46 protein-coding genes, 1 other RNA gene and 2 pseudogenes (1 of these 49 cut by a window edge) are annotated in these 57,013 nt (G+C 69.3%); 25 read left to right on the top strand and 24 right to left on the bottom strand.

Annotation, left to right across the window (positions count from 1 at the left end; genetic code table 11):
• Positions 1-221 precede the first annotated feature (221 nt).
• Positions 222-1,358: a hypothetical protein gene (locus MLE43_RS04750; RefSeq protein ID WP_243302332.1), complete on the bottom strand. Its 1,137-nt coding sequence runs from the start codon at positions 1,356-1,358 to the stop codon at positions 222-224.
• Between the two features lie 53 nt (positions 1,359-1,411).
• Between MLE43_RS04750 and galU the strand changes: the two genes are divergently transcribed.
• Positions 1,412-2,284, top strand: a complete 873-nt coding sequence (galU, locus tag MLE43_RS04755) for a UTP--glucose-1-phosphate uridylyltransferase GalU (protein WP_243302333.1) — start codon at positions 1,412-1,414, stop codon at positions 2,282-2,284.
• Here galU and MLE43_RS04760 read toward each other — a convergent pair.
• The 4 genes from MLE43_RS04760 to mnmG form a co-directional block, all read right to left on the bottom strand.
• Positions 2,281-4,395: a heavy metal translocating P-type ATPase gene (locus MLE43_RS04760; protein WP_275976077.1), complete on the bottom strand. Its 2,115-nt coding sequence runs from the start codon at positions 4,393-4,395 to the stop codon at positions 2,281-2,283. The genes galU and MLE43_RS04760 overlap by 4 nt on opposite strands.
• An 18-nt stretch (positions 4,396-4,413) precedes the next feature.
• A complete protein-coding gene (locus MLE43_RS04775; RefSeq protein WP_243302335.1) occupies positions 4,414-4,617 on the bottom strand; it encodes a heavy-metal-associated domain-containing protein in 204 nt (67 codons plus the stop codon).
• Between the two features lie 16 nt (positions 4,618-4,633).
• A complete protein-coding gene (locus MLE43_RS04780; protein ID WP_243302336.1) occupies positions 4,634-5,122 on the bottom strand; it encodes a MerR family transcriptional regulator in 489 nt (162 codons plus the stop codon).
• Between the two features lie 76 nt (positions 5,123-5,198).
• Positions 5,199-7,082 (bottom strand): tRNA uridine-5-carboxymethylaminomethyl(34) synthesis enzyme MnmG, encoded by a 1,884-nt coding sequence (mnmG, locus tag MLE43_RS04785; RefSeq protein ID WP_243302337.1) that lies wholly within the window; start codon positions 7,080-7,082, stop codon positions 5,199-5,201.
• A gap of 233 nt (positions 7,083-7,315) precedes the next feature.
• Between mnmG and pssA the strand changes: the two genes are divergently transcribed.
• Positions 7,316-8,155, top strand: coding sequence for a CDP-diacylglycerol--serine O-phosphatidyltransferase (pssA, locus tag MLE43_RS04790; RefSeq protein ID WP_243302338.1), 840 nt, complete (start codon positions 7,316-7,318; stop codon positions 8,153-8,155).
• A gap of 25 nt (positions 8,156-8,180) precedes the next feature.
• Here pssA and MLE43_RS04795 read toward each other — a convergent pair whose 3' ends face one another.
• The 5 genes from MLE43_RS04795 to MLE43_RS04815 form a co-directional block, all read right to left on the bottom strand.
• Positions 8,181-9,554, bottom strand: a complete 1,374-nt coding sequence (locus MLE43_RS04795; RefSeq protein WP_243302339.1) for a NupC/NupG family nucleoside CNT transporter — start codon at positions 9,552-9,554, stop codon at positions 8,181-8,183.
• 9 nt (positions 9,555-9,563) lie between these two features.
• The gene (locus MLE43_RS04800; protein WP_243302340.1) at positions 9,564-9,920 is read right to left on the bottom strand and encodes a roadblock/LC7 domain-containing protein; all 357 of its coding nucleotides are present in this window, start codon (positions 9,918-9,920) and stop codon (positions 9,564-9,566) included.
• Between the two features lie 78 nt (positions 9,921-9,998).
• A complete protein-coding gene (locus tag MLE43_RS04805) occupies positions 9,999-10,373 on the bottom strand; it encodes a DUF2752 domain-containing protein (RefSeq protein ID WP_243302341.1) in 375 nt (124 codons plus the stop codon).
• Positions 10,370-11,053, bottom strand: coding sequence for a hypothetical protein (locus MLE43_RS04810; protein WP_243302342.1), 684 nt, complete (start codon positions 11,051-11,053; stop codon positions 10,370-10,372). Before MLE43_RS04810 ends, MLE43_RS04805 begins: the two co-directional genes overlap by 4 nt.
• On the bottom strand, positions 11,053-11,733 hold the full coding sequence (locus MLE43_RS04815) for a hypothetical protein (protein ID WP_243302343.1): 681 nt from the start codon (positions 11,731-11,733) through the stop codon (positions 11,053-11,055). The genes MLE43_RS04810 and MLE43_RS04815 overlap by 1 nt, the downstream gene beginning before the upstream one ends.
• Before the next feature lie 114 nt (positions 11,734-11,847).
• Here MLE43_RS04815 and MLE43_RS04820 point away from each other — a divergent pair, with 114 nt between their 5' ends.
• The 5 genes from MLE43_RS04820 to MLE43_RS04840 are packed head-to-tail and all read left to right on the top strand — an operon-like array spanning position 11,848 to position 20,170.
• Positions 11,848-13,329 carry a tetratricopeptide repeat protein gene (locus MLE43_RS04820; RefSeq protein ID WP_243302344.1) on the top strand — a complete coding sequence of 494 codons (1,482 nt, stop codon included), beginning with the start codon at positions 11,848-11,850 and terminating at the stop codon, positions 13,327-13,329.
• Between the two features lies 1 nt (position 13,330).
• On the top strand, positions 13,331-15,364 hold the full coding sequence (locus MLE43_RS04825; protein WP_243302345.1) for a hypothetical protein: 2,034 nt from the start codon (positions 13,331-13,333) through the stop codon (positions 15,362-15,364).
• 15 nt (positions 15,365-15,379) lie between these two features.
• On the top strand, positions 15,380-15,769 hold the full coding sequence (locus tag MLE43_RS04830; RefSeq protein WP_243302346.1) for a hypothetical protein: 390 nt from the start codon (positions 15,380-15,382) through the stop codon (positions 15,767-15,769).
• A 52-nt stretch (positions 15,770-15,821) separates the two neighbouring features.
• On the top strand, positions 15,822-17,093 hold the full coding sequence (locus MLE43_RS04835; protein ID WP_243302347.1) for a 3-phosphoshikimate 1-carboxyvinyltransferase: 1,272 nt from the start codon (positions 15,822-15,824) through the stop codon (positions 17,091-17,093).
• Positions 17,087-20,170, top strand: a complete 3,084-nt coding sequence (locus MLE43_RS04840) for a sigma 54-interacting transcriptional regulator (RefSeq protein ID WP_243302348.1) — start codon at positions 17,087-17,089, stop codon at positions 20,168-20,170. The genes MLE43_RS04835 and MLE43_RS04840 overlap by 7 nt, the downstream gene beginning before the upstream one ends.
• A gap of 78 nt (positions 20,171-20,248) precedes the next feature.
• Here MLE43_RS04840 and mutL read toward each other — a convergent pair whose 3' ends face one another.
• The 5 genes from mutL to MLE43_RS04865 are packed head-to-tail and all read right to left on the bottom strand — an operon-like array spanning position 20,249 to position 25,339.
• Entirely contained in the window at positions 20,249-22,045 is a 1,797-nt protein-coding gene (mutL, locus tag MLE43_RS04845; protein ID WP_243302349.1) for a DNA mismatch repair endonuclease MutL, read from the bottom strand.
• 35 nt (positions 22,046-22,080) lie between these two features.
• The gene (locus MLE43_RS04850; RefSeq protein WP_243302350.1) at positions 22,081-22,533 is read right to left on the bottom strand and encodes a hypothetical protein; all 453 of its coding nucleotides are present in this window, start codon (positions 22,531-22,533) and stop codon (positions 22,081-22,083) included.
• Positions 22,530-23,048 carry an FMN-binding protein gene (locus MLE43_RS04855; protein WP_243302351.1) on the bottom strand — a complete coding sequence of 173 codons (519 nt, stop codon included), beginning with the start codon at positions 23,046-23,048 and terminating at the stop codon, positions 22,530-22,532. The genes MLE43_RS04850 and MLE43_RS04855 overlap by 4 nt, the downstream gene beginning before the upstream one ends.
• Positions 23,049-23,087: 39 nt before the next feature.
• Entirely contained in the window at positions 23,088-24,380 is a 1,293-nt protein-coding gene (locus MLE43_RS04860) for a porin (RefSeq protein WP_243302352.1), read from the bottom strand.
• Entirely contained in the window at positions 24,377-25,339 is a 963-nt protein-coding gene (locus tag MLE43_RS04865; protein WP_243302353.1) for an FAD:protein FMN transferase, read from the bottom strand. The genes MLE43_RS04860 and MLE43_RS04865 overlap by 4 nt, the downstream gene beginning before the upstream one ends.
• An 84-nt stretch (positions 25,340-25,423) precedes the next feature.
• Between MLE43_RS04865 and MLE43_RS04870 the strand changes: the two genes are divergently transcribed.
• The 4 genes from MLE43_RS04870 to MLE43_RS04885 all read left to right on the top strand — a co-directional run bounded on the left by MLE43_RS04870 (position 25,424) and on the right by MLE43_RS04885 (position 31,815).
• Complete coding sequence (locus MLE43_RS04870; RefSeq protein ID WP_243302354.1) at positions 25,424-27,970, top strand: TolB-like translocation protein; 2,547 nt, start codon at positions 25,424-25,426, stop codon at positions 27,968-27,970.
• A 20-nt stretch (positions 27,971-27,990) separates the two neighbouring features.
• On the top strand, positions 27,991-29,169 hold the full coding sequence (locus MLE43_RS04875) for a metallophosphoesterase (protein ID WP_243302355.1): 1,179 nt from the start codon (positions 27,991-27,993) through the stop codon (positions 29,167-29,169).
• Positions 29,170-29,260: 91 nt separating this feature from the next.
• Positions 29,261-29,644 (top strand): BlaI/MecI/CopY family transcriptional regulator, encoded by a 384-nt coding sequence (locus MLE43_RS04880; RefSeq protein WP_243302356.1) that lies wholly within the window; start codon positions 29,261-29,263, stop codon positions 29,642-29,644.
• Entirely contained in the window at positions 29,641-31,815 is a 2,175-nt protein-coding gene (locus MLE43_RS04885) for a M56 family metallopeptidase (RefSeq protein WP_243302357.1), read from the top strand. Before MLE43_RS04880 ends, MLE43_RS04885 begins: the two co-directional genes overlap by 4 nt.
• A gap of 46 nt (positions 31,816-31,861) precedes the next feature.
• Here the strand turns inward: MLE43_RS04885 and MLE43_RS04890 are convergent, their stop codons facing one another.
• Positions 31,862-33,901, bottom strand: a complete 2,040-nt coding sequence (locus MLE43_RS04890) for an ATP-dependent DNA helicase (protein WP_243302358.1) — start codon at positions 33,899-33,901, stop codon at positions 31,862-31,864.
• A 118-nt stretch (positions 33,902-34,019) separates the two neighbouring features.
• Positions 34,020-34,478 (bottom strand): 23S rRNA (pseudouridine(1915)-N(3))-methyltransferase RlmH, encoded by a 459-nt coding sequence (locus tag MLE43_RS04895; protein WP_243302359.1) that lies wholly within the window; start codon positions 34,476-34,478, stop codon positions 34,020-34,022.
• Positions 34,479-34,568: 90 nt separating this feature from the next.
• Here MLE43_RS04895 and MLE43_RS04900 point away from each other — a divergent pair, with 90 nt between their 5' ends.
• From MLE43_RS04900 to MLE43_RS04940, 9 genes are all read left to right on the top strand, one after another.
• Positions 34,569-35,189 (top strand): hypothetical protein, encoded by a 621-nt coding sequence (locus tag MLE43_RS04900; RefSeq protein ID WP_243302360.1) that lies wholly within the window; start codon positions 34,569-34,571, stop codon positions 35,187-35,189.
• Positions 35,190-35,273: 84 nt separating this feature from the next.
• A complete protein-coding gene (locus tag MLE43_RS04905) occupies positions 35,274-36,509 on the top strand; it encodes a Glu/Leu/Phe/Val family dehydrogenase (protein ID WP_420843173.1) in 1,236 nt (411 codons plus the stop codon).
• 117 nt (positions 36,510-36,626) lie between these two features.
• The gene (locus MLE43_RS04910; RefSeq protein WP_243302362.1) at positions 36,627-37,682 is read left to right on the top strand and encodes a hypothetical protein; all 1,056 of its coding nucleotides are present in this window, start codon (positions 36,627-36,629) and stop codon (positions 37,680-37,682) included.
• 118 nt (positions 37,683-37,800) lie between these two features.
• Positions 37,801-38,274, top strand: a complete 474-nt coding sequence (locus MLE43_RS04915) for a YcxB family protein (protein ID WP_243302363.1) — start codon at positions 37,801-37,803, stop codon at positions 38,272-38,274.
• Positions 38,271-38,849, top strand: coding sequence for a DNA-3-methyladenine glycosylase (locus MLE43_RS04920; RefSeq protein ID WP_243302364.1), 579 nt, complete (start codon positions 38,271-38,273; stop codon positions 38,847-38,849). The genes MLE43_RS04915 and MLE43_RS04920 overlap by 4 nt, the downstream gene beginning before the upstream one ends.
• 31 nt (positions 38,850-38,880) lie before the next feature.
• On the top strand, positions 38,881-39,084 hold the full coding sequence (locus tag MLE43_RS04925; protein WP_243302365.1) for a tautomerase family protein: 204 nt from the start codon (positions 38,881-38,883) through the stop codon (positions 39,082-39,084).
• 95 nt (positions 39,085-39,179) lie between these two features.
• Positions 39,180-39,570: a transfer-messenger RNA gene (gene ssrA / locus MLE43_RS04930) on the top strand.
• A 163-nt stretch (positions 39,571-39,733) separates the two neighbouring features.
• A complete protein-coding gene (locus tag MLE43_RS04935; RefSeq protein ID WP_243302366.1) occupies positions 39,734-40,933 on the top strand; it encodes a tyrosine-type recombinase/integrase in 1,200 nt (399 codons plus the stop codon).
• Between the two features lie 387 nt (positions 40,934-41,320).
• Positions 41,321-42,268 carry an SDH family Clp fold serine proteinase gene (locus MLE43_RS04940; protein ID WP_243302367.1) on the top strand — a complete coding sequence of 316 codons (948 nt, stop codon included), beginning with the start codon at positions 41,321-41,323 and terminating at the stop codon, positions 42,266-42,268.
• Between the two features lie 6 nt (positions 42,269-42,274).
• Here MLE43_RS04940 and MLE43_RS04945 read toward each other — a convergent pair whose 3' ends face one another.
• From MLE43_RS04945 to MLE43_RS04955, 3 genes are all read right to left on the bottom strand, one after another.
• On the bottom strand, positions 42,275-42,940 hold the full coding sequence (locus MLE43_RS04945; RefSeq protein ID WP_243302368.1) for a hypothetical protein: 666 nt from the start codon (positions 42,938-42,940) through the stop codon (positions 42,275-42,277).
• 193 nt (positions 42,941-43,133) lie between these two features.
• A complete protein-coding gene (locus MLE43_RS04950) occupies positions 43,134-46,226 on the bottom strand; it encodes a BPTD_3080 family restriction endonuclease (protein WP_243302369.1) in 3,093 nt (1,030 codons plus the stop codon).
• A complete protein-coding gene (locus MLE43_RS04955; RefSeq protein WP_243302370.1) occupies positions 46,223-49,315 on the bottom strand; it encodes a site-specific DNA-methyltransferase in 3,093 nt (1,030 codons plus the stop codon). Before MLE43_RS04955 ends, MLE43_RS04950 begins: the two co-directional genes overlap by 4 nt.
• Positions 49,316-49,494: 179 nt before the next feature.
• Between MLE43_RS04955 and MLE43_RS15070 the strand changes: the two are divergent.
• The 5 genes and pseudogenes from MLE43_RS15070 to MLE43_RS04970 all read left to right on the top strand — a co-directional run.
• Positions 49,495-49,713: pseudogene (locus MLE43_RS15070) on the top strand (helix-turn-helix transcriptional regulator); the annotation flags it as partial.
• 78 nt (positions 49,714-49,791) lie between these two features.
• Positions 49,792-49,944 carry a hypothetical protein gene (locus MLE43_RS04960; RefSeq protein WP_243302371.1) on the top strand — a complete coding sequence of 51 codons (153 nt, stop codon included), beginning with the start codon at positions 49,792-49,794 and terminating at the stop codon, positions 49,942-49,944.
• Positions 49,945-50,214: 270 nt separating this feature from the next.
• Positions 50,215-51,150, top strand: coding sequence for a hypothetical protein (locus MLE43_RS04965; protein ID WP_243302372.1), 936 nt, complete (start codon positions 50,215-50,217; stop codon positions 51,148-51,150).
• A gap of 154 nt (positions 51,151-51,304) precedes the next feature.
• A pseudogene (locus MLE43_RS15075) lies at positions 51,305-51,484 on the top strand (helix-turn-helix transcriptional regulator); the annotation flags it as partial.
• Between the two features lie 1,126 nt (positions 51,485-52,610).
• Positions 52,611-53,165: a hypothetical protein gene (locus tag MLE43_RS04970; protein ID WP_243302373.1), complete on the top strand. Its 555-nt coding sequence runs from the start codon at positions 52,611-52,613 to the stop codon at positions 53,163-53,165.
• A 475-nt stretch (positions 53,166-53,640) separates the two neighbouring features.
• On the opposite strand, the gene MLE43_RS14775 is transcribed toward MLE43_RS04970, so the two are convergent.
• From MLE43_RS14775 to MLE43_RS05000, 4 genes are all read right to left on the bottom strand, one after another.
• Positions 53,641-54,603, bottom strand: a complete 963-nt coding sequence (locus MLE43_RS14775; RefSeq protein WP_275976078.1) for an AraC family transcriptional regulator — start codon at positions 54,601-54,603, stop codon at positions 53,641-53,643.
• A gap of 72 nt (positions 54,604-54,675) precedes the next feature.
• Entirely contained in the window at positions 54,676-55,434 is a 759-nt protein-coding gene (locus tag MLE43_RS04990; RefSeq protein WP_243302374.1) for a carboxymuconolactone decarboxylase family protein, read from the bottom strand.
• Positions 55,435-55,522: 88 nt separating this feature from the next.
• Positions 55,523-56,518, bottom strand: a complete 996-nt coding sequence (locus MLE43_RS04995; RefSeq protein ID WP_243302375.1) for an aldo/keto reductase — start codon at positions 56,516-56,518, stop codon at positions 55,523-55,525.
• A gap of 22 nt (positions 56,519-56,540) precedes the next feature.
• Positions 56,541-57,013, bottom strand: partial view of an NAD(P)-dependent alcohol dehydrogenase gene (locus tag MLE43_RS05000; protein ID WP_243302376.1) — the 3' end only. It continues 583 nt past the right edge of the window; the window shows 473 of its 1,056 coding nt (coding positions 584-1,056); its start codon lies off the right edge, out of view — the gene reads right to left on this strand; its stop codon occupies positions 56,541-56,543.

Genomic DNA, 57,013 nt, shown 5'->3' on the forward strand with positions numbered 1-57,013 from the left:
GCTCCATGGAACCCTCAAAGGCTTCCTATCTTCTATCCGGTTTTCAAAGACGCCCACCGCGCTTCCGCACAGTCCGAAGTCGCCTCTCGGCCCCTTCCAGCACCCCGCAGCCTCAACTGCGCAGGACGTTTAGATTACCAGGGGAGTGTCGCAGCGCAAGCGGAAATTTTTCAGGAGGCACGCGCCAACGTTACATCTATGGAGAAATCCCCTGGCAATCCCTAGGAAATCCCCAGTTTCAGGAGCGTCCGGCGCTTGCCCGACTCCACTGCGGGCTGGTTGAAGGGGTCCACTTCCAACGCCATCCCGGACAGTCCCACCACCAGCTGCCAGGCCATGAGGAAAGCCCCCAGCGACGCTTCATCAAGGGCATCCAGATGCCAATGCACCACCGAAAGGCCCGCGCCTTCCAGCGCTTCGCGCGTGCCCTCCGCCTGCGCCCGCAGAATGTCCTCGCCACCCCAGCGCCCCAATCCTGTGAACGGGCACTGCGGCGGCGGATCAGAGGGTTCCGTCGCGTGATCGTGGCCCACGGTCACCAGCACCACACCCACGTTGCGCGGGCCGTCCAGCCACCGCTGCAGCTGGGCATGCTGGTCCTGCGGGCCGATGGCGCGGATGGGCGTGAGTCCCCGTCGGCTGCCATCCGCCGCTTGTTTGCCCAGGCTCTCCGCAACCAGCTGCACCCACCAGGCGCCCACCGTCTCCAGCCGCGTGGCATAGGGCAGCAGCACCCACTGATCCGTGCCGCGCACGAATCCGCCGGAGAACGCGCGCACCATCTCCCACACGCGCGCGCCCCAGATGCCCCGCTCCTGCTCCGTCTGCGCGACCACCTCACGGGCCCCCGCGAGGAACCGGCAGGGGTCGAGGCCCGCCCAGCGCAGCGGCAGCGCGCCGATGGCCGTGAAAGCCGAATAACGCCCCCCCACCTGCTCGGGAATGGGCAGCAATGTCCAGCCCTCCGCCCGCGCCAGCTGGGCCAGGGGATTCTCATCATCCTGGGTGATGGCGATCGGCGCCTGGCGCCAGCGGCCCCAGCCGTTCTGGGCCCGCAGCCGCCCGATCCAGGTCCAGAGTTCCAGGGTCCGGCCACTCTTGGAGGCGAACACCAGCTGATCCTCGGGTTCCAGCCGCAGCCCGTTGGATTCGGGAGAGGCCAGCGGCTGCCACCGATGGCGCAGCGAGGCCCCGGCGAGGGCGTGGATGAGGGCATCCGCAGGCAGCAGGGAGCCGCCGATTCCGCACCAGAGCAGGCGGCCGGGCGCGAGCGACAGGGGCAGGGCCACATCCTCCGCGAAGCGCCAGCCCGCCATCGGGTGTCCCGTCATCTGCCGCCACAGGTCGTGCGATTCCATCCCGGCCTCTCTTGTTTCAGTCATCTTAGGCCATCATGACCTTTGGAGCCGCCATGAAGACCCTTCGCAAAGCCGTCATTCCCGTCGCCGGCCTGGGCACCCGCTTCCTGCCCGCCACCAAGGCACAGCCCAAGGAGATGCTCCCCCTGGTGGACACGCCGGTGATCCAGTACGTGGTGGAGGAGGCCATCCGGGCTGGCGTGGAGAGCATTGTCCTCGTGACCGGGCGCGGCAAGGGCGCCATCGAGAACCACTTCGACGTCGCCTACGAGCTCGAGGACACCCTCCGCCGCCGCGGGAAGCAGGAGGATCTGGATCTGGTGCGCGACATCACCCACCTCGCGCAGTTCGCCTATGTGCGCCAGGGCGAACCCCTCGGGCTCGGCCACGCGGTGCTGTGCGCCCGCCATGCGGTGGGCGACGAGCCCTTTGCCCTGCTCCTGGGCGACGACGTCTTCGATGAGCGAGACTCGGCCCTGGATGCCCTCATCACGGCCTACCAGACCACCGGAAAGTCCATCGTGGGCGTCCAGGAGGTCCCGCTGGAGCATGTCTCCCGCTACGGCATCGTCAGCGCCCCCGGGAAGAACGAGCCGATCTGGGATGTGACAGCGATTGTCGAGAAACCGAATCCGGTGGACGCCCCCAGCCGCTGGGCCGTCGTGGGGCGCTACGTCCTGGAACCCCGGGTGTTCGAGCACCTCGCCGCCCTGAAGCCCGGCGTCGGCGGCGAGTACCAGCTCACGGATGCTCTGGCGATCCTGGCCCGGGAGGGACGCCTGGTGGCCGCACCCATCCCCGCCAAGCGCTTCGACACCGGGAACAAGCTCGACTACCTGAAGGCCAATGTGGAGTTCGCCCTCAAGCGGGACGACCTGCGCGGCGATTTCACCGCCTACCTGAAGGACCTGGTAAAGGGGCTCTAGCGGCGGAGCCTCAGGGCGTTCAGCACCACGGTGAGCGAGCTCAGGCCCATGGCCAGCCCCGCCAGCATGGGCCCGCCGAACCGCTCCAGCTGGCCGGAGGCGGCCAGCGGCACCAGCACCAGGTTGTAGCCGAAAGCCCACCCCAGATTCTGGCGGATCACGCGGTGGGTCCGCAGGGCGAGGCGGCGGGCGGCCAGGATGGGCTCCAGCCCCGGCCGCAACAGCACCAGCGGCGCCGCCGCCATGGCCGCACCGGTGCCCTGCTCGCCGGCCCCGGACCCCATGGCGATGCCGCAGTCCGCCTGGGCCAAGGCCGGCGCGTCGTTCACGCCATCGCCGACGAAGCCCACCACGGCGCCCTGAGCCTGGAGCTCCCGGATGCGGGTCAGTTTCCCCTCAGGCCGCAACCCCGCGGCCACGGAAGCGATGCCCACGGCCTCGGCCATCCGCGCCGCGGGCTCGGCCCGGTCTCCCGTGAACAGATGGAGGCGGAGGCCCTGCTTCGCCAGCTGCCCCACCACCGCGGGGCTCTCGGCCCGCAGCCGGTCGCCCAGCACGAACACACCCTTCAATCCGGACGCGTCCGCCAACCCCACGGCAGTGCCGTCCTCATCCACCAAGGGGAAGGTCGCCCCCAGGAACGCCGCGCTGCCGAGCCGCCAGGGGGTTCCGTCGATCTCGCCGCTGACGCCCCCGCCCGGATGGGTGCGGAAGGCCGCCACCGGCTTCAGGGCCCCGCCGTGGGCCGCCATCAACCCGCGGGCGATGGGATGTTCGGAATCCCGCTCCAGGCTGGCAGCGAGCTCCAGCAGCTGCGCTTCTGCCAGGTCCGAGATCACCACGACCCGACGGAGTCTCGGCCGTCCTTCCGTGAGGGTCCCGGTCTTATCGAAGGCCAGGTCCGTGGCCTGGCCCAGGGCCTCCAGCGCCGCCGCATCGCGGACCAGCACCCCCTTACGCGCGGCGGAACCCAGGCCCACCATCACCGCCACCGGCGTGGCAAGGCCGAGGGCGCAGGGGCACGCGATCACCAGGAGGGTGACGGCCGGCCGCCAGGCCGAGGCCAGGGTGCCCGTGGCCACCCACCAGCCCGCCAGAGTCAGCACGGCCAGGACCAGGATCGCCGGTACGAAGACGGCGCTGATGCGGTCCGCCAGATCCTGGGCCGGGGCCTTGGAGCCCTGGGCCTGGGCCACGAGCTGGGCCATGCGCGCCAGCTGGGTATCCGCGCCCACGGCCTGGACCTCCATTTCGAGCGCCGAGCCGTGAACCACGGTCCCGGCCACCAGGCCCTCCCCCGGGCCCTTCGGGACCGGCAGGGGCTCGCCCGTGAGCATGGCCTCGTCCACTTCCGCCCGGCCTCCGGTCACCCGGCCATCCGCAGGCACCGCATGGCCCGGCAGCACACGGGCGCGGTCGCCGGGGCGCAGATCGGCCACCGGCACCTCGGTCACGGTTCCGTCCGGCCCGAGGCGCAGGGCGGTGGGCGGGGCCAGAGCCAGCAGCTCCTTCAGGGCATCCGTGGCCCTGGACTTGGCGCGGCTCTCCAGGTACTTGCCGGTGAGCAGGAAGGCCACCAGCGCGGCGGCCGTCTCGAAGCTGAGGTGGTGGACGCCACGGAGCCACTCCGCCACCGCGAAGGACCAGGCCACGCCGGACCCCAGGGCGATGAGGGTGTCCATGGAGGCCTGACCGTGCCGCCCCTGGCGGGCCGCCCGGCGGAAGAAGCCCCAGCCCGCCCAGAAGACCACCGGGGCGGACAGCAGCGCCTGGAGCCAACCCGGCAGGTGGATCCCCAGACCGGGGACCATGGCTACCAGGAAGGGGGCCGTCAGCACCAGGGCGATGACCATCCGGTTCCGGGCCGGGGCCGGGTCATCCTCGGCCCGCGCCACCGCCTGGTCGGGCTGGGGCCGACCGAGGCCGTACCCCGCCGCCTCGACCTGGGCGGCCAGGGTTTCGAAGGTGGCTTCGCCCTCCACCGTGGCGGTGGCCGTGGCGAGGTTGACAGAGGCCGCCCGGACGCCCGGGGTCTCCGCCAAGGCCTTCTCCACATGCCGCACGCAGGAGGCGCAGGTCATGCCGGTGACAGTAAAGGTCTCCGTGCTCATCGCGGTGCCTGGATGGGCCTAGGCCCGGTCCATCTGGTAGCCCGCCTCGGCCACCTTGGCGGACAGTGCCTCGAAGCTGGCGGTGCCGGTCACCTTGGCCGTTCCGCTGGCCAGGTCCACGGCCACTTCCGCGACACCGGGGGTGGTGCGGATCGCCTTGTCGACGTGGCGGACACAGCCGCCGCAGGTCATGCCGGTCACGCGGTAGATTTCGGTAGTCATGGGTTCTCCGGTGGGTTCAGGCCCGCAGTTCCGTGAGCGCGGGCAGGCGTTCGGCTTCGTTGAGCAGGGTCTCCATCAGGTTGCAGCCGAGATCGCTGCTCTGACCGTCCGGCGTCCCCAGGGTGATGCGGAGGATCTCCACCAGCAGCTGGATCTCAGCCAGCCTGCTTTCCAGGACACGGAGCTTGCCACCCAGGGCGTCGCGCACATGGGCGCAGGGGGCGCTGTCCTGACGCAGGGCCCGCAGCAGCTCCTGGATTTCGTCCAGCGTGAAGCCCGCGGCCTGGGAGGCCTTCAGGATCCGCACCCACTGGATGGCCTGCGGGGGGAAGAGGCGATACCCCTTGGGCGACCGGGGCAGGTCGCCGAAGACGCCTGCGTCCGCGTAGAAGCGCAGGTTCCGGGCGGTCAGACCCGAGCGGGCGGCGAGCTGGCCGATCTTCAGCAGACGCTGAGCCGAGGGCGCGGGGGCCGGGGTGGGGCGAAAGTCGGCGACGGTCGACATGGGAACCTCCCAAAGACGAACAGCCCCAGCTTAAGCCTCCAGTTACATGGAAGCTCAAGGATAAAATCACAAAAAACTATATGCGCTCAGAGCGATGAATATGCAGGTGCAGCAGGGTCACGGCCGCCGGGGTGACGCCGGGGATCCGGCTGGCCTGTCCAAGGGTCTCGGGGCGATGCAATGTCAGCTTTTCCAACACTTCTCGAGAAAGCCCATGAAGGTGCTCCAGGCGGAAGTCCGCCGGGATCCGCACATGGTCCCAGGCCCGGTGACCCTCCAGCAGGCGGGCCTCCCGGTCCCGGTAGGGGGCGTAGCGCAGGTCGAAGAGCAGCAGGTCCCGCTCCCAGGCGGGGTTCCAGCCACCCTGCGGCTCGGCCCACCCCTCCAGAAGGGCCAGGCAGACGTCGGCCTCGGCAGGCCCCATCTGCTGGCGGCGCAGCAGGTCCGACAGGGCCAGGCCCGCATCCAACCGGAGACCGGCCCCGGTGGCGATGGGGCCGAAGGGGCTGGTCTGGGTCACCCAGGCGGCGTCGCATTGGGTCCGCAGCCGCTCCCGCCGCTCGACCTTGGCCTCCACCAGGGCCAGCTCCCGCGAGGTCAGCGCCCCGATCTCCCTGGCCACAGCCAGGAGCCGGGCGTCCGCCACGTCGCAAGCCAGGCCCAGGCGGTGTTCCGCCCGGGCCGTCAGCATGCGGTAGGGCTCGTCCGTGCCCTTGGTGACGAGGTCGTCGACCATCACGCCCAGATAGGCCTGGTCCCGCCCAAGGATCACGGGTTCCTGTCCCCGGAGCCAGCGCACGGCGTTGAGGCCGGCGAGGAGCCCCTGGCCCGCGGCCTCCTCGTACCCCGTGGTGCCGTTGATCTGGCCCGCGAACCAGACGCCCTCCACCTCGTCCACGGCCAGGTCCCGCCGCAGCTGCAGAGGGTCGAAGCTGTCGTACTCGATGGCATAGCCGGGGCGCAGGATCTCGGCGACCTCGAACCCGGGCAGGCTGCGGACCATCCGGAGCTGCACCTCCGGCGGCATGGAGGTGGACAGGCCCGCCAGGTAGATCTCCTCGGTCTCCAGGCTTTCCGGCTCGACGAAGATCTGGTGGCGCCCCTTGTCGGGGAACTTCACGAACTTGTCCTCGATGGAAGGGCAGTAGCGGGGGCCGACGCCCTCGATGTGGCCACCGTAGAGGCTGGATTTCGGGAGATTCTCCCGCACGATGGCCTCGGTCTCCGCGGTCGTGTGGACGATGTGGCAGGGCACCTGCGGCTGGGGGATGCCAGGGCTGAAGAAGCTGAAGGGACGGGGCGGGGCGTCGCCAGGCTGGACCTCCAGGCGGTGGAAGTCAATCGAGGCCCGCGCCAGCCGCGGGCTCGTACCGGTCTTCAGCCGGCGGCACCGGAGCCCCAGGCTCTTCAGCTGTTCCGCCAGATGGGTGCTGGCGGGTTCCCCGGCCCGGCCCGCCTCCATTCGGCGTTCGCCAATGAGAATGCGTCCATTGAGGAAGGTTCCGCTGGTGACGACCACGGCATCGCAGGGCAGGACGGAACCATCCAGCAGTTCGACGCCCTTCAGCCCCCGGGTGCCTTCGGTCCAGAGGAGGGCCGCGGCGGTCCCCTGGCGGAGGCGCAGGTTCGGCGCGTGCTCCAGCAGGTGGCGGGCGGCGATGCGGTACTTCACCTTGTCCGCCTGGGCCCGGGGTCCGCGGACGGCCACGCCCCGGCTCTCGTTGAGGATGCGGAAGTGGATGCCCGTGGCGTCGATGAGGCGGCCCATGGCCCCGCCCAGGGCGTCCAGTTCCCGCACCATGTGGCCCTTGCCCACCCCGCCGATGCTGGGGTTGCAGCTCATCTGGCCGATCTGGTCGAGGTTCATGGTGAGCAGCGTCGTGGCCATGCCCATGCGGGCGGCGATGTGCGCCGCCTCGATTCCGGCATGCCCGCCGCCAATGACCACTATCTGCTTCACCGCACCACCTCTAGGTCTGGTCCCATCCAGAGGATCGAGGCCTCCCTCCTATCGCAGGCGACATCTAGTCGCCTGCTCCCGCGTTCCGCTTCGCGGAGCCGCGGAGTCGGGACAATTCCGGCGTGCCCGCCGCCGATCACCACCACCTGCTTCAAGCCGTCCTCCGAAGGGTGTCAGGATACCCTCCCCAATCAGCGGGCACGGGACTCGCCTGGATGTGAGAAAATGGGGCCATGCGACCCCGTTTGAGCCCTGAGGAACGCCGCGACCGCCGGAAGCGCGCCATGCGGCGCTCCATGTTCGTGCTGCCTTCCAGCATCACCATGGCCTCGATCTTCTGCGGGTTTTCCAGCGTGGTCATGTCCATCAACGCCGCCGGGGCCACTCCGGAGCGCTACTTCCTGTGGGCCGCCGGCCTGCTGGTGCTGGCGGGGATCTTCGATGGCCTGGACGGGCGCGTGGCCCGGGCCACCAACACGGCCACGGAATTCGGCGTGCAGCTGGACAGCCTGGCGGACGTGGTCAGCTTCGGCATGGCACCGGCCATCCTCGCCTACCGCTACGGCTTCTTCCACCTGGGCATCCACGACCCCAACCTGCGGGCCGCCGGCTGGGCCGCCTGCTTCGTCTTCACGGCCTGCGGCGCCCTGCGCCTGGCCCGCTTCAACGTGCAGGTGGGGGCCGTGGATCCTCGCTACTTCGTGGGCCTGCCCATCCCCGCCGGCGCCGCCTGCGTGGCCTCGGTGATCATCTGGCGGCCCACGCCGCCGGCCGCCTCTCTCCAGGCCTACGCCCTGGCCGCGGAACTCTTCCTCGTGGGCCTCCTGATGGTGTCCACGATCCGCTTCCCCAGCTTCAAGAAGCGGGCCGGCAGCCCCCGGGCCGCCATGCTGACCAGCCTGAGCATCGTCCTGATCTTCGCGCTGATGATCCTCCTCCGGCAGCGCTTCTTCGTCGGCTTCTTCGCGGCCTACATCACCCTCGGCATCCTCCTCAACCTCGCCTGGAAGGCCGGCTGGCGGGGCATCGAGCCCCCCAGAGACGGGGCGGAGAACCTGGAGACCGTCCACTGAAGGCCGTGGCTTCGGCCCCAAGTTCCTAGCTCAGGATCCCCGCGATGCAGGCGCTGAGGAAATTGGCCAGGGTGCCGGCCAGCATGGCCCGCAGGCCCAGGCGGGCCAGATCGCCCCGACGCTCCGGCACCAGGGCGCCGATGCCGCCCACCTGGATGGCGATGCTGCTGAAGTTGGCGAAGCCGCACAGGGCGAAGGTGGACACCAGCCGCGCCTTGGTGGACAAGTTCGTCATGGCACCCAGGTCGAGGAAGGCCACGAACTCGTTCACCACCATGCGCTTGCCCAGCAGGGAACCCACCTGCCCCGCCTCGATCCAGGGCACGCCCATCAGGTAGGCGAAAGGCTTGAACACCGTGCCCAGCACCAACTCCAGGCTGAACCCCGGATGGATGGCCTTCATCAGGCCGTTGAGCAGGTAGATCAGGGCGATGAAGGCGATCAGCATGACCGCCACGTTGAAGGCCAGCTGGCCGCCTTCGAAGGCCCCGCGGGCGGCCGCATCCAGCACGTTCGCATCATGGTTGGGGATGTCCACCTTCACTTCGCCGGCGGTTTCCGGGGTTTCGGTCTCGGGTTCCAGGAGCTTGGCCATCATCACCGCGCCGGGGGCCGTCATGATCACGGCGGTGAGCAGGTGCACGATGTCCACGTGGGCCACCTGGACGTAGGCCACCATGATGCTGCCGGAGACGTGGGCCATGCCCGCCGTCATGATCAGCATCAGCTCGCTCCGGGTCATGCGGGCCAGGAAGGGGCGGATGGTCAGGGGCGCCTCGGTCTGGCCCATGAGGATGCTGGCGGCCACACTCACGCTCTCGGCGCCCGACACCTTGAGGAAGCGGCCCATGGCCCGGGCCGCCGCGCTCACGACCCACTGCATGACGCCCACGTAGTAGAGCACCGCGAAGATGGAGGCGACGAAGATGATGGTGGGCAGCACGGCGAAGGCGAACACCATGCCCACCTTGCCACCGGGACCGTCGGAGAGCGAGCCGAACACGAAGCTGGCGCCCTCGTGGGCGTAGGCCATGAGGTGTTCCACCACGATGCGCATCTGGTCGAAGGTCGAACCCACCAGGTTCCCCCGGAGCAGGCCCAGGACGATGACCCCGAACAGGCCCCAGTTGAGGGCCTTGTTCTCGTAGGAGGCGAACCTCCGCAGCAGCATGGGGGTGAACATCAGGAGCAGCACCACCCAGCCGGCGCCCTTCGGGAAGGGCAGGAACGCCAGCAGGCCCGCGATCGCCGATCCCTTCAGCACCACCAGGGCGAAGATCCACTGGAGGCAGAGCCCCCAGCCGATGGTGCGCCAGTGGATGGCGCTGCGCTTGTGCGACAGCGCGTACGCAATGGCCATGAAGGCCACGATCCCGGCCAAGCCGATGAAGCGTTCCATCCGAGCTCCCTACAGTTCCTGATTCAGGGCCTGGACGGCCTGCTCCATGTAGAACCGGGCGCGGCCCAGCAGGCCCTCCCGCTGCATCACCAGCACCAGCGTGCACTGCTCCTTGGCGCCCATCATCAGGATCCAGTGCTGATCCGTGGCGAAGACCACCTGCTTGACCTCGCCGCGGTCGAACTCCTCCACCGCCTGCTGGAGGTGCCGCTTCACCACGTGCTGGTAGGCGCCCAGGAGCTGCAGCCCCTCGTTGGAAACCTGGATCGTGCGGGAGCAGATGGGATCCCCGTCGTGATCGTTGAAGGTGGCGGCCAGGGCCTCGGGCACCTGTTCGATCAGCCGATCCAGGAGTTTCTGGAACATGGTGGGACTCCGGTGATGCGTGCTGACAGCATGACCGGACTGGAGGCCCATGGCAAAACCAGGGCCCCATCCCGTGATCTAGATCCCCCTGGCCACCTGGAGCGCCCAGATCCCCGCGAGCAGGAACCAGACCCCGAACCGCGCGCCCCGGGAGGCCGGCAGGGGTGGATAGGGGTCCCCGCGCCAGGCCCGGCCCAGGTCCCAGAGGCCTGCCACCGGCGCCGCGGCAGCCAGGAGCGCCAGGGCCGGATACCAGTGGAGGGCCTCGCGCCAATGGCCCTGGCTCAGGGCGAGGATGCCCCGGGTGAGCCCGCAGGTGGCGCAGGCCACTCCCGTGACCCGCTTGAAGGCGCAGCCCGGCAGCAGGCCCGCAAAGGGGACCAGGGATCCCGCCAGCCAGACTCCCAGGGCCAGGGCCAGGCCGGCCAGGGCGAGCCAGGGCACCCGTCTCATGAGGCCGTCCGCAGCAGCACCACCATCGTCGCCGCCAGCCCCAGGGCGCAGGTGGCCAGCAGGATCGCGTGGAGCACCGTGGCCGCCACCCCCCGCCAGGGCTCGCACCCATGCCGGGCCGCCAGCGCGAAGCCGCGGAAGAGCCACAGGTAACCGTCCAGCAGCCACAGCGGCAACGCCAGCACAACGCCCAGGACCGGCACGAAGCCCAGCAGCCCGGCCAGGGTGCCCAGGGCCGTGATGCGCAGAGCCTCCGCCTCGGCCAGCAGGCTGGTCCGGAAACCGCGCCGTTCTTTCAGGCCGCCGAGCAGCCACAACCCCGTATGGTCCCACACGGCGTGATGGAACCAGGTTCCCAGCACGCCCACGGGCACGATCAGCAGGAGCCAGGGCCAGATCCGGCCGAAGGCGGGCGCGGCCGGCAGGGTCCGGAACAGCTCCCTGAGCACCTCAGGATCGGCACCTGGCAGCCGCTCCAGCCAGTCCGTCGGCCCGCCCCGTCGCAGCTCCCCGTAGGCCACGAGGGCCCTCCAGAGCGCCATCCCGGCATTCGCCAGGGCCAGGGGCGTCCACACGGCCAGCATCCGCACCAGGGCCCGGCCCAGGGGGGGCGGCGCACCCGCAAAGGCCCCGGTGGGCCGGATCAGGGCCCGGAGCGACGCCGCGAAGGGGACTCGCATCACTTCCTCAGGAACAGGGTCTCGAAGTCCCGCAGGGCGATGGCGTCGCCATCCCGCTTGAGGGGCGCGTAGAAGTCCCGGGGGCTCAGCTCGGCGAACTCCCCGAAGGTGGCCACGTTCCCGTTGATGTAGGCGATGAACTCATCCTGGCGGTGCTTGATGTAGGGCCGGAAGGGGCGCGAGATGGCGCCCAGCAGTGCGGAATCCAGGGCCGTCCAGGTCTGGAGGTAGGTCTCGAACCCGTTCTTGCCTTCCCAGTAGCGGTACGAGGTGAGCATCTTGGCCCTCACGGCGAAGGGCGTCTTGAGGCGGCCCTTCTCGGCCACCCCCTCGACCAGGTACACCCGCTGGCCCGGGCGCTGGTAGACGAGGCGCAGGGTGCCCTTCAGGCCGTGGGCATCGTCGATGCTCCAGGATCCGTCCGGATGGATGAAGGCGTAGAAACCGGGCACGAACTGGCAGTGCCGCCACATGGCCGCGCTCAGCCGCGGGTGGTCGAACAGCTTTTCCATCGTGGCCAGGCGGACCTGTTTCGGCTGGGTCCGGGTTTCGAAGGCGAAATCCACCCGGTTCAGGATGTCCAGGGCCTCGGCCCGGGGCCCGGGGGGCAATTGGTCCACGAAGGCCGGAGGCTGGGCCTGGGCGAGGACAGCCAGGAAGGCGAGGACCACGGCGCGCATGCCTAAGACGCTAGCACCGACGGCCCGGAAGGGGGACCCTTGCCCGGGGGCCGCCGCCAGAACCGCCCCGGCACCCGCCTCGCGGCTATGCTTTTCCTCTGCCCCGAGGCTTCCATGTCGCCCGCATCCCCCTGGTCCCGCACCCCGGTCGCCCTGCTCTGCGCCCTGCCAGGGCTGGTCCAGGTCTCCGCCCGGGCCCAGGAGGGCGACCTGGCGGAGCGGCTGTACCAGAGCGGTGAACGCGCCTATGCGACCAAGGCCTACCAGGAGGCCCTGGACACCTGGAGCCAGCTGCTCCAGGCCGCCCCCAAGAGCGAATTCGCCCCCCGGGCCCTCCTGGCGCTGGCCCGCCACCAGGTGGAGGTGGAGCACAAGCCCGAGGCGGCCATGCCCTATCTGGACCGCCTGAAGGGCGACTACCTCCGGGCCCCCGAGGCCGCGGACGGGCTGCTCCTGCGGGGGACGCTGCTGGCGCGGCAGGCCCGGCGGGCCGCGGACCTGAAGGACGCCATGGCGGAGTTCAACCGCGTCATCGACCTGTTCCCCGAGGCCCCCGCGGTGCCGGAGGCCCGCTTCCGGCTGGGCCGGGCCTGGCGGGACCAGGGGCAGTGGGGCCGCGCCCTCCACCAGTTCGTGGAGGCCTTCGTCGTCCGCCCCGATGCCGCCATCGCGCCCCGGGCCATGCTGGAGGCTGCCGAGACCCTGGACCTTCTCGGGGATCTGCCGGGCTGCCTGCGCTTGCTCCAGCAGCTCCGGACCGCGGCACCGCGAAGTCCCGAGGCCCAGGAAGCCGCATGGCGCCTGGCTGTGCGTGTGAAGCACCGCCTCCAGAAACCACCCCTCGCCAACGAGGGGGTCTGGCCCGCGGGCCGCGTGAAGTGGCTCAAGACGCCCACGCTGCTGGCCACCGCGGCGGATGGGGACCTGCTCATCTACCAGAACGGCCTGGATCGAGCCTTCCGGTTCCATCAGGGCGAGCTGACCCCCGCCGGTGCCGGCGCCCCCGGGGCCAAAGCCATGGTCGCCGCGCCTGCGGGCGAGGTCTGGCTCCTGGCCAAGACGGGCCTCCTCCGCGAGCAGGTCGCGGCCCCGATGCCTCTGGGCGGACTCAGCGCCATCTCGGGAGCGGCCCTGGATCGCTGGGGCGCCCTCTGGGTGGCCGATGCGAAAACCCCCGCCCTGACGGTCTTCAGTCCCGATGGGACCTCCCGCCCGGTGGCCTCCCCCACCGCCAATGCCCTGGCGCCCCTGCCCACGGGCGGCCTGGTCATCGCAGCGGACGCGGACCGCAAGCTGCTCTTCCTGGATGCCGACGGCCAGCCCCGCACGGTGGTCCCCTATGGCAAGGACCTTCCGGCCACCTTCCGGTATGTGGTCGCCCTGGCTTCGGACGGCGCCGGACAGGTGGCCGCCCTGGTCGAGGGGGGCGACTTCGGCGAGGGCGTGGTGATCTTCGGCCCCCAGGGCGCCGTGCTCCGCCAGGCCACCTTCAAGAGCCTGGGCATCAGCGGCCGCATCACCTCCCTTGCCATGGATCACGCGGGTGGTCTCATCCTCTGCGACCGCCGCAACGACCTTCTGTACCGGTTGAACTGACATGCGCATCCGCCGATTCCTCCCCTTCCTGTTCCTGTTGGGCCTGGGCCTCGGGGCCCAGGATGCGACCGTCAAGGACACCTTCCTCCAGGCCAAGGCCCTCTGGGCCACCCAGGGCGACCGCGAAGGCGCGACCGCCCGCTTCGAGCAGGTGGTCGGCGTCCTGGCCCCCAGGGCCGCCACGCTGGACCCCGCCTGGTCCCAGGTGCTGTGCGAAAGCTACAACTGGCTGGCGGTGCTGGACGACCGGCATGCGCAGACCAAGCCGAGGGCCCAGGGGCGCCTCCAGGCCCTCATCGATCTGGATCCGGATTTCGAGGTGGACCGCACGCTCACCTCCCAGCGCTTGACGACCCTCTTCGACCGCCTGAAGGCGGAGAAGTACGCCCCGGTGAAGTTCAGCTACTCGCCCGAAGGAGGGACGCTCTCCGTGGACGGCCGCCCCGGTCCGCCCCTGGGCCGCCGGTTCCTTCCCTTCGGTTCGCACAAACTGGCCTACAGCCGCCCGGGCTATGCCTCGGTGGAATTGAGCCTCGACCTGGCCTCCGGAGAGGGCCGGACCGCGGACTTCAAGCTCACGCGCGTGTCCTCCACCGTCACCCTCTATGTGCAACCCAGCGGAGCCGAAGTCCTGGTGGATGGCCGGAGCCTGGGCCGCACCAAGGGTCAGGCGGGAGCCGAGGCGGCGGCCCTGGCCGTGCCCCTGGGGCTGCGCCCGGAGGATCTCTCCGAGGCCTTCGTGATCAGCGAACTGGCCGCGGGGCCCCATCAGCTCGAACTCCGCGCCCCCTGCCATCGCACCAAGGTGCTCGAGATGGAGGCGAACCTGGCCACGCCCTGGGCGGACCACACGCTGGAGCCCATCCGCCTCGACGATTCCAAGGGCACCCTGTCCGTCGGTTCAGCCTGGCCCGGCGGCGAGCTCTTCCTCTCGGGCCAGAGCCAGGGCCCCCTGCCCGTGGCCCAGCTGCCGGTCTGCTCGGGTCCGTACGATCTGCTGGTCCGCTTCCCCGCAGGCGGGTTCTCCAAGCGCATCACCGTGGAGGAGGGCAAGGCCCTGACGGTGGATGCCCGCCCCAAGCCCCGCCTGGCCTTCCTGGGCCTGGAAGGCGAGACCGACTTCACGGGCCGGGCCCGGCTGCTCTCCCTCCTCGAGGGTCTCGGCGACCGGCTCCAGCAGGTGGCCTTCCTGCCCGCCCGCCCCGGTGAGGCGCCCCGAGAGGCCCTCGCGCGGGTGAAGGCCTCCCGGGAGGCAGAGCTCATCCTGCTGGCCACCCCGGTGCCCGCCAAGGTGGTCCACCAGGTCGAACTGCTGGTGGCCACGCTTGAGGGGGAGGAGGAGCGGTTGCTGGTCAAACCCCTGGAAGAGGACCCGCTGGGGGCTCTGGCCGCGCGCCTCAATGCCGTTCCCGCCCTCCACGAACCGGGGCTGGGACTGTCCCTCCTCGAGGTTCCCGGCGAACCCGGCCCGTGGGTGCTCTCCGCCTCCGAGGCCGCCCAGAAGGCCGGCCTCCAGGTCGGCAAGGCGCTCACCCAGGCCGACGGCAAGCCGCTGCCCTCCATTCAGGCCCTCCGCCGCGTGCTCGAAGGTGCCAGGGGATCCGTCGCCCTCAGCCAGGGCGGGGCGGCCGTGACCCTGCCGGTCCAGACCGAGGCCCTGGAGATCCCCCTCGGCGCCTCGAACCTCTGCTATCCCGCCGTCCTGGCCCACCTGCGCCTCCTGTACGCCGGCGCCAAGGGCGACGAGGCCAACCTCATCCGGCTGAACCTGGGCCTCGGGCTCATGCACTTCCGCAAGTACGACAAGGCCATCGAGCAGCTGCGGGACGCCCGGCTCAGCACCGTGAGCGGCGTGAGCCAGGGCACCCTGGACTACCACACGGGCCTCTGTTTCCTGCGCCTGGGGAGCGCCTACCAGGCTGAAGCGACGCAGGCATTCCGGCAGGCACTGAAGTATCCTCAGGCAACCCTGCTCGGCCCAGACGGCCCCCTGGTCGGCCCGCTGGCCCGACAGGCCCTTGAAGACCTGAAGTAGATGGAGGTATCACCCATGAGCCACCAGCGCGGTGAAGGCAAGCTCGGCTGCATCGTCTCTCTGCTCGTCTTCGGCGCTCTGGCCGCCGCGGGCTACAAGGCCATTCCCGTCTACTACGCCGACAGCGAGCTGGTGGACGCCTGCGACTTCATCGCCAGCAGCGCCGCCAAGAAACCCATCGAGACCATCGAGCGGGAAGTCCGGGACAAGGCCCGGGAGCTGCAGATCCCAGAGGTGCTCGCGGACAAGAACGCCATCCGCGTCACCAAGACCGGCACCGGCGAGGCCGGCACCTGCACCATCACTCTGCGCTTCAAGCGCACCATCGACTTCTACGGCACCTACCAGTGGACCAAGGAGACGAACAAGCGCGTCTCCAAGCCCATCTTCGAGAACATCGGCTAGCCCAGGCGCCGGTGGGGCTTGCGGCGGGGCGCCGGGCGCGGCACCCTGCCATATGCTCCTGTCACTTCCCGAAGACAACCGCCTTCCCCGGGGGAGGGCGCTGCATCCGATCCGGGTGCCCGGCTCGAAGTCCGTCACCAACCGGGCCCTCCTGCTGGCCGCCCTGGCGCCCGGAACCAGCCGCTTCCAGGGCGGCCTGGAGGCGGAAGACACCCGCTGGATGCGGAGGGCCCTGACTGACCTGGGACTTGGCCTCCAGGAGCAGGACGGCGTGTGGGTCATCGAAGGGGGCAGGCGCCCGCGGGCCTCGGGTCCGCTCTGGCTTGGCGCCTCCGGCACCACCCTCCGCTTCCTCCTGCCCTGGCTGGCCCTGAAGGCCGAGGGCCCCGTCCGGCTGGAGGGCGATCCCCGGCTCTTCGAGCGGCCTCTGGGACCGCTGCTGGCCCCCCTGGAGGCCCTGGGGGCAGCCTGGGAGCCGGATCGCCAGGGCGCCTGGCTGAGGCCCGCCCCCCAGCTCCCGGAGCGTCTGGATCTGACGGTGGACGCCCGTCTCAGCAGCCAGTTCCTCACGGGCCTGGCCCTGACCGCGGCAGCGCTGCCCGGAGGCGGCACCCTGCGCTGGACCGAGGTGGCGAGCCCCAGCTACCTCGTCCTCACCACCCAGTGGCTCCAGCGGTTCGGCTGTGAGGCCCGCCTGGAACCCGGCCAGTGGAACATCCCCGGCGGCGCCCTGGGCGCGCGGACCCTCGACCTGCCCGGCGATTGGAGCGGCGCCGCCGCCTTCCTCGCCGCCGCCGCCGCCACGGGTCGCAGCCTGCGCCTGGAGCCCCTCGACCCGGCGGACGCCCAGGGCGACCGCGCCATGGTGGCCATCCTGGAGGCGGCGGGCTGCCGCGCCCAGTGGCTCGACTCCCAGGCGTTGGAGCTGTCCGGCCCCCTGGCCCGGGGGCTGGACGCCGACCTCACGGACTGTCCGGATCTGGGTCCGGTGCTGGCGGCCCTGGCCGCGCTGGCCCCGGCGCCGTCCGAGCTGCGGGGCCTCCACACCCTGCCCCTGAAGGAGTGCGATCGGCTCGACGCCTCGGCGGAACTGGTCCGCTGGCTGGGCGGCGCCGCCGAGGTGATCGGCGACCACACGCTGCGCGTGACGCCCGGGCCTCCGCCCGGGCCGCGGCCGGCCTTCGACCCTCGGAACGACCACCGCATGGCCTTCGCCGCCGCCGTGGGCGGCCTGAGGTGCGGAGGCGAGGTCCGCGATCCCCACTGCGTGGCCAAGACCTTCCCCCAGTTCTGGGATGTCTGGCGCGGGATGCTGGGGTGCTGAGGGCCGCCTGGCTCGGCCACTGGAAAGCCCCCTGGGGTCTGGATCGGGGCCGGCGCTGGGGCGACCCCCTCTGGGCCCTACCTGCCATCGCCCAGGCCTGGCTGCTGGGCGGGCGGGAGGGGCATTGGCCGCGTCTGGCCCAGAGCGCCCGGAGGCCGCTGGGCCCCCAGGTGGACGCACCCCCCACGGCCTTCAGCCCCCGTCCCGACCCGGCCTGGGTGGCCCTGCTCCGGCACGGCAGTGCGGCCGTGCCCGCGGCCCAGCGCGGCCCCCGGGAGAGCGAGCTGCTGGCCTGGGCCTGGGAAGCCCTGCTCGAAGGGGATGGCAGGCCCTGGATGGCCGCGGGCTCCGTGGCGCTGGATCTTCCCCGGCGCCAGCGCTGGATCGCCCTGCTGGGGGCCGTCGATGACGGGGGCGCCCTGCACCTGCCGCCCTTCCTGGAAGTGCTGGTGCCTGCCGCCCTCCGCCACCTGCCGCCGGACTGGTGGGCCTTCCTGCTGCGGAGCCAGGATGCGGAGGGCCGCCTCCTGCCCGAAGGCCCCCTGGATCCGGCCCTGCCCTGGCCCCTCCTCCAGGCCCACGCGCAGCCCCTGGTGCTGGAGCGCCTGCCCGAGGCCCTCGCCGCCCACGCGGAAGCGCCCTGGCTGGCGGCCCTGCCGGATGGGCGGTGGATGCTGGACCCCCGCCTGCGGGCCTGGGGGCGGGGCTTCGGAGCCTGCCCGCCGGGCCTGGCCCCGCTCGGGCCCGGCGGCCTGGGGGCCGGCGAGGTCCCCGACCCGCCTTCGGCCGCACTCCTGCGCATGGAGCTGGCCCCGGACCAGCCACCGGGCTGGCGGGACAGCCTGGAGGCCGATTTCCGCGAACGCCTCCACCGGCCTCCCCCGCCGCCGCCCTCGGGCCACCCTACCTGGGACCGGCTCCGCATGCGCTGGGGCGGCGAGGCCGCAGCCGAGGCCGACGGCTACCCACCCAGGGGCGGTGGCGCGCATCCCTGCGCGGATCCCTTCCACTGGATGGCCGAGGGGCTGCGGGCGGACCGGGCCTGCGAGCCCGAGACCTCCCTCCGCGCCTTCACCCTGGCCCACGCCCACTTCACGCGGCTCGGGGCCCCGGCCTGGGCGGAGCGGGCGGCCTCCAACGCCGCCTACCTGGCCCTCAAGTGGGCCGACCTCGCGGCCCATACCCGCTGGTCGGCCCTGCGTGGATCCCTCCCCCAGCCCTGGAAGGACCTGGAGGAGGCCCACCTGAAGGAAGTGATCCTCGAACCGGAGGCTTCCCTGGTCGAGATCCAGCGCCTGGTGGCGGACCACCCGGACTTCCCCCAGGCCTGGGGCCTGCTGGCCATGCACGGCGCGGGCCAGGAGCGCTGGGACCTGGTGCGGGCCGGGCTGGTGCATGTCCGGGAGCATCCCTACGCGCGGTTCCTGGAAGCGGCGCTCGGTCCCCTGACGGAGGACCCCCCGCCCGGCGCGGACCCCGAGACCCGCCTCAGCTGGGAGACCCACCGCCTCTTTCGCGGCACCGGCGACCCCGGGCGCTTCTGGGAGGCCTGGCGGGCCTGCCCCTCCCAGGTCCTGTGCCTCGAATCCGGGCTGCAGGTGCTGGAGCGGAGGCCCGACCTCCGCCGGGCCGAAGCCCTGCTGGCCCTCCAGGCCATTGCCGACCGCGCCTGCTCGCCCCGCCACCAGCGGCGCCTGGCCGCCCTCTGGCCCACAGCGGAAGGCGCCCCGGCCCCGACGCCCACGGCCCTGCTGGAGCGCTGGCTGGCCGGGCGGACGACTCCCACCTGGCTGGTCTGGGGCGAGGGCGGAGGGTTCCGCACCCTGGGCGCTGGGGACCCCGCGCCGGAGGGGGCCCTCAGCCGCCTGGCCCGGGATGGCTCCCTGGCCCCTTTTCCCCACGGCAGCTGGATCTGGCAGGGCCACGCCCTCGCCTGGGAAGGGTGTCCCGTGGGGGCCGCCCTGCTCGCCCAGGCCCCCGACGCCCTGCCCGAGGCCCCCCTCGAGCCCCTGCTGCTGGCCCCCTGGCTGGCCCGGCTCCAGGAGACCCGGCCCCCGCAGCCCATCGAACCCGGGGACCTGCTCCTGACGGACGGCAGCGAGCCGATGGCGTCCGTCCTGCGCGAACTCGACCGCGTGGCCCCCTCGGGCCTGCCCGTGCTGATCCTCGGCGCCACGGGCACCGGCAAGGAGTTGGCGGCGCGGGAACTCCACCGCCGCTCGGGACGGTCCGGCGCCCTGGTGGCGGTGAACTGTTCCGCCTTCGCCGAGGGGCTGCTGGAATCAGAGCTCTTCGGCCACATGAAGGGCGCCTTCACGGGCGCCGACCGCGAGCGCCGCGGAGCCATCGAGGCCGCCCGGGGCGGCACCCTGTTCCTGGACGAGGTGGCGGATCTCTCCCCGCGCCTCCAATCCCTGCTGCTGCGGGTGCTCCAGGAACGGGAGATCCGCCGCGTGGGCTCGGACCAGGCCATCCGGGTGGATGTGCGCTTCGCCGCCGCCACGCACCGGCCCCTGGAGGAGCTGGCTGCGGCCGGAACCTTCCGGCGGGACCTGCTCTTCCGCCTCCAGGGTGCGGTGCTGCGGCTGCCGCCGCTGTCGGCCCGCCGCCACGAATTCCCCTTCCTCGTGCCCCGCCTGGTCGTGAAGGCGGCCGAGGCGGCGAAGCGCCCCGTGCCCGCCCTGGCCCCCGGCCTGCCCCAGGCGCTGGCCCGTCTGGCCTGGCCCGGAAATGTCCGCGAGCTGCTCCATGCCCTGGAGCGGGCCATCCTGCGCTGCGACCACGGCGTCCTGAGGGCCGCCCACCTGCCGGAACTGGAGGCTCCCCTCTTCCAGGCGCGGACCTGGGAGGACGCCACCCGGGTCTTCCAGCGGCGGCTCCTGCTGGAGACCCTCCAGGCCTGCGATTTCCGCATGGCCGAGGCCGCCCAGACCCTCGGCCTCGCGCGACCCGCCCTCTACGCGACCGCCAAGCGGCTGGGCCTCGACCTGATCGCGGAGCGGCACCGGACCGCCGAGGCCGAGGATCCGCCCGCTATAGCCGCCGTCCGGAACTCCGCTCCAGGTCCTCGAGGCTGAGCTTCTTGAGGATGGGGCGGTCGTGGGGACGGGGCCCCGCCCACGAGCGCTTGCGCGAGTGGTAGGCCGCCGATTGGGCTAGAGCCGCCGTCCGAAGCTGCGTTCCAGGTCGTCCAGAGTCAACTTTTTGAGGATGGGGCGGCCGTGGGGACACGTGTTGGGCACCTCGCAGGCCAGCAGGTCCCGGATGAGGCCCAGGGCCAGATCCGGCGGCAGGGCGTGGTGCTTCTTGATGGCGGCGCGGCAGGCCAGCTCCGCATTGAGGTCGCGGCGGAAGGTGTCGAGATCCACCCGGCCCTCGCGCTCGAGCCGGGCCAGCAGGTCCTCCAGCAGGGTCTGGGGATCCCGGTCCGCCAGGAAGTCCGGCAGGCCGCGCACCACCAGGGCGCCCTCTCCGAAGGGGTCCGCCTCCACCCCGGCCGCCTCCAGCTCGGACAGGAAGGGGGACAGCCGCGCCAGGGCCTCGGGCCCGATCTGCACCACCTGGGGCGGCATCAGGGGCTGGATGGCGGGGGCGTGGCGGCGCAGGAAGAGCCGCTCGAAGAGCACCCGCTCGTGGGCCACATGCTGGTCCACGATCCAGAGTTCTGGCCCCCGGTCCCCCTCGATCTCCGCCAGCAGATAGGTCTGCTGGAAGCTCCCCAGGTAGCGGATGACCCCGCCGGGATCCAGCGGCTCCGAGACTCCCGAGGACATGGGCTCGTAGGCGTAGACCGTCTCCAGGGGCCGGGTCGTGAAGGTCTCGTCGAGCGTCCGGTAAGCGCCCAGGGCCCCGCCGGAATGGTCGGACCAGAGGCGGGGGTGCTGGGCCGCGGCACGCCGGGAGGGGTCCAGCTCGAGCTCCGCCTCCAGCGGCTTCGGTGGCAGCTCCAGCACCGAGGCCAGACCCCCGCGGAGCTTCGCCCAGGCCTCCTCGGCCCCGCCCCGCACCCAGGCGAAGATGCGCTGGGGCTCCCGGAAGCGCACCTCGGCCTTCGTCGGATGGACGTTCACGTCCACGGCCTCGGGGGGCAGCTCCAGGAAGAGCACCGCCGCGGGATACGAACCCTTGGCGAAGGTGCCGGACCAGGCCTCGGAGAGTGCCGCCAGCAGCAGGCGGTCCCGCACGGCCCGGCCGTTCACGAAGAGGTAGAGGTGGTTGCGGTCGCGGAAGCTGAGGTCCGGCGGTGAGACGAAGCCCCGCAGGCGCCAGGGGAGCTCCCCGTTCACGAAGGGCACCAGGCGCGTCAGCTTCTCACCGAGCAGCGGCCCCAGCCGCTGGCCCGCGTCCTCCACCGGCGGCAGCACCAGGGGCGCGCCGCGGTCGGGGCGGATGGTCCAGTGCACGCCCGGCGAACTCAGGGCCAGCCGTGCCACGGCCCCCCAGAGCTGGGCGTGTTCGGTGTCGGTGGACTTCAGGAAGCGCCGCCGCGCCGGGAGCTGGGCGAAGAGGTCCCGCACCGTGACCGTGGTGCCCCGGCTGCGCGGCGCGGGCGTGACCTCCCGGATGATGCCGAACTCGCAGCGCAGACGGTGGCCCGCGCCCTCGGTTTCCGCACTGGTCAGGTCGAAGCGGCTCACGCTGGCGATGCTGGGCAGAGCCTCCCCCCGGAAGCCGAAGGAGGCCAGACGTCCCAGGTCCTCCGCCGTCCGCACCTTGCTGGTGGCGTGGCGCTCCAGGGCCAGGTAGAGGTCATCCCGGGCCATGCCGGAGCCGTCATCCGCGACCTCCAGCAGGCGCTTGCCGCCCTCTTCCCAGGCCACTTCGATGCGGCGGGCACCGGCGTCGAGGGCGTTCTCCACCAGCTCCTTGAGCACCGAGCTGGGCCGCTCGACGACCTCCCCCGCCGCGATCTGGTTCGCGACCTGGTCGGGGAGCACGCGGATCTTGGCCATGGCCTAGAAAGCTATCAGCTATCGGCTGCCAGCTGTCAGCTCTGCCGCGACTCGGCCAGGGTCCGGGGCACCGGCTGGGCGTGGGGGATGAAGAGGTGCCCCAGGTAGGCCAGCAGGAACAGCCCGGCGCCGAGGCCGTGGGCCCAGCTGAAGGCCGTGCGCCAGGCGGGGCTGGTGACCACCTGCACGCCATAACCCGACAGCACCATGGGGGCGATGAGGAAGGCGGCGCCCAGGCCGGTCCGGCGGCCTTCGGGCCCCTTCTTCAGCTTGACCTGGAGGTGGCCGCGCACGGCCATGCCCAGGGCGAAGAGGAGCAGGGGCGCCGTGAGCACATGGAGGTGCTGGGCCGCCGGCAGCCAGGGGTGGGGCTCGGGACCGAACTCGCCGGCCCGCACGCCGAACCAGCGCAGGAGGCCATCCATCAACCCGGTGCCGGCGGTGAGCAGGGCCGCCAGGTGCAGACTCCAGCGTTCGAGGGGGCTCATTTCGCCTCCCGGTACAGCACCTGGTGCAGGGCCAGGCAGCGGCGAGCCGCGTCCGTCATGGCGTTCGCGGTGAGCGTGGCACCCGAGAGGGGCCGGATGGCGCCCTTGAGGGTGAGCTGGGGGTCGAGGACCTTCCCCTCGAACTGCTTCACCCAGGCCTCCTTCGCCATGTACTCGGCCGGCTCGTGGAAGGCCACGGCCTCCACGCGGAGAACGCGGCCGCCGGGCGAGAGGGCCACCAGCAGGGTCTCGTTCAGGGTGCGGACCCGGTGGGTGTCGAAGAAGCCGACACCCACGAGGGTTCCGCTCTTCCGCGCCTCGTAGGCCACCAGCCAGCGCCCTGGCACCTCCACCTGGGCCAGCGCCTTCGCCCGCCCGGCCTGGGCCTCGCTGAGCACGAACTCCCGGCGGGTGAACTGGGCCCCCGGGAAGGCCAGGGCCAGGGCCTCCTGCGTGGTGGGCAGGGCCGCGAAGAGCGGCAGGGAGAAGGCGAGGGGGGCGAGGACGCGGATCATGGGAGCCTCCGGGCGGTGGGATGGCGCGGGGACCAGGGTCTAGAAGTAGAACCCGAGGCCGACATTGAACTGGTCGCGGCCGGTCTCGGCGCGGTTCTCGATCTGGTTCCAGTCCGCCTTCACGGCGACGTTGGGGATGGGCTTGTAACTCACGCCCACGGTCTTCACCGTCACGTCGTTGGCGAGGTCGGGGGTCACGCCCGGCACCACCCGCTGCTGGGAGTTCAGGCGCTCGTAGCGGACGAAGGGGATGAGGGCCTGCCGCCCGGATCCGCGAAGCACGTCGTAGCCAGCCTCCAGGTAGCCGCCGAACTGGCGCGTGCCGGTCTGGAATCCCTCGCCGGTGATCGGCAGGGCTGCCACGCCCGCCTCGGAGTTGGTGATGCGGGAGAAGAGACCCCGCAGCTGCAGGCCGCCGGCGCGGTACTCGGCGTGGATGTCCCACAGGGCCGTGATGAGCGGCTCGGCCCCATCCTCGGGGTTGGAGTTGCCGCGGTAGAAGCTGAAGCCGAGGGTGGTGCCGGGGATGGGCGCCCAGTCCAGGCGGCCGGTCCAGGCCAGGCTGTTGGCCTTGGTCTCCTTGCCGAACTGGCGCCCGCCCTTGATGCTCGCGCCGGTGAAGCCCTCATGGCCGTTGCCGGCATCGGGGTTGGCGTCCATGCCGTTCACCAGGTACAGGCGGTAGCTGAGGTTCCCGGCCAGCTCGCCGTGGAGACCGACCCCGTTCTCGTGCCAGGTGCTGGGGATGATGCGGCGCTCCACCAGGGGGCGCTGGGAACCCAGGAAGGCCGGGGGCTCGTGCAGCTCGTTGATGAAGCCCACGGGCAGGAGCATCATGCCGGCCCGCACATTGAAGGCCTTGTTGATCAGGAAGTCCAGGTAGGCGAACTCGACCTTGGCCTCGCCGCCGGTGGACTCGTCCGAGTAGCCGCCATGTTCGAACTCGATCTCGGAGTTGAAGACGATGTGCTCGTTGAACTTGTAGCCCGTGTAGAGGACGAGGCGCAGCGCGTCGAGGCTGTTCTCCCGGGGGGCCTTCGACCCGTCCTGCAGCTTGGAATCGAGCGACTGATAGAGGAACTCGCCGTAGCCGCCGATGCTGAGGCCCGAGGACACCGCGTAGACCTTGCTGGCGCTGGGGGCCAGGCCGAAGCGGCCTTCTTCGGTGGCGGCAGGCATGGTGGCCCCCGCCTTCTGGGTCTCCAGCTCCCGGGACATGGCGTCCAGGCGGCGCTCGAGATCGGCGATCCGCTTGTCCGTGTCCGGCTTCTCCTGGGCGAAGGCAGGTGCGGCCAGCAGGGCGCACATGAGGGGGGTGAGGAGGGACTTCATCGGGACTCCCGAGGGATCAGGGTGGGGTGGAGGGAGCGGAAGGCCGGACTCATCCGGACCGTTCCGTCGTGGAGAAGGAAGGCGGCGGCCACGCCCTGGCGCTCGGCCCAGGCGGGACCCGCGTCAGGGCCCAGCACATAGAGGGCCGTGGAAAGCACGTCGGCGGTGAGGGCGTCCGCGGCCACCACGGCCGTGCTGCCCCAGGCCGGGCAGGGTTCGCCCGTGCGGGGATCGAGGATGTGGCGCCCCCGCTCGGAGGTGCCGCTGCCGGAGAGGGAGGCGTCACGCAAGACGACGGTGATCCGGGGGCGCTCGCGATCCAGGGGATCCGCCACCGAGGCGGATACCGGGCGGCCCCAGGCCAGCAGCTGGCCGCCGAAGTCGAGGATCCCCGCCGGCACCGCGGCCGCCCGGCGCATGCGGTCCAGGGCATAGCCCTTGAGGAAGCCGCCCTCCTCCACCCCCGCGTCGGGCTGGGTCAGGCGGGCGGTGCCTGCGGCCGCGTCCGTGATCAGCAATCGGGCTCCCGAGGACCGGCGGGCTGCCGCCAGGGCCTGGGGATCGGGGAGCTTCCCTCCTTCCCGGATGCCCCAGGCCCGCATCAGGGCCATGAGGGCCGGATCGAAGGCCCCGTCCGTCCTGAATTGCCAGGCCTTCATCTGGTCCAGGAGGTCGAGCCACTCGCGGTCGAGGGCCACGGGGCGCCCCTGGGCGGCGTTCAGGCGGCTCCAGGACGAGACCGGATTCCAGGTCGAGCAGGCCGCTTCGATGCGGGTGGCTTCGGCCAGGGCCGCTTCGGAGGCCCGGACCAGGTCACCGGGACCCTCGAGATGTACCCGCAGCTCCGTTCCCATGGCCAGCACCCGCCGGTCCTGGGTGGGCACGGCGACCTGGACCATTGCCACGGCGGGGACCAGGAGGAAGGGGAGGCCACTCACAAACATGAGAATGAGTCTCATATTTATAACCATGAATTTCAAGACCCTTTTTGAGATGGGTTCTCAAAAAATGATTTCCGTCACCGCCTGGGTTCACACTGGGGCATGCGCTCCCGATCCCTGTTGCCCGTCCTGGCCTTCCTCCCAGCCCTGGTCCAGGCGGCTCCGCCGCGAGTCCAGGCCCCGGACGCGCCCTGGCTCACCTTCACCACGGCCCACTACCGCATCCACTGCCCGGCGGCCTTCGAGGCTTTCGGGCGCGAGGTGGCGGGGCGCGTCGAGGGCATCCACGCCCAGTACCTCGGGCTGGTCGGCTATGCCTACGAGAAACCCGGCAAGCCCATCGACATCCTGATCCTGGACCCCGTCATGGAGTCCAACGGCCAGGCCCTCCCCATCCTTCAGCGGCCCCATGTGGTGCTGTGGAAGACGGAACCCGAGCCCGATTCCGTCATCGGCCACCACCACGGCTGGGCCGAGCTGCTGGTGGCCCACGAGCTGGGCCACATGCACCACCTGCTGCGCCCCGCCCGGAAACCGAGCCTGTGGCGCCGCTGGACCGCGGCGCTGGGGCCCCTCGCGGAGAAGTCGCCCCGCTGGGTCACGGAGGGCTACGCCACGGTCATCGAGGGCCGGCTCACAGGCAGCGGCCGCCCGCACAGCGCCTTCCGCGCGGCCGTGCTGCGCCAGTGGGCCCTCGAAGGCAAGCTGCCCACCTACGAGGCCCTGAATGGCACGGGCGGCTTCCTCGGCGGCAGCATGGCCTACCTGGGCGGCAGCGCCTACCTGGAGTGGCTGGAGGCCAGGTCCGGTGATCCGAAGATCCTCCAGACCCTATGGCTCCGCCTTGCGGGCAAGCGCAAGTTCAACGACGCCTTCAAGGCCACCTTCGGCTTCGGCCCCAAAGACGGCTACCAGCGCTACTGCGCGGAGCTGACCCACACGGCCCTGGAACTGGAGCGCCGCGCGCGCACCGAGGGGCTCCGTGAGGGCGATCTGGTCACCCAGCTCCCGGGCTGGGCCTCGGATCTGGCCCTGAGCCCGGATGGCACGCAGCTCCTGGCCAATGTGCAAGGTCCCCGGAAGCCTGGCCTCTACGTCTGGGACCTGAACGCGGCCCCCAAGCCGGCCAAGGCCGAACCCGGGGAGCCCGCCGACCACACTCCCCTCGCCCCCGTCCTGCCGCCGGCCCACCGCCTGGGATCGATCGACGGGGCCCTGCCCTGGAAGCCGCGGTGGACGGCTCCCGGCCACATCGCCTTCCAACTGCGCCTGCCCGACGGCGAAGGCGTCCTGAAACCGCGGCCGCGGGAGTGGGCCGTCGGGCCCGGCCCGGCTCCGGTGCCTCCGCCCGCCCGGTCCGAGGCACCGGGCCGACCCACCTGGAAGGAGGTGGACGGCATCTGGAACCTGCTCGATGGTCAGGGCCGGCCCCTCACCCGCACCCTGGCCGCCGCCTGGAACCCCGTCATCACGCCCGACGGCAAGTGGATCTACTACACCCAGCTCAGCGCCTCGGGCGTCCAGATCCGCCGCCTCGACACCGCGCAACCGCCCCTCGAGACCAGGCCCCTGCCGAGCGATCCCGCCCCCCTCGTGAAGGACCAGATCCTTCCGAAACCCGACGAACCCAGCCCCCTGCCGGCACCGGTGGCCGTGGAACCCCACCCGTATCGGATCGGGGACAGCCATGACACCTTCACCCTGGCCGGGTACAGCGCCACGCCCTCGGGCCTCAGCGCCCAGCTCGGCGCCGGCGGCAACGACATCCTCGGCCGCCTGAACTGGCAGGTCCTGGCGGGCCTCGGCGACGGCGCGGGGCCGCGCGGCGGCATGGCCGGCGCCACCTGGCGGGGCTGGCGCTGGGCGCCTTCCCTGCAGGCCTTCTCCATCCTGGAGCGCCCCTCGAGCCAGCGCTTCGCCCCGGTGGCCGGCTTCGACCGGGAGCGGCGCGGCCTGGAGTGGGCCTTCGCATGGGCGGACCTGGGCCGCCCCTGGTCGCACCTCCGGCCGGTCGTGGCCTTCGAGCGGGTGGAACCCGTGGACGGGGCCGCGCTCCACCGCGCGCTCTGGGGGGCGGTGGCCGACCTCGGCAGCTTCTGGAGCCGCGACGGGCAGGGCCTCCGCGCCGACCTGGCCGCCCGGGGGCAGCAGGGCCGCACCGACGGCCACGCCTGGAGCCTGGCCCGCGCCTCGCTGACTCTGGGGTGGATCAATCCCTGGTCCCCGCTCACGATCCGGCTGGAGGAAGGCCGCATCGGAGGCGAACCCACCGCCCTGGATCACTTCCACCAGGGAGGCGTGGCCACCTCCCTGCTGCCCGCCTCGCTGGACGCCAACCGGGTGGTCCAGGCGGCCCTCCCCGCCTACACCGCCACGGGCAACCGCCTCCAGCGCCTGCGGGGCGACTGGCGCCTGGGCCTCCTCCAGGCCTATGTCGAGCACACGGCGGTCTGGCAGGATCCCGCGCCCCGGCCCACGGCGCAGCGGGTGGCGGGCCTCGAACTGGACAGCCGCAACCTGGGCCTGCCTCAGGATGTGCTGCGGCGCCTGGCGGGAAACCTCTCCTTCACCCTGGGCCTCCACCGGCCCTTGGACGGCGCCATGAAGGGCCGTACTGTGGGAACCCTCAGCGTGATCGTGCGGCCGTGATCCCTTCCCTGGAACCTTGAATGCTCTTCCTCATCGGCCTCGTCCTCATCTTCCTGGTCCAGTGGCTGCACCTGCGCCTCCTGCGCCTGGAGCTGCCGGGGCGGTACTACCGCATGCTGCCCTGGGTCCTCGTCCTCCTCCACGTCCCCCTGATCCTCTTCGCGGGACTCCGGATCCTGGGACTCGGAGGTCCGGGCGCCCTGCCGCTGCTGCGCGCCATGGCCCGGGGCGGGTTCTACTTCCAGGCCTTCACGGTGCTGCACCTGCTGGCCGGCATGACGGCCGAAGGGCTCTGGCATCTCTGGCAGCGGAACGAGCCTGAGCCGGTCGGCGAGGCCGTGGACCCCGGGCGCCGGACCTTCCTGAGAACCGCCGCCCTCGCCAGCACCGGCGCGGCCGTGACCTTCGGCGCCGTCGGGTCCCGGGAGGCCTACGGGGGGCCGAGCATCACCCGGCGCGACCTGGCGTTCAAGGACCTGCCTCCCGGCCTGGACGGCCTCCGCCTAGCCCACCTCAGCGACCTCCACTCCGGGCCCCTGGTGGGACCGGAGGTCCTGCGCCGGTGGCGCGAGGCGGCGGCCCGGGAACGCCCCGACCTGCTCCTCTTCACGGGTGACCTGGTGGACAGCCGCCCGGAGGAGCTGGCCCCGCTCCTCGAAGCCTTCCGGGACTTCGCCGCGCCCCTCGGCACCTTCGCCGTGCTGGGCAACCACGACTACTTCGATGATCCGCGCCCCATCTGGCGGGACCTGGAGGCCGCCGGCATCCGGTGCCTCGAGAACACCTCGGCCATGGTCCGGCGCGGAGGCGACACCCTGGCCATCATGGGCCTGCAGGACCCCATGGCGCGGAATGGCCGCTTCCGCCGCATGGTCTTCGGCCCCGGTCCACGGCCCGCGGAAGCCGCCCGCGACGTGCCCGCCGATGCGTTCCGCCTCTGCCTCAACCACCGGCCCAGCGAGTGGGAGAAGGCCCTGGAGGCGGGGGCCAAGCTCACCCTCTCGGGCCACACCCACGGCGGCCAGATCAATCCCATCCCGGGCATCAGCAGCGCCCACCTCCTTGGTCCCCGCACCGGGGGCCTGTACCGCGAGGGGGAAGACCTGCTCTACGTGAGCCGGGGCCTGGGGGTCGTCGGCCTGCCCCTCCGCATCGGCGCCCCCCCCGAGATCGCCATCCTCACGCTGAGACGGGGCTGATCCACGGGCCCCGACAGGCTACGAAGATTTTCGTTGCTCGCTACGAAACTTGTCGTATCTTGGGGGCATCCCTCCCTTGGAGCCCTATCCCATGCAGCCTTTCCCCCGCCCCACCGATGCCGAGCTCGCCATCCTGCGGGTGCTCTGGGAGCGGGGACCGAGCACCGTGCGGCAGGTCTACGAGGTGCTGTCGGCCGAGCGGGAACTGGGCTACACCACCGCGCTGAAGATGCTGCAGATCATGCATGAGAAGGGTCTGGTGCAGCGGGACGTCACGGACCGCACCCATGTCTTCTCGGCCACCCAGACCCAGGTCCAGACTCAGCGGACCATGCTCGACGACCTGCTGGACAAGGCCTTCGGGGGCTCGTCCCTGAACCTGGTCATGCAGGCCCTGGCCACCCGCAAGGCCAGCCGCGAGGAGCTGGCGGAGATCCGGAAGATGCTCGACCAGGCGGAAGGAGGGAAGCGATGAATCCTTTTCCGATGGACCCGCTGCTGTCGCTTGTCCGCGAACCCTGGGCCCGGAACCTGGGCTGGAGCCTCCTCCACTTCCTGTGGCAGGGTGCCGCCCTGGGCCTGCTGGCCTGGCTGCTGCTGGCCCTGCTCCGAGGGGCCAGCGCCAAGGCCCGCTATGGCGCCGCCTGCGCCCTCCTCCTGCTGATGGCGGCGGCGCCGGTGGTCACCTTCCTGCTTCTCCAGCGACAGGCCCCCGCCCCAGCCGAGCCCCTCTCCCTCACCGTGGCGGCCCTGACCGGCGAGCCGGCGGGGGAGGCGCCTCTGCCCCTGCGGATGAAAGCCGCCCTGGACGCGGCCCTGCCCTGGCTGCTGGGCACCTGGGCCCTGGGCGTGCTCCTGCTGTCCACCCGGTTCCTCGGCAGCTGGATCCGCGTCCAGCGCCTGCGCCGCCGCAACTCCTCGCCCGTCCCCGCCGAGTGGCACCTGGTGCTGTCGCGGCTCTGCCGGGAGCTGAGGCTCTCCCGCACCGTGCGCCTCCTCCAGTCCGCCGCCGTGGAGGTGCCCACCGCCCTGGGCTGGCTGCGCCCCATCATCCTCCTGCCCGCCTGCGCCCTCACCGGCCTGGCCCCCGCCCAGCTGGAAGCCGTGCTGGCCCACGAACTGGCCCACATCCGCCGGGGCGACTTCCTGGTGAACCTCCTCCAGTCCCTGGTCGAGGTGGTGCTCTTCTACCACCCCGCCGTGTGGTGGCTCTCCGCCCGCGTCCGTGCCGAGCGGGAGCTCTGCTGCGACGACGCGGCGGCCGCCCTCTGCGGTGATCCCCTCATCCTGGCCCGGGCCCTCACCGACCTCGAGGCCCTGCGCGACCCCGACTCCCCCGCCCCCACCCACCTGGCCCTGGCCGCCAACGGAGGTTCCCTCATGCACCGCGTCCGCCATCTGCTCCAGCCGGCCCTGCCGGCCTCCAATGCCGCCCGCGCCACCGCCCTGGCCCTGCTGGCCGCCTCCCTCCTGGGCGCGGCGGGGGCGGTCTTCCAGGACAAGGGGAAAGAGCCCCCCACACCCAAACCGGATCAGAACACCCGCATGAAGGTGATCGACGGCGAGCGCCAGATGGACGTGCAGATGAAGGGCGAGGTCAAGCTCGATCCTGCGGCCAAGGATCCCGTGGTCATCCCCGGCGACGGCAGCTTCCGCGTGGAGGAGAAACAGGGCGTGAAGGCCCGGACCTACACCGTCACCAAGGACCAGCGCACCTACACCGTGGACGGCCGGGAGCAGCCCCTGGATGCCGAAGGGGAGGCCTGGGTGCGTGGCGTCGTGAAGGATGCCGCCAAAGCCACCACCGCCCGGGAGAAGGTGCGCCGGGTGGAGATCCGCACCCGACACCTCGGCGACCATGCCCGGGGGCTGGACGCTCGCGCCCGGGACCTGGAGGCCCGCGAGCGGGAGCTGGATGCCCACACTCACGACCTGGAAGCCCGGACGAAGGACCTGGAGCATCGCGCCCAGGTCCTGACACCCGAAGAACAGACCCGGCTCAAGGCCGATGGAGAGCGCCTCAAGGTCGAAGGCGAACGGCTCAAGGCCGAAGGCGAACGGCTCAAGGCCGAAGGCGTGAAGCTCAAGGCCGAGGCCGAGCGGTTCAGAAATGATCCCGAAATGAAGGCCCTCATCGCCAAGGCCGAGCAGGAGGGCCGCAGGGTCCGCGTCGAGGTGCTCAAGCAGAAGGACGCCGAACCCGACACCCTGGTGATCCGGCGCCACGAGGACGGTCAGGAGGTCGTCGAACGGCGGGTGAAGGTCCTCCGGAAGGGTGGCGGCAACGGCGAGGGGCCGACCTGGGCCGTCATCGGCCCCGGGGGTGAGGAGGTCATCGTCGAGGGGATGGACCAGGCGATCCCCATCCCACCCCAACCCATGCCCAGGATGCGCATCCTGCCCCGCGGCCATCGCCAGGGCGGCGATCCCCAGGCCGAGATGGCCGCGATCAAGGCGGAGCTGAAGGCCCTCCAGACCCGGCTCGACCAGCTGCAGAAGGAGATGTCCACCACCCCGAAGCCCCCCAAGGCGCCGAAGGTCCCGACGGCCCCCAAGCCCAACTCCGTCCCCCCACCCCCGCCTCCGCCGGACGCTCCTCCCGCTCCTCCCGCTCCGCCCACGCCGCCCGCCGAGTCCGGAAACTGACCTCGCCGTGCTCTACCTGTGAATCGGGCCCGCATGCGGGCCCGATTCACAGCAGGCGGAGGAAGGTCTCCACCCGCTCCCAGTCCCGCGTCACCGGGAAGGGCGGGAGCGCCGCCCGCACCTGCGCGGCGTAGCGCTTCCCCAGGCGGTCCTCGCTGGGCAGCATGAGGCGCGGATCCAGCACCGCCACCACGCCGCGGTCGCCGCGGGTGCGGATGAGGCGGCCGATGCCCTGCTTGAGCTTGAGTGTCATCTGGGGCACCTGGATGCCGATGAAGCCGAGGCCGTCGCGCTGGGCGTCCGCCTCGCGAATGCGGGCCTGGAGCACAGGATCGTCCGGGGGCGCGAACGGGAGCGCGGAGACCACCACCAGGCTCAGCGCGTCGCCCGGCAGGTCCACGCCCTGCCAGAAGCTGGCGAGGCCCAGCAGCACGGCCGACGGCGTGGCCCGGAAGCGGTCCAGCAGCTGGGTGCGGGACAGGCCGTCGCCCTGCACGAAGAAGGTGAGCTCCGGCAGTGCGTCCTCCAGCCGCGGGCGGAAAGCCGCCAGCATCTTGCGGCTGGTGAAGAGCAGGAGGGCCCGGCCCCGGCTGGCCCGCAGCATGCGCTCCATGGCCGAGAGCGACGCCTCGATCCAGGCGGGGTCGCCGACCCCGCCGCCGCTGCCCGGGCGGCGCTCCGGCAGGTCCGGCGGCACGAAGAGCAGGCCCTGGGCCTCGAAGTCGAAGGGGCTCTCCACGTGCTCGGCGACCTCCACCTCGGGCCGGGTGAGGCCCAGGCGCAGACCCAGGCCGTTGAAGCCGCGGCCGTCGCGCAGGGTGGCGCTGGTCAGCACCACGCTCTCGAAGCCGCGGCGCACATGCTGGTGGAAGAAGGGCCGTACGTCCACGGGGTTCGACTTGAAGTGGACGAGGTGCGCGCCCTCCCGGTTCACGGTGGACACCCAGCCCTCCGGCTGGGCGAAGATCTGCTCCATGCGGGAGAAGGCCGTGCCCACACGCTCCGCGAGGCGCATCCAGAGCGGGTTCTCGGGGTCGGCGGCCGCCAGGCGCCGGGCCTCCATCCACAGGGGGTGGCCCGCCTCCACCCAGGCCCCCACGCCATCGGCCAGGGCCTTCATCTCGGGGCCGGGGCTCAGCAGGGGCAGGACGCCGCCTTCCAGGGGCACCCAGGTGAGGAGGTCGGTCCAGGCCCGCTCCCAGGGCTCCAGCAGGCCGAGCAGCGCGGCCCCCGACCCCTTGGCCGCGTCGCGCAGGTCCGTGAACAGCAGGTTCATGGCGCGGCTGGACCAGGCCTCGGCGCAGCTTTCGGTGAGCTGCTCCTCCAGGTCGTGGGCCTCGTCGAGGATGAGCACCGGCGCGTCCGGCAGCACCTGGCCAAAGGCCGATTCGCGCAGCACGCGGTCCGCCAGCAGCAGGGCATGGTTGACGATGATGAGGTCGGCCTCGGCCACCTCCGCCCGCAGCTTCGTGAGGAAGCAGTCCTCGTAGCGGGGGCATTGGCGCCCCGTGCAGCGCTCGGCCCGGGCATTGAGCTTGTCCCAGAGGGGCGACTCACCCTCGCCGAAGCGGCCCAGGCCCTCGCGGTCGCCGTCCTGGGTCTCGCGGGTCCAGCGCTGGAGGGCCAACCAGAGCTGCTGGTCCGCCCGGGTGAACTCCAGGTGGGCGTCCGTGGACACGGCCTCCCAGGCCGTGCGGCAGAGGTAGTTGGCCCGGCCCTTGGCCAGCACGGCCTTGATGGGGCGCCCCAGGATGCCCGAGGCCCGGGGGACGTCCTCCTCCAACAGCTGGCGCTGGAGCTGCTTCGTGCGCGTGGCCACCAGGATGGGGCGGCGCCCCGCGGCCAGGGCCGGCACCAGGTAGCCCAGGCTCTTGCCGGTGCCCGTGCCCGCCTCCACGGCCTGGATGACGGCTTCGGGCCGGGCCTCGGGCTCGCCGCCGCCATCACGCCACTTCTGGAAGCGGGCCGTGCCATCCACCACGGCGTTGTGGACCAGCTCCGCCATGCGCCGCTGGCCGGGCCGGTCCTCCGCGCCGGGGAAGCAGGCGAAGATCCGGCCCTCCGGCGGGGCGAAGTAGCGGTCCATGGGATGCGCCATCGAATCAGTGTGGAGCAAAGGCGGAAAAAGGGCGAACGATCGGACGGTTCCGCCTGGGTGGGTCACGAAGAACTGCAACGACTCGCCGCCGGGCGGTCCCCCTTGATTATTTGTGGTAGTCCTTGCCCCGAAGGATGGTGAAGGCCCGGTAGAGCTGCTCCAGGAGCATCACCCGGCTCAACTCGTGGGGGAAGGTCAGGGGTGACAGGCTGAGTTGTTCCTTCACTTCGGCTTTGAGGGCCGGATCGAAGCCATGGCTGCTGCCCAGGACGAAGGCCAGGCTGGCCCCCCGGTCCATGCGTTCGCCCAGCCACCGGGACAGGGCCTCACTGTCCCGGAGCTTGCCCTCCGGCGTGAGGAGGACGGGGCAGGTCACCGCCTTCAGCTTCGGACGCAGGCGCTCGGCTTCTTCCCGCAGCTGGCGGGCGGGATCACCCTTCCCTTCGGCCAGTTCGAGGACCTCCATCCGGGCATAGGGACGCAGCATGTCGAGGTAGTGGCGCTCCAGGCCCCGGCAGGGTTCCAGGCGCAGACGACCGAAGGCGATCAACCCGATGGGATACATGATCCCATTGTGATGAATTTCCCTTGGCAGCGCCGCAGGAAGGCTCCACCATCCTTTACATTCAGGTCATTCCGTTCCGGAGGTTATCCCATGCGACGTACCTTGATGCTGCCCCTCGCCAGCCTGCTCCTCGTGCCCGCCTTCATGGGCTGCAGCAGCGACGAAATCCCGACCACTCCGCCCGCTGCCGCGACGGAACCCGCCGACATCCTCTACCACCTGCAGTATCTGGCCGTGCGCAAGGACTACAAGCATGCGGCCCTCATCGCCCCCATCACCCCCGATGTGGTCTTCCCCTCCGCCCGCCAGATGCACATGGACGCCAAGGCGCTGGGCATCACCCTCACCCCCGAGGAGTTGAAGGGCCTGGGCATCGAGCACCTGGCCGCCAAGCTCGACGAGCTGCCCGGCGGACCTGATCCGGTCAACTTCCCCGATTACACCGTGAAGGATGCCCGGCTGGCCTACAACGCGGGCATCTACCGCCTGACCAAGGGCCTCACGGCGAAGTCTTGGGGCAAGATGCGGCACATGGGCATCACGGACAACGCCGCGGCCCGCCAGTTCGGCTCCCAGACCATCGTGAAGGACATGGCGATCGGCTTCGACGGCACCAAGATCCTCAACGTCAGCTGCCTCAAGAAGCCCGATGGCACCTACGGCGTCTCCTTCATGCGCTACCTGGTCTCCCTCAAGGGCCTGAAGCAGTAGCAGCGGAATCCCGTTCGCCGCGGCCCCGGGTGACCGGGGCCGCGCTATGCTAGGCGCCGGTGGGGGTTCCCCATGACCGGACCCATGAACCTCTTCGACAACGTGAACCGCCAGTTCGACGAGGCCGCCGATATCCTCGGGCTCTCCCAGGAACTGCGGGAGCTGCTCAAGACGCCCTACCGGGAGATCACCGTCGCCATGCCCATCCGCATGGAAGACGGCACCCTCCGGGTGTTCAAGGGCTACCGGGTGCAGCACAACGGCGTGCGGGGCCCCCAGAAGGGTGGCATCCGCTTCCACCCGGACCTGGTCCTGGATGATGTGCGCGCCCTGGCCAGCCTCAACACCTGGAAGACCGCGGTGGTGAACATCCCCTTCGGCGGCGCCAAGGGCGGCATCCAGTGCGATCCCTCGAAGATGTCCCAGCACGAGTTGGAGATGCTGACCCGGCGCTACATCTCCAAGATCTCCATGGTGCTCGGACCCACCCGCGACGTGCCCTCACCGGACCTGAACACCAACGCCCAGACCATGGCCTGGGTGCTGGACGAGTACGGCCGCAAGAACGGGTACCAACCAGCCTGCGTCACCGGCAAGCCCCTCGAGCTCGGCGGCAGCCAGGGCCGGGAGGCCGCCACCGGCAAGGGGGTGGCCATCTGCGCGCGGCAGGCCTGGACCCAGGTGCTGGGCCGCGACCTGCAGGGCGCCCGGGTCGTGCTCCAGGGCTTCGGCAATGTGGGCAGCTTCGCCGGGAAGTTCCTCGCCGAGATGGGTGCCCGCATCGTGGCCGTGGCCGACCACGGCGGTGCCGTGCGCCGGGGGGAGGGCCTCGACGTGCCCGCCCTCTTCGCCTACGTGCGGCAGAACCGCGGCACCGTGGCGGGCTTCCCGGGGGGCGAGGCCTTTGACCCCGCGACCGTGTGGGCCCAGGACGGCGACATCCTCGTCCCCGCCGCCCTTGGTGGCGTGCTGACCCAGGCCACGGCTCCCGAGGTGAGGGCCCGGCTCATCGTGGAGGGCGCCAACGCCCCGACCACCCCCGAGGCGGACCGGGTCTTCCGGGAGCGCGGCATCACCTTGATCCCCGACATCCTGGCCAATGCCGGGGGTGTCACCGTGTCCTACTTCGAGTGGGTGCAGAACCTCCAGCAGCTGTTCTGGGACGAAGCCGAGATCTTCGAGAAGGAAGAGAAGATCCTGATCCAGGCCTTCCACGACGTGGAGGAGAAAGTGAAGCTGCATGGCTGCACCTGGCGCACCGGCGCCCTCGTGCTGGCGCTGGAGCGGGTTAAGAAGGCCAACGAGCTGCGCGGCTGGTAGGTTTCCCGTCACAAGAGGGCCCAGCCTGGCTTTTGCGGGTGGCTTTTCCTTCTGACGCCTGGGAAAATCCTCAATTGGGCTGGCGGGGCGTCCCGAGACACCGGCCGCGGAGGATGCATGTCCAAGAAGAACGTCGTCCATGTGGTCGGCACGGGGACCATCGGCGAGCCGCTGATCGGCCTGCTGACGGAGTACAAGAAGGAACTGGGCATCGACGACGTCACGTTCCACAAGAACAGCGTCAGCGAGCGCCCCAAGGTGAAGGCCCTGTTGCGCCGCGGCGCCAAGCTCGCCGTCGACGGCGACAAGGTGGAGGGCTTCAAGGCCCTGGGCATCGAGGCCGCCATGCTCCACGACCAGGCCCTGAACGAGGCCACCGTGGTCATCGACTGCAGCCCCAAGGGCATGGACATGAAGGAGAAGCTCTACACGAAGTACGAGCACAACACCAAGGGCTTCATCGCCCAGGGCAGCGAGTTCGGCTTCGGCACCATGTACGCCCGCGGCATCAATGACGACGTGCTCAAGAAGAGCGGCCAGTATGTGCAGGTCGTGAGCTGCAACACCCACAACCTCTCCTGCATCATCGACACCCTGGCCCTGGCGGAGGGGGACGACAACCTGGTGGAGGGCAGCTTCGTCTGCATGCGCCGCGCCAACGACATCAGCCAGGTGAAGGACTTCTGCCCCGCGCCCCAGGTGGGCACCCACAAGGAGGGCAAGTTCGGCACCCACCACGCCCGCGACGCCTACCACCTGTTCCAGACCCGGGGCCTGGAGCTGAACCTGTTCAGCAGCGCCATCAAGCTCCCCACCCAGTACATGCACAGCCTCTGGTTCGACCTGCGCCTCAAGCGCCCCACCACCCTCGAGGCCCTCAAGACCCGCATCAAGGCCAACGACCGCATCGCCATCACCGAGAAGAAGGACGCCAACACCGTGTTCTCCTTCGGCCGCGACCAGGGCCACTACGGCCGCATCCTCAACCAGACCGTGATCCCCCTCAGCACCCTCGCCATGCCCAACGAGAACCGGGTGGTGGGCTTCTGCTTCACGCCCCAGGACGGCAACAGCCTCCTCTCCAGCGTGGCCGCCGCCCTGCACTTCATCCACCCCGAGGACTTCGAGGAGCGCATCCAGGTGCTGAAGCCCTACTTCTTCGACGAAGTGTAGGCCGGCCCGGATCGCTCCGCGGTTCGAGTTCGTGAAAGGGCCCGCTCGCGGGCCCTTTCTTATGGAATGCTTTTCCTCATCTCGGGCCGCACAGCGGCGCGAGCCCTCCGGGACGACCATGCACATCACCGCCACCTACACCCTCACCGCCAACGAGGCCCTGCGGGGCGCGCGGACCTTCAAGCGCATCTGGTACCAGGTCTCCGTGGGCGCGGGCCTGGGGTTGATGCTGCTGGGGGCCTTCAACCTTGCCCCGGGACAACGGGTGCCGGGCCTGTTCCTGATCCTGAACGGCCTGCTCTTCGCGGGGCTGCCCGAGGTCGTCCTTCGGCTGGCCCGGCGCCGGCGCGGGGCCGACGCCTACACGCCTGTGGAGGTGGTCTTCGACGACGAGGGCCTCACCCTGCGCACCGACGCCAGCGAGGGCGGCCTGCCCTGGACCGGGTTCGCGAAGATCCAGCGCCAGAGCGGCTTCTGGATCTTCCGCACCGGCCCATCCCAGGCCGTGCTCCTGCCCGAGCGGGCCCTGGATGCCGCCGCCAGCGCCGAGCTGGAGGCCTTCCTCCGGGCCCGGAAGCTGCTGCGGCCATGAACCTCGAAGGCCCCGTCGACGCCGTCGCCCGGTCCCTGCTGGGCATGTGGCTGGTGCGCGAGGAGGTCAGCCTCCGCATCACGGAAGTGGAGGCCTACGGGGGGCCCGGGGACAGCGCCAGCCATGCCCGCCACGGCCGCACCGCCCGCAATGCGCCCATGTGGGGGCCGCCGGGCCGGGCCTATCTCTACTTCTGCTATGGCATGCACTGGATGCTGAACGTGGTCACCGGACCCGAAGGCGAGGCTTCCGCCGTGCTCATCCGGGGCGCCGAAGTCGTGGCCGGCCTGGAGACCGTCCTGGCGCGCCGGAACACCACCAGGACCTTGTCCCAGCCCTGCGCGGGCCCCGGCAAAGTGGCCCAGGCCCTGGGGCTCGACAAGACCTTCGACGGCCACGATCTGCTGGCCTCCGGTGGCCTGGAGCTGCGGCCGGGAACGCCCCCGGCCCACCTCCTCGCCGGCCCGCGCCTCGGCATCGGCTTCGCCACCGCCGAGGATCGGGCCCAGCCCTGGCGCTACGCGGACGGCGACAGCCGGGCCGTCCTGCATCGGAAGGCCCTCTCCCCCTTCTGAATCCGACTATGCTTCCACCCGGGAGGCCGCCATGCCCTATGTGAACATCCGCATCACCCGCGACGGGGCCACCGCCGAGCAGAAGGCCCGCCTCATCCAGGGCGCCACCCAGCTCCTGGTGGACGTGCTGGGCAAGAACCCCCAGACCACCGTGGTGACCATCGACGAGGTGGAAACGGACAACTGGGGCATCGGCGGCGAGACCGTCACCGCGCGGCGGAAGCAGGGGAAGTAGCTCCCGTACCTTGTGGATCCGGGGAGGACTCCCCATACTCAGGATCCGCTTCAACCGAACCTTCGAGGAGGGGAGGAAGAAGCCACTCGACCCTTGGGGGTGACCGGTTTCGACAGGTCGTGATCCAGGTGTTCGGTGCAGGCGGGGGTTGGACGGCTGGCCCCCTCATCAAGCCGCCCAAATCAAACTGCCAACGATAACTTCGAACTGGCTCTCGCTGCCTAGGGCAACCTAGGCTCCGAGCGAGTCCTCGGGATCTCTGGGTACCGAGCTCGTTAAACCTCCGAAAGGGTGGCTTCGGCCTGCCGGACGGAGGCACCAGATAGGCCGCCGCGACGCCCCCTGACAGCGGCCGAGATAAGGGGGCACACGTCCCGAGCGGCTCGTCCGTTCCCCGCCGGGAGGTTTCAAGAGCGGACCAAGCCTGTGGAAGAGCCGCCATCCGGCATGTCTTGGACGTGGGTTCGACTCCCACCACCTCCACCAGCACGTTTTCCGAGGGCATCCGAAGGCGTCCGATTCACCCAGCAATTTCAACGAATCGGCGCCATCGGGAGTCCGACCGGGTCCGAATGCATCCGTTGCGATCCGGGGGTAACTGGGGGCAAGATTTGGGGCAACTGGGGCCCCGCCCCAAGGAGTTGCCCCCATGCCCCTTACTGATGCCGCCCTGCGCAAAGCCAAGGCCGGCGTGAAGCCTGTTCGGCTCCACGATGAGCGCGGCCTCTACCTGGAAGTCGCCCCGAGCGGGGGTAGGTGGTGGCGCCTGAAATACCGCTTCGACGGCAAGGAGAAGCGTCTCTCGCTGGGGGTCTACCCCGACGTGGGGCTGAAGGAGGCCCGTGAGAGCCGGGACGAGGCGCGGAAGCTGCTGAGCCAGGGTGTGGACCCCGGGGAGCACCGGAAGGCCAAGAAGGCAGCCAAGGCGGACCGTGCAGCCAACAGCTTCGAGGTCGTGGCGAGGGAGTGGGTCAAAAAATTCGCTCCGACCAAGACAGAAAAATACTGGGATGGCGTCCTTCGGCGCTTCGTCCGCGACATTTTCCCCTGGATCGGGGATCGGCCGATCTCCGACATCTCCGCCCCCCAACTGCTCGAGGTGGTTCGCAGGATCGAGGCACGCGGGGCCCTGGAGACGGCCCATCGAGCCCTGGGGTCCTGCGGGCAGGTGTTCCGGTATGCGGTGGCCACGGGGCGGGCCGAACGCGACCCCTCAGCGGACCTCCGGGGAGCCATCCCCCCGGCCCAAGGAAAGCACATGGCGGCCACCACGGACCCGGAGCAGCTTGCGGGCTTTCTGCGGGCCATGGAGGGCTACGAGGGCGGCCTCATCGTGCGCTGCGCCCTCCGCCTGGCCCCCCTCGTCTTCGTGCGTCCTGGGGAGCTTCGCCATGCCGAGTGGGCCGACATCGACCTCGTCGCAGCCGAGTGGCGCTACCTCGTCACCAAGACCCAGACGCCGCACATCGTGCCCCTCGCCACCCAGGCCGTGGCCATCCTGAAAGAGGTCCAGCCACTCACCGGGAGAGGGCGATTCGTATTCCCAAGTGCGCGGAGCACCGCCCGCCCCATGAGCGACAACGCCATCCTGGCGGCCCTCCGGCGAATGGGCATCGGCAAGGAGGAGATGAGCGGCCACGGGTTCCGGGCCGTGGCTCGGACCCTCCTGGAAGAAAAGCTAAACTTCCGTGCCGACTTCATCGAGCATCAACTCGCCCATGCCGTGCGCGACCCCAACGGCCGGGCCTACAACCGCACGACCCACCTCGAGGAACGGCGCAAGATGATGCAGGCGTGGGCTGACTATCTAGACGCCCTTCGGGCGGGGGGCCCGGGTAATGGGGCTTAAGCAGCCGGTCCCATACATCGGCATCCGAGCCAATGTTGCCGATTCATCCAGGTAAGCATCTTGCTTTTGGACGGCGGTCCGCCTCGTCGATCAACGATGATCGGCGGTTTTACGGCCGGTCGTGATGCGGTTGTGATACTTTTTTTCTCAAGTTCACCTAAATTGAGGTTCGGAGGCACCCATGGCTGCAAGAAAGGCGGGCGCAACCCTCGACTTGGCTCACGTGAGCAAGGTGTTCAAGGACATGGCCAAATATTCGCCTTATGTCCCGGCGTACCAGGCACCCATCGATACTCCAGCACCCCCCTTACGCGATCCAAAGACGGGGGCGCTTCTTTCACGGTTTCGGTACTCCGACTCTTCTGCCTCCGTGTTTGAGGAGAAGTAATGCCGAATTGGCATGATCTGAATGCCGAGATCCAGAAGATCCGGCAGATAGGCCAGATGCACCACATGACCGCCTTCGATCAGGTTCGGAGGAACGCGTTAAAAGTGCTGCATGACCTAACCGGCAGAAACGTCATCGTCTACTACAGCGGTTGGCTCCAGAAAATGGACCTCCAGCGAAGTCATGGGCGTGATTTCAGCATCCATGATGGGGACAAAAATGGCTTCATGGCTGTCATCCATCGTTTAGATCGGTCTCGGGGACTCGACTTACTGATGCACACTCCGGGGGGTGACTTGGCCGCCACGGAGTCACTAGTGGATTACCTTCACGCCAAATTCACAGATATTCGAGTTGTGGTCCCGCAAATTGCCATGTCCGCAGGGACCATGGTTGCGTGTGCCTCGAACCGCATCCTAATGGGAGATCAATCAAGCATCGGCCCCATTGACCCGCAAATATTTGGAATGCCCGCGCACGGCATTCTGGAGGAGTTCGCTCAAGCTGGTCGAGAAATATCGAAGGACGCTTCAAGGATTCCGCTTTGGCAGCCCATCATCGCGAAGTACGACCCGACCTTGATCGGTGAATGCATGAAGGCGACCGTGATGAGTCAGGAGATGGTGGCTAACTGGCTCGAACAGAGAATGTTCCAGGGCCTGTCTACCCGGTCTGCAAAGGCCCGGGCAAAGAAGATCGTGCGAGAGTTAGGTGATCACGCCCTAACCAAATCACATGCTCGGCATATATCAAAGCAGAAGGCCACGGCTCTTGGACTGGTCGTGGAGTCACTTGAAGCCCCCGGCAATGAAGACCTCCAAGATGCGGTATTGACCGTCCATCACGCCTGCGTTCACACCCTGTCTTCAACGCCTGCCCTAAAAATCATCGAGAATCACGATGGTGTGGCATTCATTGAGCAGGCGATGGTACAGGCGCCTGGCTGATTGCCATCATTGATTCGGTTGGCTGAACTTCGCCCGCCAGTCGCCCAGACTGAGCCCGAGCAGGATGCCGCGCTGAAAGGAGGTCAGCCCAAGCCCGGAAGCCCCGAGGGGGAAGACCACCTTGTGGGGGTGGACCATCGGGTCCCACAGGAGTGACAACAGGGCCGGCAGGAGGCCGGCCGTGGCCATCCCCTCGGGGCAGAAGTAGAGCGTGCCACGGCCTTCCTGAAGTTGCTTCAGGAGCCTTGGGACCGTCACCTCGGCCGCCCATTGAAACTGGTGATCCCAGTCGAGCGGATCCGCAGGTGGCGCCACCGGGAGGAACTCGATCTGAGCGCCGTCGTGCCCAGTCGGGTCGCAGTTCCGCCATTCGGAGGGCAGGATCAACGACTCCCACCCGGACCAGACCAACGTCTCTCCCTCGGGCCCCCCCTTGCGCTCCGAATAGGGGCCCAGGCGATCAACCACCTGGTTCTCGCTGGCCAGTTGGAACACCATCTTGTTCTGGAGCCCGTGGAGCGCGTCCAGAATGCCCTTCTGCCAGCCATCCTGGTCCTCCCGCGGCGCCCGCCGGCGAGGGGTGGCCAGCAGCAGGGTGCCCGGAGTGTTCACCCAGGGAACGTTGATCCGATGCAGGTGAAGAAGAGGGTGTGCTGGTCGAGGGGTGGGCATGGGAACTCCTGTCTTCACTTCCCGGTGAGCGACTGCGATTAAAGAACGGGAAATCCTCCGTAGTGGCTGGGGGTGGGACTCGCGTTGAATCGATCCGGGCCCGTTCTCTGGGACATTTAGCCCAGAATCAGTAATTACTGAAAGCGATATGACACTCGTTGTCTAAATGGGCCTAATCGCGGCCATTAGCGATTCAGGCCCAGCCTTCCGACCTGACCCTGCCGATGAGCGCCTGCAGTTCGTTCGGGGCCTTGCAGACCTCGAACCGCCACTTCCCCAGGGCCCCCCACCGGTTCACGGCACGGACCCACCGCCGGGCGGCCTCGTGCTTGGCTTGGTCCTGGTCATCCTCCTGCCCCTTGATCTCCAGGACCAGGGTGCGCCCGGGCTCGATCTGGACCAGGAAGTCCGGCTGGTAGCTGTGCCCCTGACCTTCGTAGTCGTAGGGGATGTTGAACTCCAGGCGTTCGTTCTTGGCATAGCAGCGGAGCTTGCCCTGTTTGGCGGCAAGTTCGAGGTGGAAGGACGCGCTCTGCTCCCACTGCTTCGTGTCCAGGGCGACCTGGTTGATGTGGCTGGCCTCGGTGGGTTGGCAGGGCTTGGTGGTCTTGAAGTCCACGCGAGCGGTGGTGCCCTTGGCTTGGTAGCGGTTGAGGATGGGCACCAGGGCCTCCTCCCCCTTGGCCTCGTCGGGTTCAATGGCCGTCAGGAAGCGGTCCGTCAACCGGGCCATATACCGGTCCAGGCCCAACTCGGCGGGGTGGCAGTCGTTCCACTCCACCTTGGTGGCGGTGTAGGCCTTCACGAACCGCAGGACCTGGGGGAACAGCTGCTGCCGACCTTGGGTGCGGGCGCTGAGCCGCTGGTCGCCCTTGCCCTCCAGGAGCCCCCACACGACCCGACGGGCCAGTTCGAACTCCAGAGTCTGCAGGTGGGTCGTCTCGTAGTAATGCTGGCGATCCTGGGCAACGGTGGGGAACTGGCCGTAGCCGCTGGGGGTGCCCTCGGCGTAGCCGACCTGGGGTGCGACGAAGACCGCCGTGGGCTCCTCCATCGGCTCCAGACCGAGCGGCTCCATGCCGGCGACATTCGCCTTGATGACGTTGCGGCTGAGCGCGAAGGCGTAGCCCTCCACGTTGGGGAACTCGATCTCGAGGTCCTTCCGCTCCGGCAGCGCCTTCACGTGTTGCCTGGGTTTGTCCTCCGGCGCGGCCTTCTTCACCGGCCGCCCCTTGAAGGGGATGACCGAGAATGGCACCCCGTAGACATCCACGTACTCCTCGTGGAGCATGAGCCGCCCCCGCTCGTCCCGGTAGGGCTCGTAGTCCATACGCCGCAGGCCACGGCCAACGACCTGCTCGCAAAGCAACTGGCTGCCGAAGGCGCGGAGGCCGAGGATGTTGGTCACCGTGTTGGCGTCCCAGCCCTCGCTGAGCATCTGGACGCTCACGACGCAACGGACGTGCTCGCCCGGCTCGCCTTTCACGCCCACGGTGGAGACGATCCGCCGCAGTTCCTCGGCAGCCTCCTTCCGGCCGCCCCCCGTGGAAGACTCCGCCTCGGCCAGGAGCTTCGAGTCGATGCGGATGGTGACCCGACGCGTTGGCGTGTTGGCGAAGGCGGCTTTCAATGCACTCGGGCCGTAGGCCACGCTGCGCTTCTTCTTGGCCCGCTTCGGCGCCTCCTCATCCTCGTCCCCGTCGACCTCCTTGAGGGCCGTCTCGCCGCTGATGCGCTCGAAGAAGAGTTGGGCGATGTCTGTGTTGTCGCACACCACGATCAGGACCGGCGGGACCTTCTCCTGGCCTGGCGTGGCAGCCTCGGTCAGCTTGAATCGTTCCTCCCACTGGTCGGCCAGGGTCTTCAGAGCCCCCTCGGCCTGGGTCCAGACCACGTCCGGCTTCGGCTTACCGCCCGACAGCTTCTGGCCCGGTTTCAGGCTCTCCCGGATCTGTTCCCACAGCCGGAAGTATTTGGGGTCAGGCTTGCCGCTTTCATCGGTCTGCCCCGTGGAATCGGCAACAGGGAGTCGGGGGATTTTGGTGATCCCGCTCTCGATGGCGTCCACCAAGCCGAAGTCAGACACCAGCCAGGGGAAGGGCGATCCTTCCACATGCCCTGATCCCTTGAGGTAGAACGGGGTGGCCGACATATCCACGCAGAAGCGCACGCCCACGCCCTGGTTGAGCCGGTCGAGGCCCTGGATCCACTGGGTCGCCTCTTCCAGGTCCGCCTTCTCCTCGGCGCTGAGTGGTGTGCCCTCCGACACCGGGGCCGGGCGGTAGGCATGGTGGGCCTCATCGTTGAGCACCAGGATGGGCCCGCGGCCGTGCAGTTCGCCCAGGAATCGGCGGGCGAAGGTGTCAGGGTCCTCTTCCCCCTTGTTCACCACGCGGTAGGCCACGCCGTCCTCGACGTTCGCACTTTCCAATGCCAGCTGGTGCCAGTTCTCCACCTTGACCCGGCCCTTCCGCATCTCCGGCATCAGGGCCTCGGGCACGATGTCGAACTTGCGGTAGTAGTTGTCGGCCCGATCAGGGCGCAGCACCTGCAGCCGATCCTTGATGGTCAGATTCGGGCAGGCCACGAACACAGCCCCGGGAAAGCGCTGGCTCTGGGGGTTCCGGGCCCGATTGCACAGCGTCCAGGCAATGAGCATCGCCATCACCACCGTTTTGCCACTCCCGGTCGCCATCTTGCAGCCATAGCGGCGCAGGGCGGCCAGAGCCGGGTCGGAGGGCCGGTCCAGGAGGGCCGGGGGGACGTTCATTAGGTCTTGGGCGAAGCGCGGCACCTCGCCCTGGAGCAGGGCCTGGAATTCCTCAAGGCGGAGCCATTCGTCCTTGATTGGGCGCCCCTGGGCATCCTGGGGGTGACGGACGCGGTGGCCCGCCTCCAGCACTTCGGTCAGGTAGATGACCGTCTCCACCGCCTCCCGCTGGCAGAAGAAGAGGCGCCGCACCCGGTCCTCCCGGCTCCAGTGAAGTAGAAGCTGGCGCGTCACCGGGGTCACATGCGGATAGCCGCTCGCCCGCCAGTCGCGCACATTCCTGCGGAGCATGTTCACCAGCGGGAGGTCGTCCTCATCTTCCTCGATGAATAGGCTGCGTTGGCGGCTGCCCGTGACGCTGCCCTGGTGCCAATAGCGGCTGGGGCGCCGGCCATCCTGCTGGATGTGCTGGTGGTGGTCCCGGTCGTAGTGCCAGTGGGTGTCCGGCTCGTCGTAGGGAGAGCAGAGAATGGGCTGAGCGACCGGCTGGACAGGAATCGGGGCCTGGTCGGTCATGCCCGTTTCCCCTCGGCATCGAGGCTGTGGGTCGCCATCACCTCATTGCCGCGGAGGTCCACGACCTTCACCGCGCAACGGCGATACTTGCCGGCGGCGAAGGGAAGGCTCTCCGTGCCCGCGAACGCCTTGAAGCGTTCGGCGTCGGCGCTCTTGAGAGCCTTGGCCAGCTTCTCCCAGGCCGTCTTGTCGGGAAAGAACGCCTGGGAGATGCAAAAGGCGCGGCCGTCGTAGTCCTGGTCCACGAACCACGCTGCCACCTTGTCAGCCTTGGTATCCGTCAGGCTGTGGTCCACGGGGTTGTAGACGTCCACCCCCTCCATGTGCACTCGGAACTCTCCGCCCTTAAGGCGTTCGAGACGAGTGCGGGGCATGCCCATGGCCGTGAACAACTGGGCCCCGGGCCCCTCCTTCAATAGCCCGGACATGGCCACGTCCGGCCGGATCAGCAGCAGGTGGGTGCGCACCTCCCCACCTTCCTGGGCATGGGCCTGGATCGCGCCCTGGGCCACGCCATCGAAGCCGAACCCCGCGAACACCAGTTCCTGGAACCCCCGCTGATAGGCCAGCCGAAGCGCCTGAGCCACCTGGAACTCGGTCACGTTGCCGATGCGGGGGCCGATGCTCACCGCCACGCGTCGCTCCGGGTCGCCCCAGGCGCCCTGGCCGTGGAGGACGGCCTGCCCCGTTAGAGGTTCGAGCCGCGCGAAGTCCTGGTGCTGGTTGTCGAGGAAATCTACCCCCTGGCGGCGCAGCCACCCCAGCACCTGCTCCTGGAACGCCTCGGCGTTCTGGGGGGCCGTGCCGGGGTCGAAGACGGGCAGGTCACCCTCGGTGCCCTCGATGGGCGAATCGACCTCCAGGCTTTCGAGGGCGGGCAGGACGGACTCTACGGTGAAGGGGCCGCTGACCCGCGTGATGCCACGCACCGGGTTGGGCTGGTCGACCAGTTCCTCCTCGGCCACGTTAGCTGCGATGCAGGCGTTGACTTCGTCCATCTTCGCTCGCCACGCGGCGCGGTAGGTCGTCACGCCCTCACGCAGGGCTTGAGGCCAGTCCTCATCCGTGTCCAAGGGCACCTCCCAGGCGAACCAACCCACGAAATCCAAGTCGACGGTTGCACGCTTCTTGGCTTCGTCGCTGCGCTCCCTGCCGTCCGGTGGCAGCAGCCAGCGACGGCGGTCCGCATCTGTCACTGCGCGCTTGCCCTCACCCCGCTCCTTGGCCCGCAGCTTGGCCTTCAGGCTCGCGCGAAGTTCGGGAGTCACTCCCGCCAGAGCCGCGTTGCAGGCTGCCAGGGCGGCCTCCAAGAGGGGCTCATGCCGGGCAAAGATGGGGTCGAGATCGGCGTTTTTGGCGATGCGGCGCAGTGTCACATGGGGCACGGTCCTGCAGTCGAGGGTGCGCGCCTCACCTGAGTTCGGCTCCTTCAGCCAGGCACCATCGGGATTCCGTGCATGGTCTTCGTCGGTGATGGGGCGCAGGGCGTAGTAGTCGAACTTCGCCGTCATGAGCCGCTGCCGTGCCAGGGACAGAGCCACGCGGCTGGTGTCGCAGGTGATCCAGCGCCGCCCCCATTGTTCTGCCACATACGCCGTGGTGCCCGAGCCGCAGGTGGGATCCAGGACGAGGTCACCAGGATCTGTGGTCATGAGCAGGCAACGTTCAATAACCTTGGTTGCTGTTTGGACCACATACACTTTGTTGGTCGCACCGCCGACATCCGTCCAGGTAGGACCGATTGGGGTTACTGGGTAATCGTCAAAGTATTTTTTAAATCGAATTTGGGATTGAAGACGAACGATTCTGTCTGCTTTCGCTGCGCGCTCTAGGCCAGAGGTGTCTACCCCCCAATGGCGGTTCGCACCTGGGTGGAAAACTTGTCCCTGGAATGGAAAATCGACGGTCGTGGTCGTTCGGGATCCGTCTGAAGTTATAGGGTCTGGGGACCATCCATCTGAATCTTCGTCAGAGACCCTCAAGCGATCGTTTTTCCGATCCACAAACAGTTGATAGAATTTAGCTTGTTGCTTATTTTTCGCATACCACAGAACAAAATCTGAATTCTGAACTAGAAACTCTCCAGTCTGTGTTCCAGTTTTTTGAACTTGGATTTGTGAGACAAAGTTTTCGATCCCGAATACCTCATCCATCACTAACCGCAAGCGGTGCAGGTTCTCGTCGCTTATCTGCACGAAGATGCTGCCGGAGTCTGCCAAGAGTTCCTTGGCGATCATCAGGCGGTCGCGCAAATAGGCCAGGTAGGAGTGCACGCCCAACGTCCAGGTGTCGCGATAGGCACGCACCATCTCAGGCTCACGCGTCAGATCTTGGTCCCTCTCTGTTTCACGGTGGGCGTTGTCTCCAACCTCAACCTGGAAATTTCTAGAGAACTTGATGCCGTAGGGCGGGTCCAGGTAGATCGTCTGCACTTGTCCAGCCAGGTTCTCGCGCCGGGCCAGGGAGGCCATCACCTGCAGGCTGTCCCCCAGGACCATGCGGTTGGCCCAATCCACCGGGTAACGGTAGAACTGCAGTTCCTTGGCGGGGTCCAGTTCGGGGTCGGCGAATAGCCCGCGCTCAAGGTCCTGGCGCTGCACCGCCCGCAGGATGGCCTGGGTGCTCACCCGCTCGTGGATGTGTAGGGCCACCGGGTCCACCTCGAACCGCTCGGCCTCGCGCTTGCCGGCCCACTCGATCCAGGGGGCCTGGACGCTGAGCAGGGCCTTCAACTCCTCCGCTTCCGAAGCCGACAGTTGGCGTTCGCTGACCAGGGCCGCCAGTTCAGTCGCGCGATCGGCCTGACCGGTGCCATCAAAGCGGAGCGTGGGCGGCCGATGGGGGTTGTAAGCGTAGGCCAACCGCGGCGGCTCCGCGGCGCGACCCTCGGCGGCCAGTCCAGCCGGTGGGTTGTTTAGGCGCGTGGCCCGGTGCAGGTAGTTGGCGCTCTCCTCGGTGGACAACTCCAACTCAGGGGCCGTCGCCACCGGTTCCGCTGCAATCTTCTTCCCGCTGCCCTTGGGCCGCCCCCGCTTGGGCTTGGCTTCCGTCACGGACGAGGGCTCCAGAGTGAATTCCGGGTCGGACATGAACGCTCCAACACAATTAGTTTGTGTTGGACAGTTTGCCGGAGAACTCTGCCCAGGCGAAGAAGTCTGGCCCTGTAGAATCAGGGAATGGCCGCGCGCCGCCTTCCCCGCTCCTGTTCCCGGAGCGAGGGGGCCACCCTGTCGCCAACACAAATTGTTTGTGTCGAACAGGGATTGCCATGAAGGGTGCACCTCGCCCCCCGCGCCGGCGTGCGCCGAAGCAGCCCCGGGCCCTCAGCGAGCGGCTCTGGCTCGCCCGGGAACGAATGGGCCTGACCCAACGCGCTCTCGGAGCCCGGATCGGGGTCGGGCAGGCGGCGATCTCGGCCTGGGAAAAGGGCCAGTCTGTTCCCCGGGAGAGCACCTGGCCGCTCCTCGTGAGGTCCCTCGGAGTCAGCCAACATGCCCTTGAAACAGGCGAGGGCTTTGAAGTAACCCTCCCGGTGGACCTGGTCGCAGAAGCCTCGGAGGCCCCGATGGGCCTGCCGTCCATGCCGCCGCACGCGGAGGTGCTCCTCGTAGCCACCGATGGCCTTGCCCTGGAGAGCACAACCGCCACCGCAGCTTGCCGCTCGCTCCGGCAGGCCGTGAAGGAAGGGCGCCCGGTCTGGGTGGTGGTGGGCCACTGATCCCGGACGCGGAAGCATCGACTCCGAGGTGAAGTTATCTCAAAATGGCCCCTCACCCCGTGGAGGAGTCCTTGGTCTCGGGACCAGCCCTGGCCCCCCCCACCTCGTTGGTCGAGGGGCTCGATGGCTGATCTCCGCCGCAACGAGCAGGACCGTCTCGAGTCCATCAGGAACCTCCTGGGGCGGGCGATCCGAGAATCCCGAGGGGCCGATAGACGGCCCCTACAGTCGGCGGATTTAGCGCGAGTCGGGACGGCAATGAGGCAAGTGGTGGCCATCATCGACGCCTACCGAGAAGGTCTCTTCGAGCAGGCCCACTCGGTCCGGGTGAAGTGCATCACCTCCGACTTCGGCTCCCTGCTCGAGATCCTTTCGGCCCTGGGCGACCGGGAACTGACCGTGGGGGGCCAGGAAAAGATTCGGACCCGAATCAAGAGTTGGACCCACGAGGCCCGTCAATGGGTGGCCCGTCTGCCCATGCTGGCGGCTGCGTCCCGCCTTCCCGCCAGGGAAGGAAGGTCGGGAGAGGCTCGTTGTGCCCGCCTCAAGGCGTGCTGGTTGGAGGCGGATGGCGCCTGCTTCGCGCCGCCTCCACAAAGGCCACGGATCCTCCTGAATGGCGTGCCTGACCACTTCCAGCCTGCACCCCTCGGGCTCAACCCGCTGCTTGAGGTGGACCCGTTGGATAGGAAGCGACCGATGACGGATACTCCGGCATGGACGCCCAAGCCTCGGCCGTTGCTCGAACTCCTGGGCTTCGCGGAGGAGACCCTGCTCTTGGAGGCAGGCGGGGCCGACCGTGGGGGCCGCACCACCTTCAATGAACGTCGGAGAAATTGCTCCCTCCGAGATGCCTTCGCGTTCAGCTGTGTGGTGGCCTTCGAGCGAACCCTCGGACCCAGGTCCGCGCGCCAGAGCCAGACCTTCCGACGCGAGATCAAACCCACAATATTCGAGCGGTTCATCGCCCTGGTCCAGGAGGCGGCTGTCGGCGGGGAGGTCCCGAGGGAGTTGGCCCTTGGGCCGGATCCCGTCCGGCGGGCCATCAAGGTCCAACGGGCGTGGCAGAGGCTCTTCCAGGCAGCGGGCGTCGCGGACGGTTCAGCCTTCGGCTCACTCCCGGAGGAAGCCAGGTTGGCTGCACAGCGGCGCTTGAAGCCCCAAATCCAGGCCCGCTTGAGGCAACCAGTGGTGCCCTGGGTCTAGGCGACCCTGGCGGCTAGAACCTCGATGGACTGACCCCCGGCGAATCGCTGGAAGTGGAGGTTGGTCGAAATTCTGCAGGAACGGATCGACCGAGGCTTTGACATCAGACGGCCTGGGATGCCGCCGGACGCCAGGAGATGACATGACCCCGACCATGACGAGCTGCGAACCTGCATCTGAGGCTGCGTCGGACTCCTTGAGAGCCTGCACGCTTCTGCGCCTTCCTGAGGTTCTCCGGGCCCGGGGACGATCCCGCAGCACGCATTACTCGGACATTGATCGGGGTCTTTTCACGCGCGCCGTGATTCTCGGCGCCAATTGCGTGGCTTGGCCTGAGTCAGAGGTCATCGCCTTGAACCGGGCACGCATTTCCGGGATGCCCGACCAGGAGATCCGCGCCCTTGTTGCGCGACTGGAGGCCATGCGGAAGCGGGCCAGGGCCGTGGAGCAGGACCAGGAGACCTGAGTCGGTCCGGTTGGTCGAAGGGCACGAGGGAGGGATGAGAGGGCTGTTCGGCTAGGCGCTGCCCTGGCTGGCCTTTGACAGCGCCTGGGGGAGACGATGCACCATCTTGATAATAGAGCCAGTTCGGACCCGCGAGCCGAGCGGCACAGGGCCGCCCTGGTGCTGGCGGATCGGCTTGAGGAGATCGGTGGCTTCACCCGGCAGGTCAAGGCGCTCCGTTGCTGCGGAGTCCTCCGCGCCGATGCTGCGGGGGGCCTGCGCGATTATCCCTGTAACCTGCGCTTCTGCCCGGTATGCCAGCCGAAATGGCGGCGTCGAATGTTCCTCATGTGGGGCGCCAAGGTCGAAGCCCTCCGCAGGCCCGAGGGCGAGATCATGTCGGTGACTTTGACCTGTTCAGGCGGGGACGAGGCCCTGGCAGCCCGGAAGGCCGAACTGCGTGGATGGTTATCTCTGCTGTTCCGCAGGCACGCCTGGAAAGCGGCGGCCGGGCACGTCCGCAGGGTCGGCGTGTTGATGGCGACGGAGGTCGGACCGATGGGTGAGGGGTGCCCCTTGCCCCACGCGCACCTCCTCCTCGTCGGTCCATCTCCCTGCGAGGTCGCTGCGGCCGCCCATTGGCTCGTGGAGGCCTGGTTGGACCTCGTCCCAGGGGCGAGCCCCCAAGGGCAGGATAGTTCTCCCTGCAGGCGGCCTGGTGGCGCCGGAAGGTGGCTCAACTACATCCTCAAGGGGGACACCCTTGACCCTTCATGGGATGACACCCGGCTCGAGGCTAGCGCCCAGGCCCTGCTGGATGGGAGTCATCGGTTGCGCGTCCTGGGGATCCTGCGGGGCCTGAACGTCCCCGCCTCCGCACGCAGACGGGGAAAGATTCGACTTGCAAATGAATTTCGGAGAAGGTGAGCAGATGGGCGGAGTCGGAAGCGGGCTGTTGAGGCACCTCGATCGACGTCCACTTACCACGGACCTCCTGCCGCTCGACGTCAGAGCCTTGGCTCACCTGGTCGACTTCCGAATCTCGTGCGACGCGACCTGCACCTGGACGGTGCAAGGCAAGGTCGTGGGTTCGGCAGTCATGAAAGTCGGAGCCGGTGTGCTGGTGCTCAGCTACCAGTTCGTTAGGTCAGAAAATGAAAGGTCGAAGGTGACCGCCTCGGTTCCGCTCGTGTGGTCGCGATGCACGTTGGGCGGCGAGCGCCCGTGGTTCCTGTGCCCCGCGGTGGGGTGCGGGCGGCGTGTCGCCATCCTCTACTGCGGGGCCAACCTTCTCTGCCGACGATGTCTAGGACTAGCCTACCCCAGCCAGCGCGAAGCCGCGCCCGCACGGGCCCATCGGAGGGCTACCCGGATTCGCCAACGCATAGAGGGGCGGGGCGGCAACGTCGGCGGCGCCATTCCAAAGAAGCCGAAGGGCATGCACCGCGCGACCTTCTACCGGCTCCTGGTCGAGCATCACCGCCGGATGACCCTATACTTCACCGGTGCAATCAAACACCTCGAGGTGCTGTCGAGGCGGATCGAGTCGATGGAAGGGCGGCTGAATTGAATCCTCCTGCCCCCACACCGTAAATCCTGGGGGCAACATTGGGGGCAACTCTGACCACCTTGTTGCACCTAATGCTGTAATCAGAAATCCTTAGTCGCACGATTTGGCGGACACCACCTCCACCAAAGACAAGCCCCCGCCCGCGGGGGCTTGTCTTTGGTGGTATTGCCGCTGCGGGCAGGCAGGCGCCCGGAGGGCAGGACTTGATGTCCTGCCCGGAGGATCGGCGCCGTGCCCAGCAGCGACACGCCAAGCGCCTCTCATTCGGGGCCTCATTTTGTTGTGGTAAAAGGCGAGACTCGAAATCGCTGACATGCTGGCAGGTGGCCGCAGCCGGAGGCAATCCGGTGGACTGCCGGAGGCGTTAAGCGGCGTGCCGGCCTTTCGCGCGGCCGGAGCGTCACCCGAAGGGTGATGCGGAGGGACTCCCATCACCGAGGGTGCCGCCGAACCGCATCCGCGAGGCTTCTGGTATTCACTCCCCCGCCCCCAGCCCCTCCGCCTGCTCCCGCAGCCGCGCCACGTCCTTGGTCGGCGCACTCCCGAAGTACCGCCCGTATTCCCGGGCGAACTGGGAGGGGCTCTGGTAGCCCACGCGGCGGCCGGCGGTACCGGCGTCGAGGCGAGTGAGCAGCATGAGGCGCCGCGCCTCCTGGAGGCGGATGGCCTTCTGGTACTGCAGGGGGCTCATGGCGGTGACGGCCTTGAAGTGCTGGTGGAAGGAGGAGGGGCTCATGTGGACCAGGGTGGCCAGGCGCTCCACGTCCAGGGGCTGGTCGAAGTGGGAGCGGACCCAGGACACGGCCTTGGCGACCCGGTGGAGCTGGCTCTCCTCCTGGCCGATCAAGGCCACCCGCGGGCCCAGCGGGCTCCGCAGGAGCCGGATGAGGATCTCGTCGAGGACGAGGGGAGCCAGCAGTTCCGCCTCGTCGGGTCGGGAGGCCAGCTCCAGGAGCCGCACCACCGCGTTGATCACCGGCGCGTCCAGCTGATCCACGCAGATGGCGCGGCCCTCGCCCCGGCGGGGGAGGCCGAGGGGGTAGACCCTGGCCGTCAGGTCGGCGATCCGCGCCGGATCCAGGTCGATCCGGACGCCGAGGTAGGGCGCCTCCAGGCTGGCCTGGGTGACCTGGGCGGACACGGGCACATCCACGGAATAGACCAGCACCCGCGAGGCGTCGTACTCGTAGAGCTCCTGCCCCAGCATCACCCGCTTCGCGCCCTGGGCCACCAGGCAGAGCGCCGGCCGCTGCACGGCGTGGTGGAAATCCTTGTGGGCCCGGGAGGCCCGGGAGGCGTGGACGCCCGGAAGCCGCAGCTCGAAAGTGCCGTCATAGGGAGCGTGGGCCAGCAGCAGATCCGCGAGCCGGGCCAGGTCCGGCCGAAGGGGCTCCGATTGGGAACCTTGGGGAAGGGGTGGCGTCGAGGGGCGGGCCATGAGCCATTGTCTCCTTACGGACCAGCCCGGTGGTCCGGTCGCGGCGTTTCCCGCGGCCGGGCGGTCCCGGGCCTACTCGGATGCGGGCAGGGTCTCGTTCAGGCAGCGCAGAGCATTGAGGGTTCTCGGATAGCCGAGGTAGGGCAGCAGCTGCGTGATGACGCCCACCAGGGTGGCCCGGTCGTTGCCGACCTGGAGGTTGCCCTGGATGTGCCCCTTCACCTGGGCTTCGCAGCCCCGCAGCGCGAGCAGCATCGACAGGGTGAGCAGCTCCCGCAGGCGCAGGTCCAGCCCCGTCCGCGTGTAGTGGTCCCCGAAGCAGTTGCCGGTCAGGTGGTCCTGGATGTGGAGCTGGTCGGCCGGCGAGGCCTCCCGCATCCGGTCGATCGTCTCGCCGAAGATCGCCTTCTGCACCACCAGGCCCCGCGCCATCCGCGTTTCGCGCGTGGTCGTGGACTGGCCCTCCAGCGGCAGCCGCACCCCGGCGCCCACCAGGATCTCGTTGGTGGCGTGGAGGAAGTCGAAGACCACGGCGATGCCGCAGTAGGGCACCGCCTGGTACACGACCTCCTTCACCTCGACCGGCGTGACGCCCACGGTCAGGGCGGCCCGGAGCATGAGCTTGTATTCCCCGAGCGCCTGGCCCGCGATCAGGGCCGCCAGGATGACCATCAGGCGGGTCCGGTCGTCCAGGGTGACCTGAGAGGCCACCTCATCGAAGGCAAAATGGTCGAACAGCTCGATGAACTCCGGGTCGGTGACCTTCAGGGTGGACTGATGGCCCGGGAACCAGCGTTCATGATTCCGGTTGGCGGCTTCGGAAAGGCCCATGTGTGCTCCCTGCCTGGTTCGTGAATACCGGGGCCAGGAGCCAGGGCAGTCCGACCCGCGCCCTGGCTCCGGTCCAGCCGCGGTCCGGTCAGCGGCCCACCAGCTTCTGCAGGTGCTCCGGGTACCGGGCGCCCTGGAGTTCGACCTGGGCGGCGGCGGTCTCGATGGCCTTCAGGTCTTCGGCGGTCAGGTCGAGGGCGGCGCCTCCCAGGTTCTCCTCAAGCCGATGCAGCTTGGTCGTGCCCGGAATCGGGACGATCCAGGGCTTCTGGGCCAGCAGCCAGGCGAGGGCCAGCTGGGCCGGGGTCGCACCTTTCGCCGCGGCCAGACCCTTCAGCACCTCCACCAGGGCGAGGTTCGCCTTGCGCGCCTCCGGGGTGAACCGCGGAACGATGTTGCGGAAGTCGGTGGGATCGAAGGTGGTGGTCTCGTCGATCTTGCCGGTGAGGAAGCCTTTGCCGAGGGGGCTGAAGGGCACGAAGCCGATGCCCAGTTCCTCGAGGGTGGGGATGATCTCCGCCTCCGGCTCCCGCCAGAACAGGGAGTACTCGCTCTGGAGGGCCGCCACGGGCTGCACGGCGTGGGCCTTCCGGATGGTGGCCGCGCCGGCTTCGGAGAGGCCGAAGTGCTTGACCTTGCCTTCCCGGACGAGGTCCTTGACCGTGCCAGCCACCTCCTCGATGGGCACCTCGGGATCCACGCGGTGCTGGTAGAAGAGGTCGATGGCGTCGACGCGCAGGCGCTTCAGGGAGGCTTCGGCCACGGCCCGGATGCGCTCCGGCCGGCTGTTCAGGCCGCCCGGGTTCTGGCCCGCGACCTGGTCGATGGCGAAGCCGAACTTGGTGGCGATGGCCACCCGGCCCTTGAAGGGCGCCAGGGCCTCGCCCACCAGCTCCTCGTTCACCCAGGGCCCGTAGACCTCGGCCGTATCGAAGAAGGTGACGCCCTTCTCCACAGCGGCCCGGATGAGGGCGACACCTTCCTGCGGGTCGACGGCCGGGCCGAGTCCGAAGCTCAGGCCCATGCAGCCCAGGCCGAGGGCGGAGACATTCAGGCCGTTGATACCGAGTGTTCGCATCTTCATGTGAGTTCTCCTTGTGGTTTCTTCAGCCCTTCAGCGAGGCCATGTCGATGACGAAGCGGTACTTCACATCGCTCTTCAGCAGGCGCTCGTAGGCTCCGTTGATGTCCTGCATGCGGATGACCTCCACGTCGGACGTGATGCCGTGCTCGCCGCAGAAGTCGAGCATCTCCTGGGTCTCGGCAATGCCTCCGATGAGGGAGCCCGCCACGGACTTGCGGCCGAGGACCATGGGCACGGTGTTGAGCAGGGGCTCCAGCCCGCCCAGGTAGCCCACCAGCACCAGGGTGCCGTTCGTGGCCAGGGTCGAGAGGTAGGGGTTGAGGTCGTGGACGTAGGGCACGGTGTCGACGATGAGGTCGAAGCGGCCCGCGACCGAGGCCATCTGGGCGGCATCGGTGGACCGCACCACCCGGTCCGCGCCCAGGCGCCGGGCATCGGCCTCCTTGCCCTGGGAGCGCGTGAAGAGGGTCACCTCGGCGCCCAGGGCCTTGGCCA

Origin of the sequence: Geothrix oryzisoli, assembly GCF_022808865.1 — a bacterium.
Classification (GTDB): Bacteria; Acidobacteriota; Holophagae; order Holophagales; family Holophagaceae; genus Geothrix; species Geothrix oryzisoli.

Bases quoted from the DNA above. Each gene is read 5' to 3' on its own strand.
- MLE43_RS04945 (WP_243302368.1), bottom strand. From the start codon at position 42,940: ATGCCCACCCCTCGACCAGCACACCCTCTTCTTCACCTGCATCGGATC.
- MLE43_RS04915 (WP_243302363.1), top strand. From the start codon at position 37,801: ATGCACATCACCGCCACCTACACCCTCACCGCCAACGAGGCCCTGCGG.
- MLE43_RS04890 (WP_243302358.1), bottom strand. From the start codon at position 33,901: ATGGACCGCTACTTCGCCCCGCCGGAGGGCCGGATCTTCGCCTGCTTC.
- MLE43_RS04935 (WP_243302366.1), top strand. From the start codon at position 39,734: ATGCCCCTTACTGATGCCGCCCTGCGCAAAGCCAAGGCCGGCGTGAAG.
- MLE43_RS04955 (WP_243302370.1), bottom strand. From the start codon at position 49,315: ATGTCCGACCCGGAATTCACTCTGGAGCCCTCGTCCGTGACGGAAGCC.
- MLE43_RS04810 (WP_243302342.1), bottom strand. From the start codon at position 11,053: ATGCGAGTCCCCTTCGCGGCGTCGCTCCGGGCCCTGATCCGGCCCACC.
- MLE43_RS04900 (WP_243302360.1), top strand. From the start codon at position 34,569: ATGCGACGTACCTTGATGCTGCCCCTCGCCAGCCTGCTCCTCGTGCCC.
- MLE43_RS14775 (WP_275976078.1), bottom strand. From the start codon at position 54,603: ATGGCCCGCCCCTCGACGCCACCCCTTCCCCAAGGTTCCCAATCGGAG.
- MLE43_RS04855 (WP_243302351.1), bottom strand. From the start codon at position 23,048: ATGATCCGCGTCCTCGCCCCCCTCGCCTTCTCCCTGCCGCTCTTCGCG.
- MLE43_RS04995 (WP_243302375.1), bottom strand. From the start codon at position 56,518: ATGAAGATGCGAACACTCGGTATCAACGGCCTGAATGTCTCCGCCCTC.
- MLE43_RS04885 (WP_243302357.1), top strand. From the start codon at position 29,641: ATGAATCCTTTTCCGATGGACCCGCTGCTGTCGCTTGTCCGCGAACCC.
- MLE43_RS04910 (WP_243302362.1), top strand. From the start codon at position 36,627: ATGTCCAAGAAGAACGTCGTCCATGTGGTCGGCACGGGGACCATCGGC.
- MLE43_RS04925 (WP_243302365.1), top strand. From the start codon at position 38,881: ATGCCCTATGTGAACATCCGCATCACCCGCGACGGGGCCACCGCCGAG.
- MLE43_RS04760 (WP_275976077.1), bottom strand. From the start codon at position 4,395: ATGAGCACGGAGACCTTTACTGTCACCGGCATGACCTGCGCCTCCTGC.
- MLE43_RS04800 (WP_243302340.1), bottom strand. From the start codon at position 9,920: ATGTTCCAGAAACTCCTGGATCGGCTGATCGAACAGGTGCCCGAGGCC.
- MLE43_RS04990 (WP_243302374.1), bottom strand. From the start codon at position 55,434: ATGGGCCTTTCCGAAGCCGCCAACCGGAATCATGAACGCTGGTTCCCG.
- MLE43_RS04820 (WP_243302344.1), top strand. From the start codon at position 11,848: ATGTCGCCCGCATCCCCCTGGTCCCGCACCCCGGTCGCCCTGCTCTGC.
- MLE43_RS04940 (WP_243302367.1), top strand. From the start codon at position 41,321: ATGCCGAATTGGCATGATCTGAATGCCGAGATCCAGAAGATCCGGCAG.
- MLE43_RS04795 (WP_243302339.1), bottom strand. From the start codon at position 9,554: ATGGAACGCTTCATCGGCTTGGCCGGGATCGTGGCCTTCATGGCCATT.
- MLE43_RS04750 (WP_243302332.1), bottom strand. From the start codon at position 1,358: ATGGAATCGCACGACCTGTGGCGGCAGATGACGGGACACCCGATGGCG.
- MLE43_RS04960 (WP_243302371.1), top strand. From the start codon at position 49,792: ATGGGCCTGCCGTCCATGCCGCCGCACGCGGAGGTGCTCCTCGTAGCC.
- MLE43_RS04875 (WP_243302355.1), top strand. From the start codon at position 27,991: ATGCTCTTCCTCATCGGCCTCGTCCTCATCTTCCTGGTCCAGTGGCTG.
- MLE43_RS04815 (WP_243302343.1), bottom strand. From the start codon at position 11,733: ATGCGCGCCGTGGTCCTCGCCTTCCTGGCTGTCCTCGCCCAGGCCCAG.
- MLE43_RS04895 (WP_243302359.1), bottom strand. From the start codon at position 34,478: ATGTATCCCATCGGGTTGATCGCCTTCGGTCGTCTGCGCCTGGAACCC.
- MLE43_RS04870 (WP_243302354.1), top strand. From the start codon at position 25,424: ATGCGCTCCCGATCCCTGTTGCCCGTCCTGGCCTTCCTCCCAGCCCTG.
- MLE43_RS04920 (WP_243302364.1), top strand. From the start codon at position 38,271: ATGAACCTCGAAGGCCCCGTCGACGCCGTCGCCCGGTCCCTGCTGGGC.
- MLE43_RS04830 (WP_243302346.1), top strand. From the start codon at position 15,380: ATGAGCCACCAGCGCGGTGAAGGCAAGCTCGGCTGCATCGTCTCTCTG.
- MLE43_RS04775 (WP_243302335.1), bottom strand. From the start codon at position 4,617: ATGACTACCGAAATCTACCGCGTGACCGGCATGACCTGCGGCGGCTGT.
- MLE43_RS04850 (WP_243302350.1), bottom strand. From the start codon at position 22,533: ATGAGCCCCCTCGAACGCTGGAGTCTGCACCTGGCGGCCCTGCTCACC.
- MLE43_RS04825 (WP_243302345.1), top strand. From the start codon at position 13,331: ATGCGCATCCGCCGATTCCTCCCCTTCCTGTTCCTGTTGGGCCTGGGC.
- pssA (WP_243302338.1), top strand. From the start codon at position 7,316: ATGCGACCCCGTTTGAGCCCTGAGGAACGCCGCGACCGCCGGAAGCGC.
- MLE43_RS04860 (WP_243302352.1), bottom strand. From the start codon at position 24,380: ATGAAGTCCCTCCTCACCCCCCTCATGTGCGCCCTGCTGGCCGCACCT.
- MLE43_RS04835 (WP_243302347.1), top strand. From the start codon at position 15,822: ATGCTCCTGTCACTTCCCGAAGACAACCGCCTTCCCCGGGGGAGGGCG.
- mutL (WP_243302349.1), bottom strand. From the start codon at position 22,045: ATGGCCAAGATCCGCGTGCTCCCCGACCAGGTCGCGAACCAGATCGCG.
- MLE43_RS04805 (WP_243302341.1), bottom strand. From the start codon at position 10,373: ATGAGACGGGTGCCCTGGCTCGCCCTGGCCGGCCTGGCCCTGGCCCTG.
- MLE43_RS04880 (WP_243302356.1), top strand. From the start codon at position 29,261: ATGCAGCCTTTCCCCCGCCCCACCGATGCCGAGCTCGCCATCCTGCGG.
- MLE43_RS04950 (WP_243302369.1), bottom strand. From the start codon at position 46,226: ATGACCGACCAGGCCCCGATTCCTGTCCAGCCGGTCGCTCAGCCCATT.
- galU (WP_243302333.1), top strand. From the start codon at position 1,412: ATGAAGACCCTTCGCAAAGCCGTCATTCCCGTCGCCGGCCTGGGCACC.
- MLE43_RS04905 (WP_420843173.1), top strand. From the start codon at position 35,274: ATGAACCTCTTCGACAACGTGAACCGCCAGTTCGACGAGGCCGCCGAT.
- MLE43_RS04780 (WP_243302336.1), bottom strand. From the start codon at position 5,122: ATGTCGACCGTCGCCGACTTTCGCCCCACCCCGGCCCCCGCGCCCTCG.
- MLE43_RS04865 (WP_243302353.1), bottom strand. From the start codon at position 25,339: ATGAGACTCATTCTCATGTTTGTGAGTGGCCTCCCCTTCCTCCTGGTC.